The 41,551-nt window shown below is 63.7% G+C and carries 45 protein-coding genes; 33 read left to right on the forward strand and 12 right to left on the reverse strand.

Annotated features, from left to right (window positions below):
* Nucleotides 1-208 precede the first annotated feature (208 nt).
* Genes APH35_RS22445 through APH35_RS22480 form a run of 8 tightly spaced genes read left to right on the forward strand, consistent with a single transcriptional unit; the run spans nucleotide 209 to nucleotide 6,242 of the window.
* A complete protein-coding gene (locus APH35_RS22445) occupies nucleotides 209-1,399 on the forward strand; it encodes a PepSY-associated TM helix domain-containing protein (protein WP_060515546.1) in 1,191 nt (396 codons plus the stop codon).
* The gene (locus APH35_RS22450) at nucleotides 1,399-1,938 is read left to right on the forward strand and encodes a hypothetical protein (RefSeq protein WP_060515547.1); all 540 of its coding nucleotides are present in this window, start codon (nucleotides 1,399-1,401) and stop codon (nucleotides 1,936-1,938) included. Before APH35_RS22445 ends, APH35_RS22450 begins: the two co-directional genes overlap by 1 nt.
* Complete coding sequence (locus APH35_RS22455; protein WP_012271768.1) at nucleotides 1,935-2,255, forward strand: hypothetical protein; 321 nt, start codon at nucleotides 1,935-1,937, stop codon at nucleotides 2,253-2,255. Before APH35_RS22450 ends, APH35_RS22455 begins: the two co-directional genes overlap by 4 nt.
* Nucleotides 2,252-2,821: a DUF6162 family protein gene (locus APH35_RS22460; RefSeq protein WP_012271767.1), complete on the forward strand. Its 570-nt coding sequence runs from the start codon at nucleotides 2,252-2,254 to the stop codon at nucleotides 2,819-2,821. Before APH35_RS22455 ends, APH35_RS22460 begins: the two co-directional genes overlap by 4 nt.
* Nucleotides 2,822-2,837: 16 nt before the next feature.
* On the forward strand, nucleotides 2,838-3,740 hold the full coding sequence (locus tag APH35_RS22465; RefSeq protein ID WP_012271766.1) for a metal ABC transporter substrate-binding protein: 903 nt from the start codon (nucleotides 2,838-2,840) through the stop codon (nucleotides 3,738-3,740).
* Nucleotides 3,737-4,483, forward strand: coding sequence for a metal ABC transporter ATP-binding protein (locus tag APH35_RS22470; RefSeq protein WP_060515548.1), 747 nt, complete (start codon nucleotides 3,737-3,739; stop codon nucleotides 4,481-4,483). The genes APH35_RS22465 and APH35_RS22470 overlap by 4 nt, the downstream gene beginning before the upstream one ends.
* Complete coding sequence (locus tag APH35_RS22475) at nucleotides 4,483-5,382, forward strand: metal ABC transporter permease (RefSeq protein ID WP_060515549.1); 900 nt, start codon at nucleotides 4,483-4,485, stop codon at nucleotides 5,380-5,382. Before APH35_RS22470 ends, APH35_RS22475 begins: the two co-directional genes overlap by 1 nt.
* Entirely contained in the window at nucleotides 5,379-6,242 is an 864-nt protein-coding gene (locus APH35_RS22480; protein WP_060515550.1) for a metal ABC transporter substrate-binding protein, read from the forward strand. The genes APH35_RS22475 and APH35_RS22480 overlap by 4 nt, the downstream gene beginning before the upstream one ends.
* A 125-nt stretch (nucleotides 6,243-6,367) precedes the next feature.
* Here the strand turns inward: APH35_RS22480 and APH35_RS22485 are convergent, their stop codons facing one another.
* From APH35_RS22485 to APH35_RS22505, 5 genes are all read right to left on the reverse strand, one after another.
* A complete protein-coding gene (locus APH35_RS22485; RefSeq protein WP_374701353.1) occupies nucleotides 6,368-7,450 on the reverse strand; it encodes a DUF1615 domain-containing protein in 1,083 nt (360 codons plus the stop codon).
* Nucleotides 7,447-7,998, reverse strand: a complete 552-nt coding sequence (locus APH35_RS22490; protein ID WP_012271761.1) for a hydrolase — start codon at nucleotides 7,996-7,998, stop codon at nucleotides 7,447-7,449. The genes APH35_RS22485 and APH35_RS22490 overlap by 4 nt, the downstream gene beginning before the upstream one ends.
* Before the next feature lie 57 nt (nucleotides 7,999-8,055).
* Complete coding sequence (locus tag APH35_RS22495) at nucleotides 8,056-8,775, reverse strand: thioesterase II family protein (protein WP_060515552.1); 720 nt, start codon at nucleotides 8,773-8,775, stop codon at nucleotides 8,056-8,058.
* Nucleotides 8,772-8,993 (reverse strand): MbtH family protein, encoded by a 222-nt coding sequence (locus APH35_RS22500; protein WP_003256222.1) that lies wholly within the window; start codon nucleotides 8,991-8,993, stop codon nucleotides 8,772-8,774. The genes APH35_RS22495 and APH35_RS22500 overlap by 4 nt, the downstream gene beginning before the upstream one ends.
* 133 nt (nucleotides 8,994-9,126) lie before the next feature.
* Complete coding sequence (locus tag APH35_RS22505) at nucleotides 9,127-9,528, reverse strand: hypothetical protein (RefSeq protein ID WP_012271759.1); 402 nt, start codon at nucleotides 9,526-9,528, stop codon at nucleotides 9,127-9,129.
* A gap of 210 nt (nucleotides 9,529-9,738) precedes the next feature.
* Between APH35_RS22505 and purU the strand changes: the two genes are divergently transcribed.
* The 11 genes from purU to APH35_RS22560 all read left to right on the forward strand — a co-directional run bounded on the left by purU (nucleotide 9,739) and on the right by APH35_RS22560 (nucleotide 21,154).
* On the forward strand, nucleotides 9,739-10,605 hold the full coding sequence (gene purU, locus APH35_RS22510; protein ID WP_012271758.1) for a formyltetrahydrofolate deformylase: 867 nt from the start codon (nucleotides 9,739-9,741) through the stop codon (nucleotides 10,603-10,605).
* Complete coding sequence (gene folD, locus APH35_RS22515) at nucleotides 10,602-11,513, forward strand: bifunctional methylenetetrahydrofolate dehydrogenase/methenyltetrahydrofolate cyclohydrolase FolD (protein ID WP_060515553.1); 912 nt, start codon at nucleotides 10,602-10,604, stop codon at nucleotides 11,511-11,513. The genes purU and folD overlap by 4 nt, the downstream gene beginning before the upstream one ends.
* A complete protein-coding gene (locus APH35_RS22520) occupies nucleotides 11,495-12,736 on the forward strand; it encodes an FAD-dependent oxidoreductase (protein ID WP_060515554.1) in 1,242 nt (413 codons plus the stop codon). The genes folD and APH35_RS22520 overlap by 19 nt, the downstream gene beginning before the upstream one ends.
* Before the next feature lie 12 nt (nucleotides 12,737-12,748).
* The gene (locus APH35_RS22525) at nucleotides 12,749-13,054 is read left to right on the forward strand and encodes a sarcosine oxidase subunit delta (protein ID WP_012271755.1); all 306 of its coding nucleotides are present in this window, start codon (nucleotides 12,749-12,751) and stop codon (nucleotides 13,052-13,054) included.
* Entirely contained in the window at nucleotides 13,051-15,954 is a 2,904-nt protein-coding gene (locus APH35_RS22530) for a 2Fe-2S iron-sulfur cluster-binding protein (protein WP_060515555.1), read from the forward strand. Before APH35_RS22525 ends, APH35_RS22530 begins: the two co-directional genes overlap by 4 nt.
* Nucleotides 15,955-15,957: 3 nt before the next feature.
* Entirely contained in the window at nucleotides 15,958-16,542 is a 585-nt protein-coding gene (locus APH35_RS22535) for a sarcosine oxidase subunit gamma (RefSeq protein WP_060515556.1), read from the forward strand.
* Nucleotides 16,543-16,685: 143 nt separating this feature from the next.
* Nucleotides 16,686-17,108, forward strand: a complete 423-nt coding sequence (locus tag APH35_RS22540) for a nuclear transport factor 2 family protein (RefSeq protein ID WP_060515557.1) — start codon at nucleotides 16,686-16,688, stop codon at nucleotides 17,106-17,108.
* Entirely contained in the window at nucleotides 17,105-17,857 is a 753-nt protein-coding gene (locus tag APH35_RS22545) for an SDR family NAD(P)-dependent oxidoreductase (RefSeq protein ID WP_012271751.1), read from the forward strand. The genes APH35_RS22540 and APH35_RS22545 overlap by 4 nt, the downstream gene beginning before the upstream one ends.
* Nucleotides 17,858-17,860: 3 nt before the next feature.
* The gene (locus APH35_RS22550) at nucleotides 17,861-19,108 is read left to right on the forward strand and encodes an NAD(P)/FAD-dependent oxidoreductase (protein WP_060515558.1); all 1,248 of its coding nucleotides are present in this window, start codon (nucleotides 17,861-17,863) and stop codon (nucleotides 19,106-19,108) included.
* Complete coding sequence (locus tag APH35_RS22555; RefSeq protein WP_012271749.1) at nucleotides 19,105-19,917, forward strand: DUF1365 domain-containing protein; 813 nt, start codon at nucleotides 19,105-19,107, stop codon at nucleotides 19,915-19,917. The genes APH35_RS22550 and APH35_RS22555 overlap by 4 nt, the downstream gene beginning before the upstream one ends.
* Nucleotides 19,892-21,154: an SAM-dependent methyltransferase gene (locus APH35_RS22560; RefSeq protein ID WP_060515559.1), complete on the forward strand. Its 1,263-nt coding sequence runs from the start codon at nucleotides 19,892-19,894 to the stop codon at nucleotides 21,152-21,154. The genes APH35_RS22555 and APH35_RS22560 overlap by 26 nt, the downstream gene beginning before the upstream one ends.
* Before the next feature lie 7 nt (nucleotides 21,155-21,161).
* On the opposite strand, the gene APH35_RS22565 is transcribed toward APH35_RS22560, so the two are convergent.
* A complete protein-coding gene (locus tag APH35_RS22565; RefSeq protein ID WP_060515560.1) occupies nucleotides 21,162-22,046 on the reverse strand; it encodes a LysR family transcriptional regulator in 885 nt (294 codons plus the stop codon).
* A 146-nt stretch (nucleotides 22,047-22,192) separates the two neighbouring features.
* Between APH35_RS22565 and APH35_RS22570 the strand changes: the two genes are divergently transcribed.
* Nucleotides 22,193-23,212: an alpha/beta hydrolase gene (locus APH35_RS22570; RefSeq protein WP_060492780.1), complete on the forward strand. Its 1,020-nt coding sequence runs from the start codon at nucleotides 22,193-22,195 to the stop codon at nucleotides 23,210-23,212.
* 64 nt (nucleotides 23,213-23,276) lie between these two features.
* Here the strand turns inward: APH35_RS22570 and APH35_RS22575 are convergent, their stop codons facing one another.
* Nucleotides 23,277-23,570, reverse strand: coding sequence for a DUF1330 domain-containing protein (locus APH35_RS22575; RefSeq protein ID WP_012271745.1), 294 nt, complete (start codon nucleotides 23,568-23,570; stop codon nucleotides 23,277-23,279).
* A 78-nt stretch (nucleotides 23,571-23,648) separates the two neighbouring features.
* Here APH35_RS22575 and ribBA point away from each other — a divergent pair, with 78 nt between their 5' ends.
* From ribBA to APH35_RS22615, 8 genes are all read left to right on the forward strand, one after another.
* Nucleotides 23,649-24,770 (forward strand): bifunctional 3,4-dihydroxy-2-butanone-4-phosphate synthase/GTP cyclohydrolase II, encoded by a 1,122-nt coding sequence (ribBA, locus tag APH35_RS22580; RefSeq protein ID WP_060515561.1) that lies wholly within the window; start codon nucleotides 23,649-23,651, stop codon nucleotides 24,768-24,770.
* Between the two features lie 356 nt (nucleotides 24,771-25,126).
* Nucleotides 25,127-26,152, forward strand: a complete 1,026-nt coding sequence (locus APH35_RS22585) for an ABC transporter substrate-binding protein (protein ID WP_012271743.1) — start codon at nucleotides 25,127-25,129, stop codon at nucleotides 26,150-26,152.
* The gene (locus APH35_RS22590; RefSeq protein WP_060492782.1) at nucleotides 26,149-27,066 is read left to right on the forward strand and encodes an ABC transporter permease; all 918 of its coding nucleotides are present in this window, start codon (nucleotides 26,149-26,151) and stop codon (nucleotides 27,064-27,066) included. Before APH35_RS22585 ends, APH35_RS22590 begins: the two co-directional genes overlap by 4 nt.
* Before the next feature lie 6 nt (nucleotides 27,067-27,072).
* A complete protein-coding gene (locus tag APH35_RS22595) occupies nucleotides 27,073-27,879 on the forward strand; it encodes an ABC transporter permease (RefSeq protein WP_012271741.1) in 807 nt (268 codons plus the stop codon).
* 17 nt (nucleotides 27,880-27,896) lie between these two features.
* The gene (locus APH35_RS22600) at nucleotides 27,897-29,045 is read left to right on the forward strand and encodes an ABC transporter ATP-binding protein (RefSeq protein WP_060492783.1); all 1,149 of its coding nucleotides are present in this window, start codon (nucleotides 27,897-27,899) and stop codon (nucleotides 29,043-29,045) included.
* Between the two features lie 111 nt (nucleotides 29,046-29,156).
* Nucleotides 29,157-30,464, forward strand: a complete 1,308-nt coding sequence (locus APH35_RS22605) for a substrate-binding domain-containing protein (protein WP_060515562.1) — start codon at nucleotides 29,157-29,159, stop codon at nucleotides 30,462-30,464.
* Between the two features lie 166 nt (nucleotides 30,465-30,630).
* On the forward strand, nucleotides 30,631-31,695 hold the full coding sequence (locus tag APH35_RS22610) for a TerC family protein (protein WP_060492785.1): 1,065 nt from the start codon (nucleotides 30,631-30,633) through the stop codon (nucleotides 31,693-31,695).
* Nucleotides 31,696-31,835: 140 nt separating this feature from the next.
* Nucleotides 31,836-33,188, forward strand: coding sequence for an SPFH domain-containing protein (locus APH35_RS22615; RefSeq protein WP_060515563.1), 1,353 nt, complete (start codon nucleotides 31,836-31,838; stop codon nucleotides 33,186-33,188).
* A gap of 58 nt (nucleotides 33,189-33,246) precedes the next feature.
* Here APH35_RS22615 and APH35_RS22620 read toward each other — a convergent pair whose 3' ends face one another.
* Nucleotides 33,247-34,476 (reverse strand): acyl-CoA dehydrogenase, encoded by a 1,230-nt coding sequence (locus tag APH35_RS22620; protein WP_060515564.1) that lies wholly within the window; start codon nucleotides 34,474-34,476, stop codon nucleotides 33,247-33,249.
* Nucleotides 34,477-34,616: 140 nt separating this feature from the next.
* Here APH35_RS22620 and APH35_RS22625 point away from each other — a divergent pair, with 140 nt between their 5' ends.
* Both APH35_RS22625 and APH35_RS22630 read left to right on the forward strand, forming a co-directional pair.
* On the forward strand, nucleotides 34,617-35,543 hold the full coding sequence (locus tag APH35_RS22625; protein ID WP_012271733.1) for a LysR family transcriptional regulator: 927 nt from the start codon (nucleotides 34,617-34,619) through the stop codon (nucleotides 35,541-35,543).
* Between the two features lie 194 nt (nucleotides 35,544-35,737).
* Nucleotides 35,738-36,892: a cysteine desulfurase family protein gene (locus APH35_RS22630; RefSeq protein WP_060515565.1), complete on the forward strand. Its 1,155-nt coding sequence runs from the start codon at nucleotides 35,738-35,740 to the stop codon at nucleotides 36,890-36,892.
* A gap of 7 nt (nucleotides 36,893-36,899) precedes the next feature.
* Here the strand turns inward: APH35_RS22630 and APH35_RS22635 are convergent, their stop codons facing one another.
* The 3 genes from APH35_RS22635 to nfsB all read right to left on the reverse strand — a co-directional run bounded on the left by APH35_RS22635 (nucleotide 36,900) and on the right by nfsB (nucleotide 38,546).
* Nucleotides 36,900-37,337: an RES family NAD+ phosphorylase gene (locus APH35_RS22635; protein WP_060515566.1), complete on the reverse strand. Its 438-nt coding sequence runs from the start codon at nucleotides 37,335-37,337 to the stop codon at nucleotides 36,900-36,902.
* Complete coding sequence (locus tag APH35_RS22640; protein WP_012271730.1) at nucleotides 37,334-37,783, reverse strand: antitoxin Xre/MbcA/ParS toxin-binding domain-containing protein; 450 nt, start codon at nucleotides 37,781-37,783, stop codon at nucleotides 37,334-37,336. The genes APH35_RS22635 and APH35_RS22640 overlap by 4 nt, the downstream gene beginning before the upstream one ends.
* Nucleotides 37,784-37,892: 109 nt before the next feature.
* Nucleotides 37,893-38,546: an oxygen-insensitive NAD(P)H nitroreductase gene (gene nfsB / locus APH35_RS22645; RefSeq protein WP_060515567.1), complete on the reverse strand. Its 654-nt coding sequence runs from the start codon at nucleotides 38,544-38,546 to the stop codon at nucleotides 37,893-37,895.
* Nucleotides 38,547-38,649: 103 nt separating this feature from the next.
* On the opposite strand from nfsB, the gene APH35_RS22650 reads away from it, so the two are divergent.
* The 3 genes from APH35_RS22650 to APH35_RS22660 are packed head-to-tail and all read left to right on the forward strand — an operon-like array spanning nucleotide 38,650 to nucleotide 41,087.
* Nucleotides 38,650-39,573 carry a LysR family transcriptional regulator gene (locus APH35_RS22650; RefSeq protein ID WP_060492788.1) on the forward strand — a complete coding sequence of 308 codons (924 nt, stop codon included), beginning with the start codon at nucleotides 38,650-38,652 and terminating at the stop codon, nucleotides 39,571-39,573.
* 48 nt (nucleotides 39,574-39,621) lie between these two features.
* Nucleotides 39,622-40,452: an AraC family transcriptional regulator gene (locus APH35_RS22655; RefSeq protein WP_082421375.1), complete on the forward strand. Its 831-nt coding sequence runs from the start codon at nucleotides 39,622-39,624 to the stop codon at nucleotides 40,450-40,452.
* 50 nt (nucleotides 40,453-40,502) lie between these two features.
* Nucleotides 40,503-41,087, forward strand: coding sequence for a LysE family translocator (locus APH35_RS22660; protein ID WP_012271726.1), 585 nt, complete (start codon nucleotides 40,503-40,505; stop codon nucleotides 41,085-41,087).
* Between the two features lie 50 nt (nucleotides 41,088-41,137).
* On the opposite strand, the gene APH35_RS22665 is transcribed toward APH35_RS22660, so the two are convergent.
* The coding region (locus APH35_RS22665) for an MFS transporter (protein WP_374701352.1) at nucleotides 41,138-41,551 on the reverse strand (414 nt) is incomplete at its 5' end.

Raw genomic sequence — 41,551 nt, forward strand, 5'->3', positions numbered from 1 at the left:
CGCAAGCGGCGGTAGCCCTGACCCGCGCCTGAACCCTCTGCAACAAGCTTTCAAGGCCGGACTGACGCCGCGTGCGCCGTCCGGCCTTCGTCTTTTGAAACATTTGCTTTCATTTTAAAAGGCAGGTTTTCAATTCTCATTCGTCCTTATCAGTACAGCCCTCTTTGGTTGGGCACACGCTCGACCACCCATTGCAGAAGACCGTCTGATGGCCAAATCACCGAAAAAATCCAAATCCAGGCTGTGGTTCCTGGTCCACAGCTGGCTTGCCTTGCCGATCTGGTTCTTTGTCCTGATCGTCTGCTTCACCGGCATGCTTGCCGTGGTCAGCCAGGAAATCGTCTGGCTGGCCGACTCGGCCGTGCGCGCCAACAAGCCAGACGCGGACGTGCAACGCATGAGCTTCCAGCAGGTGCTGGAAGCCTTGCACAAGGCCGAGCCGGATATGGTCGTGGACCGGCTCAGTCAACCCGATGGCTCGCACTTCGCGGTAAAGGCCAATGTCACCCTGCCAGACGGCACCAGCCCGACGCTGTACGTAAACCCCTACACCGGCGCCATCCAGGGCAAGACCCCTGACTTCAACTTCGAAGCCTTCACCCGGGCCCTGCACGGCTGGTGGCTGGTGCCGTTCACCAATGGTTTCAGCTGGGGCTGGTACCTGGTGTCGCTGCTCGGCCTGCCGATGCTGGCCTCGCTGGTCACTGGCCTGGTTGTGTACAAAAAGTTCTGGAAGGGCTTTTTCAAACCCGTGCGCACCGGCCATGGCTCGCGGATTTTTTGGGGTGACTTGCACCGCCTGGCCGGGGTGTGGTCGATCTGGTTCATTGCGGTGATTTCCATCACCGGCACCTGGTTCCTGATCCAGGCGATACTGTTCGACAACCACATCACCATTTCCAGCCGGCCCATCGTGCCGGTGATCGCCCGTGAGGACGTGCCGCAAACGCCAGATGGCAGCCCTGCCCCGCGCATCAACCTGGATGAAGCTGCGCGCATTGCCGGCCTGGCGATCCCAGGGCTGGAGATCAACTCCGTCTCGCTGCCCGCCACCGCCTACAGCCACGTCACCCTGTCTGGGCCAGGCTGGTACCCGTTGATGTTCCAGAGTGCGTCGGTGAACCCGTATACAAGCAATGTCGACAGCCAGTTCGAAATCAGCGACCGCTCGGCCCTGGAGTTCGTCACCGAATCCATGCGCCCGCTGCACACTGGCGATTTTGGCGGCCTGCCGATCAAGCTGATCTGGTTCTTCTTCGGCCTGGTCCTCACCTTGATGGTGCTCAGCGGCCTGCTGATCTGGACCAAACGCACCGCCCAGGCCACCGCCGCCGCCCTCAAGCGCAGCGAGCGAGCACCCCGTGCGGCGCGCAGTGAAACCACCGTGGAGATCCATTAATGAGCCAGGCCCAAGCCCTGCCCACCAGCCCGCTGAAGCAGCTTTGGCTGAAGTGGCGTTTTCACCTGAATATCCTGCTGATCCTGATTCCGCTGGGCTTCATGCCCAAGTACTTCGCCGACGCCAAGCTGTTTCGCGGTGACGCCGGCCTGGGCGCCAATGTGATCAGCGACATCCAGGTCGGCCCCTACAGCCTCGACCTGGCCGAACTGCGTGACGAAGCGCCACGCGCCGATGGCCCGGCCGGCTTCTTCAAGTCGTTCAACGCATCGCTGTGCAAGGCCTGCATCAAGGACGTCAAAGCGGCCTACCTGCGTATTGGCAAGCCTCGCAGCCTGCGCGCCGCCGGCACCATCTTCTTCGGTGCACCGTACAACATGGGCACCTCACTGCCGATTCCACCACGCACCAAACCCGACGCGCAGATCTGGATCACCCTGGAAGGCTGGGACGGCAGCATGCACCAGGCGTCAGTCCCCCTGGCCAAGGCATCGCCAGCCACCGTGGCCTGGCTCGAGAAACAAGGAGGCAAGAAATGAAAAACCTGATGCGCACCCTCGCCCTGCCCTTCATGGTACTGGCCGCCGGCCCCGCCCTGGCGCACAACCCGATGTGCGAATGCGAAGCGCTGGCCAGCGGCCAGGTCAAGTGCACCGGCGGCTTCTCGGACGGCAGCGGTGCCCCTGGGGTGACCCTGGATGTGATCGGCTATGACGAACAGGTGCTGGTCGGCGGCAAGCTTGGTGACGATTCGACGCTGACCTTCAAGCGCCCGGACGGTGAGTTCTATGTGCTATTCGACGCAGGCCCCGGGCACGTGGTGGAAGTCGACTACGCCGACATCGCCCAGCCATGAGCCGCGCCCAAGTGATTCGCCCGGCCGGCGCCGGGCACGAAACCCTGTACGTGCTGCTGGCCAGCCTGTTGATCGTGGTGCTCGCCGCCAGCGTGGTGCTGCTACGCGGTGAGCGCGAGGACGAACAGACCATCGCCAGCCACCAGATCGACGCCCGCCGCGACCTCACCGCCGCCGAGCAAGGCCTGTACACCGACTTGCGCGTGGCCTTCGACGAAATCCAGCTGCTGCGTGAAGAAAATGGCGTCGTACCCAGCGTGCAGGCCCTGGCCGAGGAAGGCCTGCCACCGTTCGTGGTCGATGCCGGCAGCCAGAGCCGCGGCGGCCACCAATGGTCGTGGCTGGAGCCCGGCGCCTACCTGGGCCGCAGCCAGGCCCCCGAGGTCGCCGGCAGCCTGCTGCTGATCCTGCCCGCCGACAGCACCGGCCAGGCCGATGTCTGGCTGCGCCGCGACAGCGCCGCCGTGATCCCGGACGACCTCGGCCAGGCCACCCTGATCGCCGCCGGTTGGCAGCAGGTCGTCAGCCATTACGACGCCGGGGTTACCCGCGAACACCGTCACTGAACCCAAGGACTCCCCCATGCTCCGCTCCGCCCTCGCCCTGCTCCTGGCCTTTGCCCTGCCGTCACTGGCCCTGGCCGATAACGGCAAGCCGCTGCGCATCGGCATCACCCTGCACCCCTACTACAGCTACGTGAGCAACATCGTCGGCGACAAAGCCGAAGTGGTGCCGTTGATTCCAGCAGGCTTCAACCCCCACGCCTACGAGCCACGGGCCGAGGACATCAAACGCATCGGTACGCTGGACGTGGTGGTGCTCAATGGTGTCGGCCACGACGACTTCGCCGACCGCATGATCGCCGCCAGTGAAAAGCCCGGCATCACGACCATCGAAGCCAACCAGAACGTACCGTTGCTGGCGGCCACCGGCATTGCCGCACGCGGCGCCGGCAAGGTGGTCAACCCGCACACCTTCCTGTCCATCAGCACCACCATCGCCCAGGTCAACAACATCGCCCGCGAACTGGGCAAGCTCGACCCGGACAACGCCAAGCTGTACACGCAAAACGCCCGCGCCTACGCCAAGCGCCTGCGCGCCCTGCGGGCCGAGGCCCTGGCCAAGGTCACCGAAGCCCCAAGCGCCACGTTCCGCGTGGCGACCATCCATGCTGCCTACGACTACCTCGTGCGTGATTTCGGCCTGGAAGTGACCGCAGTGGTAGAACCGGCCCATGGCATCGAGCCCAGCCCGGCGCAGCTGAAAAAGACCATCGACCAGCTCAAGGCACTGGACGTGCGGGTGATCTTCTCGGAAATGGACTTCCCGTCGGCCTATGTCGAAACCATTCAGCGTGAGTCCGGCGTGCGCCTGTATCCGTTGACCCATATCTCCTATGGCGAATACACCAAGGACAAATACGAGGTGGAAATGAAGCGCAACCTCGACACCGTGGTCCGTGCCATTCAGGAGAACCGCGCATGACCGTAGCCGCCAACCTGCTGGCAGCCTGCGGGCCACGCATCGAGTTCGCCGGTATCAACCTGACGCTAGGCCGCACCCGCATCCTCGAACAGGTCAGTTTCAGCGTTGCCGCTGGCAGCGTGCACGCCATCGTCGGCCCTAATGGCGGCGGCAAGAGCTCGCTGATCAAGACCCTGCTGGGGCAGATGCCGCATCAGGGACAACTGACCCTGCATTGGCCGAACGAGCGTGAGGTGATTGGTTATGTGCCGCAGGCACTGGAGTTCGACCGTGGCCTGCCGATGACCGTGGACGACTTCATGGCCGCCATGTGCCAGCGCCGCCCGGCCTTCCTCGGCCTGTCGCGGCGTGTGCAACCGGCTATCGACGCGGCCCTGGCGCGGGTCGGCATGCTCGACAAACGCAAGCGGCGCATGGGGGCGTTGTCGGGTGGTGAGCGCCAGCGCGTGCTGCTGGCCCAGGGCCTGATCCCCGAGCCGCAGTTGCTGGTGCTGGACGAACCCATGTCGGCGCTCGATGAAGCGGGTATCCAGGTGTTCGAACAGTTGCTGCATGGCTGGCGCCAGGCTGGCACAACCGTGCTGTGGATCGAGCATGACCTGGAAGCTGTGCTGCGCCTGGCCGACCGAGTGACTGGCCTGAGCCGCCAGGTACTGTTCGACGCCCCACCCGCCCAGGCCCTGACCCCAGAGCGCCTGCTCGGCCTGTTCTCCGTTCACCCGCGTAGCGAGAGCCTTGCCTGATGAGTTTTGAATTCTTTCGCCAAACGGTCCAGGACTGGGCGACTGCCGGCTACCTGCCCGAGGCGCTGGCCTACGGCTTCGTGGTCAACGCCCTGCTGGCCGGCCTGATGATCGGCCCGGTGCTCGGTGGCCTGGGCACCCTGGTGGTGGTCAAGCGGTTTGCCTTCTTCTCCGAAGCGGTCGGCCATGCCGCGCTGACCGGCGTGGCCATCGGCATCCTGTTGGGCGAGCCCTACACCGGCCCCTACGGCAGCCTGTTCGGCTACTGCCTGCTGTTCGGCATCCTGCTCAACTTCCTGCGCAACCGCACCGGGCTGTCGCCGGACACGTTGATTGGCGTGTTCCTGTCGGTGTCGCTGGCGCTGGGCGCCAGCCTGCTGTTGATGCTGGCAGGCAAGATCAACGTGCATATCCTCGAAAACGTGCTGTTCGGCTCGGTGCTGACCGTCAGCGGCCAGGACCTGGTGGTACTGGGCATCGTCGCAGTGCTGGTGCTGGCCTTGGCCTTGCCACTGTACAACCGCATCATGCTGGCCAGCTTCAACCCGCAACTGGCGGCTGTGCGTGGGGTGGCGGTGAAAACCCTGGACTATCTGTTCGTGGTGCTGGTGACCTTGGTAACCGTGGCCGCAGTGAAAGTGATCGGTGCCATCCTGGTCGGTGCGCTGTTGGTGATTCCTGCCGCCGCCGCTCGCCTGGTCAGCCAGTCGCTCAAGGGCTTTTTCTTCCTGTCGGTGCTGATTGCCACCATCAGCACCCTGTTCGGCATCCTGTTGCCGATCGTGTTCGACCTGCCGGTGCCGTCAGGTGCCGCGATCATTCTGGTCGCCGGTCTCTGTTTCGCCCTGGCCGCCCTGGCCCGCGCCCTCGTTCCCCGCCTGCAAGGAAACCTGGCATGAACTTCAAACGCCTGACCCTGGCACTAGCCCTGGCCGGCCTGCCATCGCTGACTTTCGCCACGCAAGTGCTGACGACCCTGCCCGTCACTCACAGCCTGGCCAGTGCCCTGCTCGGCGGCACCTCGGTACAGCTCAAGCAGGCAGCACCGGCCAACCTGCCGGCCAGTCGCCAGCCGTCATACTTCAGCGGGCGTGGTGGCGCCAGCCTGCACAAAGCCGCACAGCAAGCGGATGCGGTGATCGGCGTGCGCTCGATCTGGCGTGACGACCCGCTGTACCCGATGGCCCGGCGCAGCAACATCCGTATTGTCGAGATCGATGCTGCGCGGCCGGTGGACGGCGCGCTGCCAGGTATTGCGGTCACGGGTGACGATGCCTATGGCGCCTACCCCTGGCTCAACCCGACCAACCTCGGGCGCATGGCCGATGTAGTAGCCAATGACCTGGAGCGGCTGGCACCGGACGAAAAGACGAAGATCCAGGGCAACCTGGCAGGGCTCAAGCGCCAGTTGCTGGAGCTATCGGCCAGCAGCCAGACGCGTCTGGCCAAGGTCGACAACCTGACGGTGGTGAGCCTGTCCGAGCGATTGGGCTACCTGGCCAGCGGGTTGAATCTGGACGTGGTGGAGCAGCCGCTGCCAGCCGAGTGGGATGCTGCCGCGCTCAAAGCGCTAGGTGAAAACCTGAAAGCGCAGGATGTGGCACTGGTGCTGGACCACCGGCAGCCAGACCCCGCGGTGGCAGAGGTGATCGAGGCGGCCGGGGCTAAGCTGGTGGTGGTTGAGAGTGACCCTGAGGATGCGTTTGCAGGGCTGAAGGCTAGCGTGGAGCAGGTGGTTGGGGCATTGGGCGAAAGCTGATGTCGCCTGTGCTGGCCTCTTCGCGGCTAAAGCCGCTCCTACAGGGACCGCGCAACCTTAGGGTCCGGCCACATTCCTGTGGGGGCGGCTTCAGCCGCGAAGAGGCCGTTACAGGCAACGCACTGCTACCGCTTCATGCACCGCTGGTAACGCTCATCCACCCGCCCTGCGAACCACGCGGTAGTCAGCTTGCGAGTGATCTTGGGGCTCTTCAGTTCAATCCCCGGCAACACCGCCCGTGGCACCGGCTTGCCAGTCTTGGCATCCGCCAGGGCAAACACCCCACTGTAGAGCTTGCTGTCCTCGAACGCCAAGCTGTCGCCCTCCTCCAGCTGGCTGCGAATCTGCGGGTTACGCAACCCCAGCTTCACCCCAAGCTTGCGCGCCACGAGCTCAGTAGTGCCTGGCATGATCGAGCCCAGCGCGATCAAGTCACCGTCCAGGGCCAGCGGCGCACCCGTTACTCTGCTCAACGCCGCCTGGAACGCCGCATTGCGGCTGGCGTACCAGCCCGCGTTGAAATCGGCAAAGCGATAAAGCTGGCGCTCGTAGTTGGCCGGGTAGCCCAACAGGTGGGCAATACCGAAGTACATGCCGCCGCGCCGGGTGAACACTTCCTGGCGAATCGTACCGCCATGGCTGTAGGGGTAATCCGTTGCATGCTTTTCGGCAAAGTCGATGCTGACCTGCATCGGCCCGCCGGTGTGCACCGGGTTCAGCCCGTCCAACAGGGTTTTGCCCAACGGCACGCGGGCAATGACCTCGTCGTACAGTTCGCTCAACTGCTTCTCGCTGCGCACTGCCTGCAAACGCTGCTGGTAGCTCTGGCCGTTACCCGAAGGCGCCTTCAGCGCACCGTCGACCAACAGTTTGGGAATGTGCAGGCGTGCAGCGCGGCGGTCGATTTCCTCGCGGGCGATACGCCCCAGGTTGGGCACCTGCGGATCGGCCGTGAAGGTCGATTCCTGCTCGGTTACCGCCAGCACTGCGCACAGGTTGCTTTTGCTGGGGGCTATGCGCTGCGCTGCAAAGGCCACTTGAATATCCTGGGCCCAACCCTCGCGATCCTTGGCCTGGGCAGGCAGCAATCGCAGCAGCTGTGCGCGGACCTTGGCCGGGTCCGCTTCTGGCGCTTCTTCACGACGCCCGGCGCAGCCTTGCAGCAGCGCCAGGGCCATCACCCCCACAGCCAGTGCCCGACCGTTCAGGGCTGTTCACCGACCAGGTAGGTTTTGCTGATGTGGCGGAACAGCGGATGGCTGGCGCTGCCCAGCAGTTCGAACAGCACCATCTCACGGGTCACCACTTGCGCCCCGGCGGCACGCATGCGAGCCAGGCCTGCCGCCTTGCTGGCCGAGGTTCGGCTGTCGCAGGCATCTTCGACCACGAACACCTGCTTGCCCAGCCCCAGCAGGCCGAGCACGGTCTGCAGCACGCAGACGTGAGTTTCCATGCCACAGACGATCACCTGCTCACGCGCCATCAGGCTGGCTGGCAGACACTGCGCGGCCACGCAGGAAAAGTGGCTTTTCTCCACCACCTCGGCGGCCGGTGCTGCGGCCAGCAATTGCGCCAGGGTATGGCCCAGGCCCTTGGGGTACTGCTCGGAAATCACCGTCGGCAGTTCCAGCTCGGCAGTCGCGGCCAGCAACCAGCGGGCCCGCGCCCGAGTGCCTTCGGGGTCGCTCATGGCGCCGATGAGTTTTTCCTGGATGTCGACGACCAGCAGCGTGGCCTTGAGTGGATCGATCAGCATTGTCTGCCCCTTGCCTGGGAAAAGCCCTAGCCTCCCCCAGGCAAGCGGTGACGTCAATCAGGCGGACAGCCGAAGCGGCTGCAACGACGCGGTCAGCGCGTCGAGCACGCGGTCTTCATGCTCATGGATGAAGAAGTGCCCACCTGGGAACATCTGCAGCGAGAACTTGCCGTGGGTTTCCTTGCGCCAGGCCTGCAGTTGCTCGTCGCTGGCCCGGTCATCCACGCCACCCAGCACATGCAGTGGGCACTGCAACGCCGGCCGCTGGCGGTAGGCGTAGGTGCCGCACAACAGAAAGTCGGCACGCAAGGTCGGCAAGGTCAGGCTCATCAACTCGGCGTTCGCCAGCACTTCCTCGGGCGTACCCTGAAGCTCGCGCAACTCGCTGATAAGCTCGGCGTCGCCCTTGGGCTCGCGCCAGCTCTTGCCGTCGTAGTCCTCACGCCGCGTGGGTGCCGCCGTGCCGCAAGCGAACAGCGCCAAGGGTGGCGGGCAGCCCAAAGCTTGCAGTTCATGGGCCAGCTCGAAGGCCAGCAGCGCGCCCAGGCTGTGCCCAAGCAGCGCATAGGGGGCGCTGGCCGCCAGGCGCTGTTCGCGGGCCAGTTGCCGGGCCAGGGCTTGCATGTCGGTGTGCAGCGCCTCGGCCATGCGTGCGCCCCGCCCCGGCAGCTCTACCGGGCGCACCTGCAACCACGCTGGCAGCTTGCGCCGCCAGCGGCTGTAGACCATGGCGCTGGCGCCGGAGTACGGCAGGCACAGCAGGTTCAGCGTGGTCACTGGGCGGCGGCTTCGGCCATTTTCTGGCGCAAGCTCAGCGGGCGCATATCGGTCCAGACCTCATCGATGTAGGCCAGGCAGTCCTTCTTCAAGCCGCTCTTGCCCACCGCACGCCAGCCGTTGGGGATGGCCTTGTAGTCGGGCCAGATCGAGTATTGCTCTTCGTGGTTGACCACTACCTGGAACTGGATATCGTCGCGGTCGAAAACGGAAGTCATTGCCTGTCTCCTTGAATGATGAGTACCGCTGCGGGCTTCGCGCAGGGGGGCTTTCAAGTAGACGTGGGAGGCTTCGGAAAAATTAAGGCGCTATGGTTTGTTTGCGCCGCCATGTGCATGACTCACTCCTCTCTCAACCGTCACGCAGCAGGTCGTAGGTATCGAGCAGGCGGTAGGCGACCTGCGGGTTGCGCTCCAGCCCACGCCGAATGGCCGCCGGGATCGACTGCCTGGTTTTGCGGCATAGCCCCGGCTGATCATCCAGTTCGATGACGATGCCGCGCATGGTGCGCACTTCGTTGAAGCCGGGGGCGATGTGTACGCGGATGCCGAGGTTGTCGTACAGACGCTGCTGCAGGCGCTGCAGGTCTTCGAGGTCCTTGAGGTTTTCCAGGCGTTCGAGCAGGCGCTTTTCTTCCTGGCGGGTCAGCAGGAGGATGCGTTGGGCGGCCTGCGGGTGTTCGACCAAGTGTTCCCGGCCGCAGTCGCAGGCGCCAGGGGGGCAAGGTTGGCGTAGAGGCGGTGGTGTGGTCATGGAGCAAGCATAGCCCGGCAAAGGCCTCTAAAAAAACTTTCCTGCCAGGATAAAAAATTTCACAAACATCTAGACCATCACCCCTCATATCGCCTATAAATCTCCAAAAGGAAATTTATATTCCTAACAAGAAACACCCTTCGCACCGTCGCGAATCTTCTTTTGCCCTTGTGCCCGACCTGCCCCACTCCATCACGAGGCCTATCCGACATGCATCCCGCTCCCGATCACTTCATCCTGCGCGTCAGTTGCCCGGCCGTGTCCGGCATCGTCGCTGCGGTGACCACTTACCTGGCCGAGCACGGTTGCTACATCAGCGAGATGGCGCAGTTCGACGACGAGGACAATGGGCGCTTCTTCATGCGCGCGGTGTTCCGCTTCAACACCGGTGTCAGCGGCGACACACCACAGCTGGAGGCTGGCTTTACCGACGTGGCCCAGCGCTTCGACATGCAATGGAGCCTGCACAGCAGCGCCCGGCCGATGCGTGTGCTGCTGATGGTGAGCAAGTTCGACCACTGCCTGTCCGACCTGTTGTACCGGCATGCCAAGGGCGAACTGGACATGCAGATCACCGCCGTGGTCTCCAATCACCTGGACCTGCGCCCCATGGCCGAGCGCCAGGGCATTCGCTTCGTTTACCTGCCGGTCACCAAGGACACCAAGGCCGAACAGGAAGCCGCACTGCTGCGTATCGTCGAGGACACCGGCACCGAACTGGTGGTGCTGGCGCGCTACATGCAAATCCTCTCCGATGACCTGTGCCGCCAGCTGTCGGGCCGGGCGATCAACATCCATCACTCGTTCCTGCCCGGTTTCAAAGGCGCCAAGCCCTACCACCAGGCCTATCAGCGCGGGGTAAAACTGATCGGCGCCACCGCCCACTACGTGACCCGCGACCTGGACGAAGGGCCGATCATCGAGCAGGAAGTGCAACGCGTGGACCACGCCTATGCCCCGGACGCTCTGGTGGCCATCGGCCGCGACACCGAGACCATCGCCCTGTCCCGCGCGGTGAAATACCACCTTGAACACCGGGTATTCCTTAACCACGACCGCACGGTGATCTTCAAATGAACGCACTTACCAGCCTCAAGCTGATCGACGGCAAGGCCACCGCCGCGCGTGTGCTGGCCGAGGTACGCGAGCAGGTGCAGGAACTGCGCCAGGGCGGCGTGCAACCGGGCCTGGTCGTGGTGCTGGTGGGTGCCGATGCCGCCAGCCAGGTGTACGTGCGCAATAAAGTGCTGCGCGCCGAAGAGGTGGGCATCCGCTCGCAGGAACATCGCCTGCCCGCCGACACCACCCAGGCCCACCTGCTGACCTTGATCGACCGCCTGAACCGCGACCCCGAGGTGAACGGCATCCTCGTGCAACTGCCGTTGCCCGCGCACATCGACGAGCATTGCGTATTGCAGGCCATCAACCCGCTCAAGGACGTGGACGGCTTCCACAGCGAGAACGTCGGTGGCCTGGCCCAGGGCCGCGATGTGCTGACCCCGTGCACCCCCAGCGGCTGCATGCGCCTGCTGCGCGACGCCTGTGGCGAGCTGCGTGGCAAACATGCGGTAGTGGTCGGCCGCTCGAACATCGTCGGCAAGCCCATGGCTGCCCTGCTGTTGCAGGCCGACTGCACGGTGACTGTGGTGCATTCACGCAGCCGCAACCTGCCCGCGTTGTGCCGCCAGGCCGACATCCTGGTTGCCGCAGTGGGCAAGCCACGGCTGATCGGTGCCGATTGCCTCAAACCCGGTGCGGTGGTGATCGACGTCGGCATCAACCGCATCGATGAAGACGGCCAAAACCACCTGGTCGGTGATGTCGATTTCGCCGCTGCCCTGCCCCAGGTCGCCGGCATTACCCCGGTCCCCGGCGGCGTCGGCCCGATGACCATCGCCTACTTGATGAAAAACACCCTGCTCGCCCTCGACCTGCAACAACAGGCCGTCCACCAGGAGCGCACCGCATGCCTTTCGCCCTGCTGAAATACGGCCTGAGCGCCGACTACCCGGTGGAGGTCGACCTGCCGCCACCGTGCGAACTCAAGCCACGCTATGACGTGGTGATCATCGGCGGCGGCGGCCACGGCCTGGCCATCGCCTACTACCTGGCCAAGTACCACGGTGTGACCAACGTCGCCGTGCTGGAAAAAGCCTACCTGGGGGGCGGCAACACCGCGCGCAACACCGCCGTGATCCGCTCCAACTACCTCACCAGCGAAGGTGTGCGCTTCTACGCAGAATCGGTGCGCATGTTCCAGAACCTGTCGAACGAGTTCGACTTCAACATCATGTATTCCGAGCGCGGCCAGCTTACCCTGGCGCACACCGACGCCACCGTGCGCGCCTTCCGCCAGCGCGCCGAAGTGAACAAGCACTTCGGCGGGCGTAGCGAAATGATCGATCGCCAACAGATCCGCGAGCTGGTGCCCAGCCTGAACCTGGACCCCGGCCACCTGCCGGTGCTGGCGGGCCTGTGGCACATCGACGGCGCCACCGCGCGCCACGACGCGGTGGCCTGGGGCTACGCCAAACAGGCAGCCAGGCGCGGCGTGCAAATCCACCAACTGACCGAAGTGCAGGACTTGCTGATCCGCAATGGCCGCATCGAGGCGGTGAAGACCAACCGCGGCACGGTGCAATGCGGCTGCGTGGTCCAGGCCGTGGCGGGTGCCAGTTCGCTGTTGATGGCAAAGGCCGGCATCCGCGCGCCGATCCACACCTACCCGCTGCAAGCCATGGTCACCCAGCCCTTCAAGCCGTTTCTCGACCCGCTGGTAAGTTCGTCGGCGCTGCACTGCTACGTGCAGCAGACCAGCCGAGGCGAAATCGTCTTCGGCGGCGGCTCCGACCCTTACCCGCTGTACAACACCCGCTCCACCCTCGACCTCAAGGAAAGCCTGCTGGCCCACGCCATCGAAATGTTCCCGTTCATGGCCAACGCCAAGCTGATGCGCCAGTGGGCCGGGATGACCGATATGACCCCGGACTACAGCCCGATCATGGGCCTGTCACCGGTGCAGAACTACTACCTGGATGCTGGCTGGGGCACCTGGGGGTTCAAGGCCACGCCGATCTGCGGCAAGACCATGGCCGAGCTGGTCGCCAGCGGCGGCAAGGTGCCCGAGCTGATTGCCCCCTTCGCCCTCGAGCGCTTCAGCCGCTTCCAGCAAGTCAACGAAATGGGCGCCACTGCGGCCAGCCACTAGGAGCACATGACGATGAAAATCCTGACCTGCCCCTTGAACGGCCCGCGCAACATCAGCGAGTTCACCTACGGCGGCGAGTGCAAGCACATGCCCGACCCGGCCAACTGCAGCGATACCGAGTGGGCCGACTATGTGTTCAATAGCGACAACCTGGCCGGGGTGGTGCTCGAGTGGTGGCTGCACAACGCTTCCAGCTACTGGTTTCTGGCCGAGCGCCACACGGTAAGCGACCAGGTGCTGCGCACCTTCGACCCGAAAGCACTGTTCGACCGCCGCGTCGACTTCACCCCCGCCGCCACCCCGGAGATCGCCGGATGAACAGCCACACTCGCCTCCCCGCGCCCATGGGCCTGCTGATCGACCGCGAACGCCCCTTGCGTTTCCAGTTCGACGGCCAGGCCTGTTCGGGCTTTGCCGGTGACAGCATTGCCAGCGCCCTGCTTGGCAGCGGCCGCTGGTTGCTGTCGCGTTCATTCAAATACCACCGCCCACGCGGCCCGCTGAGCATGGCCGGGCAAGATGCCAACACCCTGGTGCAACTGCCTGAGGAACCCAACGTGCTGGCCGACCTGGAAGCCGCCCGCGACGGGCAGGTGGTCGAAGGGCAGAACTTCAACGGCAGCCTGGAGCACGACCGCGACGCCTACCTGGGCAAGTGCTCGCGCTTCATGCCGGTGGGTTTCTATTACCGCTCGTTCTACAAGCCCAAAGGCATGTGGAAGGTGTGGGAGCCGCTGATTCGCAAAAAAGCCGGCCTGGGCGTGCTCGACCAAGGCTTCAAGCCACAGTACTACGACAAGGCCTACCTGTTTGTCGATGTCGCCGTCATCGGCGCAGGCCCTGCCGGCCTGCGCGCGGCGCTGGACGCGGCCAATGCCGGGGCCAAGGTGTTGCTGATCGAGCAACAGCCCGTGCTTGGCGGCTCGCTCACCTACGCCCGCTTTGACATCGCCGGCACGCGTGCCGCCAGCCTGCGTCAGGAATTGCTGGCAGCCGTAGAGGGTCACCCGAACATCCAGGTGCTGCTGGACGCCACCTGCAACGGCTGGTTCACCGACCACTACCTGCCAGTGATCCAGCACAAGCGCCTGTACAAGGTGCGTGCCGGCCGTTGCCTGGTGGCGGCCGGTTCGTTCGACCAGCCGGTGGTGTTCCGCAACAACGACCTGCCCGGTGTGATGCTGACCAGCGCCGCACAGCGGCTGATGAAGCTGTACGCGGTCAAACCGGGCCAGCGCGCAGTGATCCTGACCGGCCACGATGACGGCTACCTTGCCGCGCTCGACCTGCAGGAACAAGGCGTGGCTGTGGCTGCTGTGGTCGACATGCGCACCGCGCCGGCCGATGCCACGCTGGCCGCCGAGCTGAAGCACCGCGCTATCCCTGTGCACCAGGGCAGCACGGTGTACGAAGCGCTGCACGAAGCGGGCATGCGCCATGTCAATGGCGTGGACATTCGCCCAATCACCGGCCAGGGCAAGGTTGGCCCGCATGGCCTGCGCCTGGCCTGCGACCTGTTGTGCATGTCGGCAGGCTACATGCCGGTGTACCAGTTGCTATGCCAGGCCGGTGGCAAGCTGGCCTATGACGTCAACCGCGACGAGTTCGCCATCAGCCACCTGCCAGCCGGACTGGATATCGCAGGCTCGGTGAACGGCCGCCATGCGCTAGGCAACGTGCTGGCCGACGCCACCCGTGGGGCGGCCGAAGCCGTGGCCGCGCTGGGCCTGCAAGCGCCGGTGCAGCCGCTGTTCAACGCCGAGGCCAAGGTCAACTTCCCCTGGCCGATCTTCCCGCACCCCAAGGGCAAGGATTTCGTCGATTTCGACGAAGACCTGCAGGTGCGCGACATCGTCAACGCCACCCGCAGCGGCTACCGCGATGTGCAACTGGTCAAACGCTTCTCCACGGTCGGCATGGGCCCATCCCAGGGCCGCCACTCGGCACTGCCCACCGCGCGCCTGGTGGCCCATGCCACCGGCCGCAGCATCAGCGAGACCGGCGTGACCACTGCCCGCCCACCGTTCCAGGCAGAAAAGCTGGCACACATTGCCGGCCGCGCCTTCGACCCGTACCGGCAAACGCCAATGCACTGCCGCCACCTGCAAGCCGGGGCGAACATGATGCCCGCCGGCATCTGGCAGCGCCCGGCCTACTATGGCAAGCCGGAGGAACGCGATCGCTGCATGCAGGAAGAAGCCCGGCATGTACGTGAAAAAGTCGGCCTGATCGACGTCTCCACGCTCGGCGGCCTGGACGTGCGTGGCCCGGATGCGGCCGAACTGCTGGAACGCCTCTACACCTTCGGCTTCGCCAAACTGCCTGTTGGCCGCACCCGCTATGCGTTGATGACCAACGAGCACGGCGTGGTCATCGACGATGGTGTCTGCGCACGCTTGGGCGAGCAGCACTTCTACGTGACCGTCACCACCAGCGGCGTCGACCGCATCTACCAACAGATGCTGAAGTGGAACGCGCAGTGGCGCCTGGACGTGGACATCACCAACGTCACCGCTGCCCTGGCCGCCGTCAACCTGGCCGGGCCACTGTCACGCCAGGTGCTGGCCAAGGTGTGCGATGACGTAGACCTGGCCGCCGGAGCCTTCCCTTACCTGGGCGTACGCCAGGGCAAGGTGGCAGGCATTGCTGCACGTATCCTGCGAGTCGGCTTTGTCGGTGAGCTGGGCTATGAAGTGCACGTACCAGCGCGCCATGCCGAGCGGCTGTGGGATACCTTGATGCAGGCGGGTGCCGGGTTGGGCATTCGCCCCTTCGGCGTCGAGACCCAACGCCTGCTGCGCCTGGAAAAAGGCCACGTGATCATCGGCCAGGACACCGACGGCATGACGCACCCGGCGGAAATCGACATGCAGTGGGCCATCGGTCGCAAGAAGCCGTTCTTCGTTGGCAAGCGCTCGATCGAAATCCTCGAAGCACAGCCGCTCAAGCGCAAGCTGGTCGGTTTCACGCTGCCCAAAAGCAGCCCGCGACCACTGGAGGGGCACCTGGTGCTGGACGGCCGGGACATCAGCGGTAACGTCACCTCCTGCGAGTACTCGCAAACCCTGGGGCAGATCATCGGCCTGGCCTATGCCGGCGCCCACCAGGCCAGCCCCGGCATGCTCATCCCGATTCGCACCGACGGTGGCGTGATGGTCAATGCCAAGGTGGTAGCGCTGCCGTTCCACGACCCCGACAACCTGCGCCAGGAGCTCTGAGCCATGACCCATTTGCAAGCCGAAGCGTTTATCCCTCGCAACCCGCGAGCCGAACTGCTGCACACCTGTGCGTTGACTGACTTGACTGCGTTGGCGCGGGTTGGATTTCGCGGCGCAGACAGCGCCGCCTACCTTCAGCAACGTGGATACCGTTTGCCCACGCAGCCGAACCAGGCCGTGCGTCAGCATGATGGAAGCTGGGTGGCGCGATTGTCGCAGGCCGAGTACCTGCTGCTGGGCAGCCTGGCCGACGATGGCGCACGGGTGGCGGGTGTAGAGGCCGAGTGGGTGCAGGGTGCCCAGCGCAATTACCTGCTGCCGCGCCAGGACAGCCATGCCTGGCTACAACTGTCGGGGGTGCATGGCAGCGCGGTGATGGCCAAGTTATGTGGGGTGGATTTGCGTACCGGGGCGTTTCCGGTTGGGGCGGTGGCGCAGACCTCGGTGGCGCGGATCAATATGATTGTGCTGAATGTAGGCAGTGATGAGCGGCCGGCGTTGCAGCTGCTGTTTGATCGGGCTTCGCTGGCGTATGTGTGCGAGGCGGTGCTGGATGCCATGGGTGAGTTTGGTGGGGGGATGGTCTAGCGGGGGTGCTCGCCGCATGATTTTTGGCGCCTGGGAGATCGAGCGCCGCGCGAAAACTGTACAAAAATTTTCTTCTGTATAGATTTATCCAGAGACCTGCACTATACCTTGTACAACAAATTAATTTTGTACAGGTATTGTGCATGTCCACCTACCTGCAATCCTTCGCCGAACGCTTTGCCACGCTGGATACGCACAACCTCGACCTGTTGGGTGACCTGTACAGCGAAGACGTCGCCTTCCGCGACCCCTTGCACCAGTTCACCGGGCTTCCCGCGCTGCGGGCTTATTTCGCCCAGCTGTACGCCAAGGTCTCCGACTGCCACTACCGCTTCGAGGGCACCGACGAACTACAGCCGGGCCATGGCTACATTCGCTGGACGTTGCACTATCGCCACCCGCAACTGGCCAGCGGGCAACTGATCCGCCTGCAAGGCTGCAGCCACCTGCGCTGGCATGAGCGGGTGTATTTTCACCAGGACTACTTCGACGCCGGTGCCCTGCTGTACGAACATCTGCCGATCATGGGCAGCGCGATTCGCTGGCTCAAAGGCAGGCTGGCATGAGCCGTTGCTGGCTGACCGGTGCCAGCAGTGGCATGGGTGCCGCGCTGGCGTTGCACCTGCTGGAACAAGGCCACCAGGTAGCGTTGGGCGCACGCCGGGCAGACAAGCTGACAGCACTGGCCGAACGGTTTCCGGACCAGGTACTGCTGGCAGTCGGCGATATCGATCAACCTGGGCAAGTGGCGCGAATCGCCGAGCAGATCGAGCACGCCTGGGGCGCACTGGACCAAGTGATTCTCAATGCGGGCACTTGCGAGTACCTGGAGCCTGGGCACTTCGACCCTGCCCTGATCGACCGAGTGATACGCACCAACCTGACCGGCACCAGCTTATGCCTTGCCGCCGCCCTGCCCTTGCTGCGCCACGGCCAGCGGCCACACCTGGTGGTCATGGGCAGCTCGGTGAGCTGGCTGGCATTGCCGCGTGCGGGTGCCTATGGTGCCTCCAAAGCGGCATTGCGGTACCTGGTCGAGTCCCTGCGCATCGACCTGGTCGGCGAAGGCATCGATGTCACCTTGGTCTGCCCCGGCTTCGTCGACACGCCACTGACCCGCCGCAACGACTTCCCTATGCCCCAGCTGTGGAGCGCCGAGCGCGCCGCCGCCCATATCATCGCGCGCCTGCCACACCGCCCGCTGGAAATAGCCTTCCCCGCCACCTTCACCCTGGTGCTGCGCCTGCTAGGTGCACTGCCGGCGCGCTGGCGCCTTAAGCTGGGCCGCCGCCTGGCGCGCCAACCACAGGGCTGACCCATGCGTATCGCCATCATCGGTAGCGGTATCGCCGGCCTCACCTGTGCCCACCTGCTGTCACGTCGTAACGAGGTCACGGTGTTCGAGGCCGCGAACCGGGTCGGCGGGCATACCCATACCGTCGATGTGCAGTGGCAGGGCCAAGGCTACTCGATAGACACCGGTTTCATCGTCTTCAACGACTGGACCTACCCGCACTTCATCCGCCTGCTCAAGCATCTGGGTGTCGCCTCGCGCCCCACCGAGATGAGCTTTTCGGTGCATGACCCGCGCACGGGGTTCGAGTACAACGGCCACGACCTGGTCACGCTGTTTGCCCAGCGGCGCAACCTGCTGTCCCCGCCATTCTGGGGAATGCTGCGCGATGTGCTGCGCTTCAACCGCGAGGCCACCGCCGACCTGAACCAGCAACGGATCGAGAGCGCCACCACGCTGGGCAGTTATCTGCATGCCCAAGGCTATGGGCGGCGCTTCATCGACCATTACATCGTGCCGATGGGGTCAGCGATCTGGTCGATGTCGCCGGCCGATATGCTGGGCTTCCCGTTGCAGTTTTTCGTGCGGTTCTGTAACAACCACGGCTTGCTGTCGGTCAACCATCGCCCGCAATGGCAGGTTATCGACGCAGGCTCACGCGCATACCTCAGGCCTCTGTGCCAGCCCTTTGCCGAACGCATCCGGCTGAGCTGCCCGGTGCATCAGGTAAAACGTGACGACCTCGGCGTGACGGTTACCTGGGCCAGCGGTAATGAGCGATTCGACAAGGTGGTATTTGCCTGTCACAGCGACCAGGCACTGGCCCTGCTGGTACCGCCAAGCGAACATGAGCGCGCCATCCTGGGTGCCATCCACTACGCCAGCAACGACGTGGTGCTGCATACCGACACGCGCCTGCTGCCACAACGGCGCAGGGCCTGGGCCAGCTGGAACTACCGCCTGGGCGGCAACGCGCAGGCGCCTGCCGCACTCACCTACAACATGAACATCCTTCAGGGCATCAAGGCGCCGGCCACGTTCTGCGTAAGCCTCAACCAGACCGCGCAGGTGGACCCTGCACAGATACTTGCCCGCTTCGAGTATGCCCACCCGCAGTACAGCCTTGACGCCCTGACGGCACAGGCTCGGCAGGGCGAACTGCAGGGGCGTTTGCACAGTTATTACTGCGGCGCCTACTGGGGCAATGGTTTTCACGAAGACGGGGTGCTAAGCGCGCTGAACGTCGCCCAGCACTTTGGAGAACAGTTGTGAACAGCAACCTGTGCCAGGGCTGGCTGAGCCACCGGCGGCTGAGCCCACACTACCATGCGTTTCGTTACCGGGTTGGCATGTTTTACCTGGATCTCAACGAACAACCCCAGCTCCTGCGCCTGTCCCGCTGGCTTGGGAGCTCCCGGCTGGCCCCCCTGTGCTGGCGTGAAACCGACTATCTGCCGGCGCTGACCCGCCAGGGCAGACCACTGGCCGAGGCCGCACGGCTGATGGTCGGTCAGGCTATCGGCCAAGCACCCGAAGGCGCCGTGCACCTGCTGACCCAACCGCGCTGCTGGGGGCTGTCGTTCAACCCAGTGAGTGTCTATTTCTGCCATGACCGGCAAGGCCAGCTCGCGGCTATTTTGCTGGAAGTGCGCAACACCCCCTGGCGTGAACGTTTCCACTATGTACTGCCCGTGAACGATGGCCTGAGCCAGACATTTACCCTGGCCAAAGCCTTCCATGTCTCGCCGTTCATGCCACTGGACATGGACTACCACCTGCAGTTCGCCCTCGATGCACAGCGGGTGCGCATCCACATGCAGAACTGGCGCGCCGGGCACAAGGTGTTCGAAGCCGACCTGGCGCTGCAACGTCAGCCGCTGGACCGCGCGGCCTTGCAGCGGCACATCCTGAGCTTTCCGTGGATGAGCCTGCGCACCCTCTCCGGCATTTACTGGCAGGCCCTGCGCCTGCTGCTGAAACGTACCCCTCTACATGACCATATCGCCAGCCAGCACGACCTGGCATTCGGCCAACCTGCCCGCGAGGAGCCCGACCATGCCCGAACCGACCCTGAGCGTTAGCAAATCGGCAAGCATTGCCCCGCTGCTCGGCGGCCTGGCCAGGCGCGCAGTGCTCGCGCAGTTGCGCCAACTGCGCCACGGCAACCTGCGCCTGATCTGCCAAGGCCAGCAATGGACGTTCGGCAACGTTGCCAGCCCGCTTTACGCGGAAGTGGAAGTGATTGATGACGCCGCCTGGGGCCTGGTCGCCGGCAATGGTTCGATTGGTGCCGGAGAAGGCTATATTCACGGCTACTGGCGCAGCTCGGACCTGGCCGCTGTCACCCGGTTGTTCGTTGCCAACCTGGATGTTCTCGATGCCATGGAGGGCGGCCTGGCACGCCTGGCGCGCCCGGCCCTGCGCCTGCTGCACCGCCTCAACCGCAACAGCCGGCGCGGCGCGCGGCGCAATATCCTGGCGCATTACGACCTGGGCAATGACCTGTTCGAGCGCCTGCTGGACCCCACCATGATGTACTCCGCTGCGCAGTTCGACAGCCCCGGGCAAACCCTGGAGCAGGCCCAGACCAGCAAGCTGCGACGCATCTGCCAGAAACTTGAACTCAAGCCCGACGACCATCTGCTGGAGATCGGCAGCGGCTGGGGCAGCCTGGCCATCCACGCCGCACTGCAGCATGGCTGCCGGGTCACCACCGCCACGCTCTCGGCGGCGCAGTTCGCCCATACCCTGCAGCGGGTCAAGGCCCTGGGCCTGGAGCAGCGCATCACCGTACTGCTCGAAGACTATCGCGACCTGCGCGGGCGCTTCGACAAGCTGGTATCGATCGAAATGATCGAAGCTGTCGGCCACCGCTACCTGCCGACCTACTTTCGCCAGTGCGCGTCGCTGCTCAAGGATGATGGCCTGATGCTGGTGCAAGCCATCACCATCCGCGACCAGCGCTACGCCCAGGCCAGGCGCTCGGTGGATTTTATCCAGCGCTATATTTTCCCCGGCGGCGCCTTGCCTTCGCTGAGCGTGCTGCTGGACACCGCCAGCCGCCAGACCGCGCTGAACCTGGTACACCTGGAGGATTTCGGCCAGGACTACGCGCGCACGCTGCGCCATTGGCGCGACAACCTGCGCCTGGCGCGCTCGGAACTAACGATGCTGGGGTATGACGATACCTTTCAGCGCTTGTGGGAGTTCTACCTGTGCTATTGCCAGGGCGGTTTCGAAGAACGCACCATCGGCGTGGCGCAACTGCTCTGGGCCGGGCCACAGGCGCGCAAGGCACCACTGCTGGCCCTGTGCTGAGGTAAACCTATAGTTGCACCAACCGCTCACGCAAGAAGTCGACAAAACCCTGCACCGGCCGCGCTACCTGCCGGTGCTGCGGATACACCGCTGATAACTGCAACGCCGGCGGCGTCCATTCTTCAAGCACACTCACCAGCCGCCCATCCGCCAACGCCTGGCCAACGATGAAGGTCGGCAGGTAGGTCACCCCCATGCCGGCGATGGCCGCATCCCTGAGCAACTCGCCGTTGTTGGCACGCATGCGCCCTGTCACCTGAATCGCCTGCGCCTTGCCGCCCTGGCGAAACTGCCACTGCACCTGTCGCGAATGCCCATAGGGCAGGCAGTCATGCCCGGCCAGATCCTCCGGTATTACTGGTACTGCCCGCGCCTGCAGGTATGCCGGACTCGCGCAGTAGACGCGCTCGACATTGGCAATACGCCGCGCAATCAGGCTGGAGTCCTCCAGCGCGCCAATGCGCAGCGCCAGGTCGTAGCCCTCGCCGATCAGGTCCACGGCGCGGTCGCTGAGGTCCACCTCTACATCTACTTGCGGGTGCAGTTGAAGAAACTCGGTCAGCAGGCAACCCAGGTGCGACATGGCGAACGACAGCGGCGCACTCAGGCGCAAGGTGCCGCGCAAGGCCTGGGCCTGGCCGCTGATGTCGTGCTCTACCTGCTGCACCTCACCCAACAAGCGCAAGGCCGACTGGTAGTAGTGCTGGCCCAGCGGTGTGGCATCCAGGCGCCGGGTGGAGCGGTTGAGCAGGCGAACGCCAAGGCGCTCCTCGAGCTGCATCAGGCGTCGACTGACCGATTGCTTCGACATGCCCAGGCGGTCGGCGGCGGCGGTGAAACTGCCAGCCTCCATGACCTGGGCGAAGATCCGCATGTCTTCGTAAGGGTTCATTGTCTCGCTCATAGTGACAGTCAAACGCTTTATAGCGGCTTTTTCCTGCAAGTGCACCTGCCTAATCTACGCACAAGTCGCAGCGATGGCCCAGCAGGCCAGGCAAGACGCCCACTACCACCACTTGCATAGAAAAGGATTCGCTCATGAACATTGTCCACAAGGCCCTCACCGCCTCCCTCTTGGCCCTGTCCGTTTCCAGCGCCTTCGCCGCTGGCAGCCCTGGTGTCGAACAACACACTCAGGCCTTCCTCGAAGCCCTGGAAAAAGGGGGTGGCAAGCCGCTGGAGCAACTCAGCCCAACAGACGCCCGCGCAGTGCTGACCGGCGCTCAGGCCTCGGTCAAGGTCGACCTTTCGGGCATCGAGGTAAAGGAGCGCACCATCCAGGCCAATGGCGAGTCGATCAAGCTGCAAGTAGTGCGCCCGGCCAACGCGAAGGGTGACCTGCCAGTGTTCATGTTCTTCCACGGGGGCGGCTGGGTGCTGGGCGACTTCCCCACCCACCAGCGGCTGATCCGCGACCTGGTAGTCGGCTCGGGTGCGGTGGCGGTCTACGTGGACTACACCCCATCGCCGGAAGCGCACTACCCGACGGCCATCAACCAGGCCTACGCCGCGACCCGCTGGGTGGCCGAGCATGGCAAGGCGATCGGCGTGGACGGCAAGCGCCTGGCCGTGGCCGGCAACAGCGTCGGCGGCAACATGGCGGCAGTCGTGGCGCTGAAAGCCAAAGAGGCCGGCACCCCTGCGCTGCGCTTCCAGCTGCTGCTGTGGCCGGTGACCGATGCGAGTTTCGAGACTGCCTCGTACAAGCAATTTGCCGAAGGGCACTTCCTGACCACAGGGATGATGAAGTGGTTCTGGGACAGCTACACCTCCGATACCCGTGCCCGTGCGCAGGTCTACGCATCGCCGCTGCGGGCCAGCACTGAGCAGCTCAAAGGCTTGCCGCCAGCACTGGTACAAACGGCTGAGTTCGATGTGTTGCGTGATGAAGGTGAGGCTTATGCCCGCAAGCTGAATGCTGCCGGTGTGACGGTTACCTCAGTGCGCTACAACGGCATGATCCATGACTATGGGCTGCTCAACCCACTGAGCCAGGTGCCGGCAGTGAAGGCGGCGATGCGCCAGGCGGCCGGTGAACTGAAAGTACACCTTCAATAACCTTATCCACCCATGCGGCAGGGCCTGGTGCCCTGCCGGTCCGGGAGAGCCGTGAGACCATCACTCAAGGCTCGAACCCTTCGACAATGATCACTTCGGCCTTCGCCACACCTTGGCGATGGCTGCACGCTTGCTGGTACAACTCGGACCGGTAACACGCCACCGCCTGCTCGTACGAATCGAACTCGATCACCACGCTACGCTGGGGGGTAGACCGCCCTTCCATCGCCTCGCTGCGCCCACCACGGGCCAGGAAGCGGCCGCCGAACGCCTTGAAGGCAGCCGGGGCACGCTGGGTGTACTGCTGGTATTGCTCGGGGTCGGTCACGTCCACATGGGCGATCCAGTAAGCCTTCATCTGCTGCTCTCCTCTTAAGGCGATATTTATGTATGATGGTATACCATAATAATCACCCCACCACAGTGAGCGTGCAACATGGCTTTCAACACCATCGAGGAACTTCTCGAGGACTACCGGCAAGGCAAGATGGTCCTGCTGGTGGATGACGAGGACCGGGAAAACGAAGGCGACCTGTTGATCGCCGCCGAGCGTTGCGACGCCCAGGCCATCAACTTCATGGCCCGCCAAGCGCGTGGGCTGATCTGCCTGACCTTGACCGACGAGCACTGCCAGCGCCTGGGCCTGGAGCAGATGGTACCGGCTAACGGCAGCGTCTTCAGCACCGCGTTCACCGTGTCGATCGAGGCGGCCACGGGTGTCACCACCGGTATTTCCGCTGCCGACCGGGCGCGCACCGTGGCAGCGGCCATGGCCCCCAACGCGCGCCCCGAAGACCTGGTGCAACCGGGCCACATTTTCCCCCTGCGCGCCCGCGAAGGCGGCGTGCTGACCCGCGCCGGCCATACCGAAGCCGGCTGCGACCTGGCACGGCTGGCAGGCTTCAGCCCGGCTTCGGTGATCGTCGAAGTGCTCAACGACGACGGCACCATGGCCCGCCGCCCGGACCTGGAAGTGTTCGCTGCCCAGCATGGCATCAAGATCGGCACCATTGCCGACCTGATCCACTACCGCCTGAGCACCGAGCAGACCATCAAGCGCATCGGCGAACGCGAGCTGCCGACCGTGCATGGCATCTTCCGCCTGGTCAGCTATGAAGACCGCATCGAAGGTGGTGTGCACATGGCCATGGTCATGGGCGACATCCGTCGCGAACAACCGACCTTGGTGCGGGTGCACGTAATCGACCCACTGCGCGACCTGGTCGGTGCTGAATATGCAGGCCCGGCCAACTGGACGCTGTGGGCGGCGTTGCAGAAGGTGGCCGAGGAAGGTGCTGGCGTGGTGGTAATCCTGGCCAACCATGAGTCCTCCCAGGCATTGCTTGAACGCATACCGCAGTTGACTCAGCCGGTACGGCCTTACCAGCGTGGGCAGTCGAAGGTGTATTCCGAGGTGGGCACCGGCGCGCAGATTCTGCAGGACCTTGGCGTTGGCAAACTGCGTCACCTGGGGCCACCGCTGAAATACGCGGGCCTGGCGGGATATGAGCTGGAAGTGGTGCAGAGCATCCCGTTCGAGCCAGGTCTTCCAAGCTGACACCACCCCTTGTAGGAGCGGCCTTGTGTCGCGAAAGGGCCGCAGAGCGGCCCCAGCAATCTGTGCATCTGCTGAAATCCTGGGGCCGCTTCACGGCCCTTTCGCGACACAAGGCCGCTCCTACAAAAGCAGACCGCGACAAATTGAAGAGGTCGGAGTGATGGCCGGTCGCCTCACACCTCTTGCCAAAAGTTTGGAATACCATAATATGATATCCCGTAGACCTTAAATCTGCAGGCCGGCACCTACACTTAAAAACGGCCACCCGGACACTTTGTTTTTGCTGCTCCCCGAACACTGTTGGCGGGCGCACCACAAGCCCCGCCTCGAATAACAAAAGCAACGAGGGCGTAACCATGCTGTTGAGCAAACGTGTAACCGCAGTGCTGTCCGCCAGCCTGCTGACCCTGGCATGTCAGGCCGCCCAGGCCGCCGACAGCCTGAACTTCGTCAGCTGGGGCGGTACCACCCAGGACGCCCAGAAAGAAGCGTGGGCCGTACCGTTCAGCAAAGCCACCGACATCAAGGTCGTGCAGGACGGCCCCACCGACTACGGCAAGCTCAAGGCCATGGTCGAGAGCGGCAACGTGCAGTGGGATGTGGTTGACGTCGAAGCCGACTTTGCCCTGCGTGCCGCCAGCGAAGGCCTGCTCGAACCCCTCGATTTCAACCAGATAAAGCGCGACAAGATCGACCCGCGGTTCGTCTCCGACCACGGCGTCGGCTCGTTCTTCTTCTCCTTCGTACTCGGCTACAACGAAGGCAAGCTCGGTGCCAACAAACCGGTGGACTGGACCGCGCTGTTCGACACCAAGACCTACCCCGGCAAACGTGCCCTGTACAAGTGGCCGAGCCCCGGCGTGCTGGAACTGGCCCTGCTGGCCGACGGCGTAGCCCCAGACAAGCTGTACCCGCTGGACCTGGACCGCGCCTTCAAGAAGCTCGACACCATCAAGAAAGACATCGTCTGGTGGGGCGGCGGTGCCCAGTCGCAACAGCTGCTGGCCTCGGGTGAAGCCTCGCTTGGCCAGTTCTGGAACGGCCGCGTCTATGCCCTGCAGCAAGATGGCGCACCGGTGGGCGTGAGCTGGAAGCAGAACCTGGTCATGGCCGACTTCCTGGTCATTCCCAAAGGCGCCAAGAACAAGGATGCGGCCATGAAGTTCCTGGCCAACGCCAGCAGCGCCGAAGGCCAGGCCGAGTTCGCCAACAAGACCGCCTACGCGCCGGTCAACGTCGACAGCGTGGCCAAGCTGGACAAAGACCTGGCGCCGAACCTGCCAACAGCCTACGCCCAGGACCAGGTCACCCTCGACTTCGCCTACTGGGCCAAGAACGGTCAAGCCATCGCGGCCCGCTGGAATGAGTGGTTGGTCAAATGAAAGTCGCCATCAACGCCCTGCATAACGCGCAAGGTGCCCCCACGGGTGCCGGCGCGCCGGGCACCGCCCCCCGCCGCGCCAGCCTGAGCCAGCGCTGGAAAGGCAGCCGCAACCTGCTGCCGGCCCTGCTGTTCCTTGGCCTGTTCTTCTTCGCCCCGCTGGTCGGCCTGTTGCTGCGCGGGGTGCTTGAGCCAACCCCTGGGCTGGGCAACTACGAGCAACTGTTCGCCAACTCGGCCTACGCACGGGTACTGTTCAACACCTTCTCGGTGGCTGGCGTGGTCACCCTGATCAGCGTACTGCTGGGCTTCCCGCTGGCCTGGGCGATCACCCTGGTGCCCAAGGGCTGGGGCCGCTGGCTGCTGAACATCGTATTGCTGTCGATGTGGACCAGCCTGCTGGCACGCACCTACTCATGGCTGGTGCTGCTGCAGAGCTCGGGGGTGATCAACAAGGCGCTGATGGCCATGGGCATCATCGATGCCCCGCTGGAAATGGTGCACAACCTCACCGGCGTGGTGATCGGCATGAGCTACATCATGATCCCGTTCATCGTGCTGCCGCTGCAGGCGACCATGCACGCCATCGACCCGATGGTGCTGCAGGCGGGCTCCATCTGCGGCGCCAGCCCGTGGACCAACTTCTGGAAGGTATTTCTGCCGCTGTGTCGCTCGGGGCTGTTCTCCGGCGCGCTGATGGTGTTCGTGATGTCGCTCGGTTACTACGTCACCCCGGCGCTGCTGGGCGGTGCACAGAACATGATGCTGCCCGAATTCATCATCCAGCAGGTGCAGTCGTTCCTCAACTGGGGCCTGGCCAGCGCCGCCGCCGCACTGCTGGTGGCGATCACCCTGGTGCTCTTCTACCTGTACCTGAAGCTGCAGCCGGAATCCCCGGTTGGCAACGCGAGGTAAACCGCCATGCTCCTGTCTCCCAATGCCATGGGTCGCCCGCTGCGTACGGGCCTGTACCTGACCACCGGGGTCATCGCGGCCTTCCTGCTGCTGCCGGTCGTGTTCATCGTGCTGCTGTCGTTCGGCTCGTCCCAGTGGCTGGTATTCCCGCCGCCAGGCTGGACCTTCAAGTGGTACGGCCAGTTCTTCTCCAACCCGGAGTGGATGGACGCTGCGCTGGCCAGCCTGAAGGTGGCCGTGCTGACCACCCTCGCCGCCGTACTGCTGGGCCTGCCCAGCGCGTTCGCCCTGGTGCGTGGCCGCTTCCCGGGCCGCGAACTGCTGTACGGGCTGTTCACCATGCCGATGATCGTGCCGCTGGTGATCATTGCCGTGGCGGTGTATGCGCTGTTTCTCAAACTTGGCTACACCGGCACGCTGTTCGCCTTCGTGGTCAGCCACGTGATCGTCGCCCTGCCCTTCACCATCATTTCCATCATCAACTCGCTGAAGCTGTTCGACCAGTCAATCGAAGATGCCGCGGTGATCTGCGGTGCCTCGCGCCTGCAGGCGATCTTCAAGGTCACCTTCCCGGCCATCCGCCCCGGCATGATCGCCGGTGGCCTGTTCGCCTTCCTGGTGTCGTGGGATGAAGTGGTGCTGAGCGTGATGATGGCCAGCCCCGACCTGCAGACCCTGCCGGTGAAGATGTGGACCACCCTGCGCCAGGACCTCAGCCCGGTCATTGCCGTGGCCTCGACCCTGCTGATCGGCCTGTCGCTGCTTGTCATGTTCATTGCCGCCGCCTTGCGCCGGCGCACCGAAAACGCCTGAGCGCGGAGAAAACAACAATGAGTGCAGTGATCAAAGACAACGCGCACGGCAAGACCCTGGTCAGCCTGCGCGGCCTGAACAAGCACTACGGCGACTTCACCGCCGTGGACAACCTCGACCTGGAGATCCAGGACGGCGAGTTCCTGACCTTCCTCGGCTCCAGCGGCTCGGGCAAGTCCACCACCCTGTCGATGCTGGCCGGCTTCGAAACACCCAGCAGTGGCGAGATCCTGGTCGACGGCCAATCGCTGGTCAACGTACCACCACACAAGCGTGACATCGGCATGGTGTTCCAGCGCTATTCGCTGTTCCCGCACCTGAACGTGCGCGACAACATCGCCTTCCCGCTGGCCATTCGCAAGCTCGGCGCTGCCGAGACGGCCAAGCGCGTCGACGCCATGCTCAAGCTGGTGCAGCTAGAGAAGTTCGCCCACCGCAAACCCTCGCAAATGTCTGGCGGCCAGCAGCAGCGTGTGGCGATTGCCCGGGCGCTGGTGTACGAGCCGCGTATCCTGCTGATGGACGAGCCGCTCGGCGCGCTGGACAAGAAGCTGCGAGAAGACCTGCAGGACGAACTGCGCCAGTTGCACCGCCGACTGGGCATTACCATCGTCTACGTCACCCACGACCAGGAAGAAGCCATGCGCCTGTCCCAGCGCATCGCCATTTTCAGCCACGGCAAGATCGTCGGCCTGGGCACCGGTTACGACCTGTACCAAAACCCGCCGAATGCCTTTGTCGCTTCGTTCCTGGGCAACTCCAACTTCCTGCGGATCAAGGCCAGCAGCAATGGCGCAGGCAGTTTCGAGGGGCAGCCGGTAGCCATTCGCCTGACCCCAGGGCTGGCCGCCTCGCAAGATGCACTGATCATGGTACGCCCAGAGAAGGCCCTGGCCCTGACCGCCGAACAGGCCGCAAGCGAGCCACTGCCAGCGGGCTGGAACGAGGTCAGTGCCAAGGTTGGCGAGGTGCTGTTCCTGGGCGAGAGCCAAACCTGCCATGTGGTGACTGCAGGGGGTACCGAGCTGACGGTGAAGGCGCTGTCAGCCGCAGGCATGCCGATGCAGCCGGGCGACAGCGTAAAGGTGCGTTGGGCAGTGGCGGATGCGTGCATCTATACCGAGTGGGCCGAGAGCGATTTGAGCAAGTCTGCCGGGGCGCATTGAGTTCGCCAGCCGCCGAGAAGGGGGGCAAAGCCCTCCCCTACGGACTGTCACATTATCATCACGCCACTGTCGTAATCTGCCGGCCAACTCTATGCCACAGGGCCATCCGGCATGCCCCGCCTGCTTGTCTTGCTGCTTATCCTGCTACCGCTTGCGACCTTGGCCGAGCCCCAGCACCTGCGCGTGCAAGGTTCCAACACGATTGGTGCGGCCTTGCTGCCGGCGCTGGTGCAGGGGCAATTGCGCGCGCAGCAAGCCAGCGCCATCGCGCAACAGCCGGGCAAACTGCCCAATGAAACCGTGATCAGTGCGCGCGATGCGCATGGGCAGCCCGTGCGCGTGGACATCGCCGCCCACGGCTCCAGCACCGGCTTCGTTGCCCTGGGCCGGGGCGAGGCCGACCTGGCAGCGGCATCGCGGCCGATCAACGACAGTGAAGTGCGCCAGCTGCAGGCCCTGGGCGACCTGCGTGCTGCCAGCGCTGAACAAGTCATCGGCCTGGATGGCGTCGCGGTCATCGTCCACCCCGACAACCCACTGCCGCAGCTCACCACAAAACAACTGGCGCAGATTTTCTCCGGGCAGGTCCAACGCTGGGAACAATTAGGTGTTTCTGGCGGGGCCATTCACCTGTATGCCCGTGATGACCGTTCCGGTACTTTCGAGACCTTCAAGGCACTGGTGCTGGAACCTCTGCACAGCGAACTGTCGCCCAAGGCCAAGCGCTTCGAGTCCAGTGACGAACTGGCGGCCCAGGTAGGTGCCGACCGCCAGGCCATCGGCTTCAGCAGCCTGGCCGCCGTGCACGGGGCCAAGGTGCTGGCAGTGGCCGAGGGCGACGCACCGGCCATGCTGCCTGAACGCGCACTGGTGGCCAGCGAAGACTACCCGCTATCGCGGCGCCTGTACTTCTACCTGCCGGCCAACCCCAAGCCCCAGTCCAAGGCCCTGGCCGATTTCGCCCAAAGCCCCGCGGGCCAGGCGATCGTCGCCCAGCAGGGTTTCGTTTCGCAGCAGATCAAGGCTCAACCTGTCCCTCCCCAGTCTGATATGCCGCCGCGCTATCGCACCCTCGCCCAGCAGGCGCAGCGGCTGAGCGTGAACTTTCGCTTCCAGGAAGGCAGCGCCAGCCTCGACAACAAGGCCCTGCGCGATGTGCAGCGGGTAGCCGAGTACCTGCGCCAGGCTGGCAAGTTGCAGAGCAAGGCGGTGCTGGTGGGGTTTGGCGACCCCAAGGAGACACCCGGGCGCGCGGCCCTGCTCTCACGCCTGCGCGCGCAAGCAGTGCGGCGCGAGCTGGCGCGCGATGGTGTGGAGGTGCTGGAGGTGACTGGGATGGGCGATGAACTACCCGTGGCCGGCAATGAGCTGGAGCAAGGACGGTTACGTAACCGACGGGTCGAGGTGTGGGTGTATTGAAGGCCAGATCCGAGCCCTGGCAAAGAAATGTAACAGCTCCCTGTTCGGCATCACTGGTAAACGGGTCTAGGCTCAAAATCATGTGATACCGGGCCCCTCTGACGGCTGCCAAGCCGCCATGTCGGATCACTGTTGCCAAGCAACGTCGACATTCAAGGAGGGGCTCATGACAGCTCTGCAAGCATTTCTCACCACCCCGTTCCTCGGTACCAGCGCCTGGTTGTGGCTGGTGTTCATGGCCATCGTCATCGGTTTGCTGGTACTCGACCTGGGCGTGCTGCACCGCCACGACCGGGAAATCGAAATGCGCGAAAGCCTGCTGCTGTATTCAGGCTACTTCAGCGTCGGCGTGCTGTTCGGCGCCGGGGTCTGGTACCAGTTGGGCGCGCAGTCGGCACTGGAGTTCTACACCGGTTTCCTGGTCGAGCAGTCGCTGTCGATGGACAACGTGTTCGTCATGGCAATGATCTTCAGCTACTTTGCCATCCCCCGCCGCTACCAGCACCGCGTGTTGTTCTGGGGCATCCTGGGGGTGGTGTTGCTGCGGGCGATCATGATCGGCGTAGGCGCGGCGTTGGTGCAGAACTTTGCCTGGGTGCTGTACATCTTCGGTGCCTTCCTGCTGTTTACCGGGGTGAAGATGGCGCTGTCCAAGGAAGACAGCCACCCGGACCTGGCCAACAACCCGATCATCAAGTTCGTGCGCCGGCACATGCGGGTCACCGACCAGATCCATGGCTCGCACTTCTTCATCCGCCAGACCCCGCCTGGGCACAGCAAGGCGCTGCGTTATGCCACCCCATTGTTCCTGGCGCTGGTACTGATCGAACTTGCCGATCTAGTGTTTGCGGTCGACAGCGTGCCAGCGATTTTCGCCATTACCCAGGACCCGTTCATTGTCTACACCTCTAACATCTTTGCCATTTTGGGGCTGCGCTCGCTGTACTTCGCGTTGTCGGCGTTGATGCACCGCTTCGTTTATCTCAAGTACGCACTGGCGCTGGTGCTGATCTTCATTGGCTGCAAAATCTTCTACCACGGCATGGTGGGCAAGGTGCCGGCGTTGCTGTCGCTGGGGGTGACGTTCGGGCTGTTGCTGGGTGGGGTGGTGGTTTCGTTGATCAAGACGCGGGGGCAGAACGTGGCGGTCGAGAGTATCCAGCCGTCGCAGGATTCGACGGGGCAGAACAACCTGGGAAAAAAGAAGGACGACCCGCAATTGCGGGCGTGAATGGCTGTTGTGGGGCCGAATCAAATTGGATTCTTCCTAGCTACCGCAGTGATTATTCCTACATAAGGAATTCGGTTCGTCTGATTGTGATCACGGGGCTGAATTAACCAGGATGGGCCTTTCCGCACAAGGAGTGCCCCGTGCAAAAACTGCCCATTCCCGACCTCCCTCAATTACGTGTCAACCGCAAGCAAATTGCCGCCATTGCCATCCCAGTTCTCGCGTTCGGCGCCCTGGCAGCAATATTCAACAACGTATTCTTCTACAACGAAGCAGGCCAGATGACCCACGTTCGTACGATTTTCGGCGAGGAGAAAGTAGTCGAGGACGTAGGCTACGCCACCAAGTGGTTCGGCCGCAGTACAGCTTGGCGACGTACCATCGGCGTTCAGTCCTCCTTGCGCATGGACAACCCGGAAGATACCCGCAGCGGACATCCCTCGATCACGCTGGAAAACCTGCCTATCGTTTTTCTGGGCAACGTCGATGCCAAAGCCGAGTTCAGTAGCCAGTTTCGCCTTCCTTCAGGGGAGGCATTTCTGAAGATTGCCCAGGAATACCGCACGCCTGACAATTTCCTGCAACGTGCACTGTTGCCGGCAGTCAAGGAAACGCTGCAAGCCACAGCCTCCCTGATGAGCGCAGACGACTATTACGCCGGCAACCGCAGCCACTTCGGTGCCGAGTTCGAAAATCAGTTGCGCAACGGCCTGTACTTGACAAGCCGCAAGGAAATTCGCGTTCAGCGCGACAATTATCCTGCTCAAACTGCGATTCTGCAGGCCGGTACCGAACAGGGTAGTTTTGGCGACAACAGTGCAACGCGTTTCATCATTGAGAAGAAGCTCGACAAGAACGGCCAGGAACTGCGCAAGCTGCAACAATTTCGCCTATTCGGCGTTGAGGTGGTGGATGCTCGGGTCACCCATATCGACCCCAATCCGCAGTACCAGCAACGCATGGTGCGGGTGCAGCAAGCACTGGCGGAGCTTGCCGTGGCCCGGCAAAACAGGCTCAAGGAGGAAGAAGAGAAGGAACTGGTTTCTGCACGCGGCGCCAAGGACGTCGAAGCCAAACGCCAGGAGAGTCTACGCCAACAGATTGAGCGTACTACCGAGGCCGAAACCGAAAAACAGCTTGCGCTGATCAACGCAGAGCGGGAGAAACGGCGCGCCGAGATCGACAAGCAGACAGCCGAGCTGCTTCGGGACAAAGCGCGTGTAACGGCAGAAGCGACCAAGATCACAGCCGATGCCGAAGCCTACGCCCGTGAAGCCTCGCTCAAGGCGGACGGTGCCCTGCAAACCAAACTGGATGCGCTGGTGCAGATCAATCGAGCGTGGGCAGAGGCAGCAGCAAAGGCACCGGTGCCGAGTGTCATGATGGGGGGCACCGAACCAGGGATCGGGCGACAGGATGAAATGAGCAAGCTCATGAGTGTACTGGCGACGAAAGCCGCCAAAGACCTGGTAGTGGACCTGAAAACTCAATGAAGCTTTACCGATCGCTTCGCGGGTAAAACCGCGAAGCGGTCGGCACAGGCTCACCGAATTAGCGCCCGCTACGCAACAGTTCCACCGGCACATACTTGCCAATTTCATACTTGCCAATCGCCGCCCGGTGCACTTCATCCGGCCCGTCGGCCAGGCGCAAGGTGCGCTGCATGGCGTACATGTAGGCCAACGGGAAATCGCCGCTCACCCCTGCCCCACCATGTATCTGGATCGCCCTGTCGATTACCTTCAAGGCAACGTTCGGTGCCACCACCTTGATCTGCGCGATCTCGCTGCGGGCGACTTTGTTGCCGACGGTGTCCATCATGTAGGCCGCCTTGAGCGTCAGCAGCCGGGCCATGTCGATTTCCATGCGCGAGTCGGCGATCTTGTCGACGTTGCCGCCCAGGCGTGCCAGTGGCCGGCCGAAGGCGGTGCGCTCGACCGAGCGTTTGCACATCAGCTCCAGCGCGCGCTCGGCCATGCCGATCGAACGCATGCAGTGGTGGATGCGGCCAGGCCCCAGGCGGCCCTGGGCGATTTCGAAGCCGCGCCCTTCGCCAAGGATTACGTTTTCGTACGGCACCCGCACGTTCTCGAACAGGACTTCGGCATGGCCATGGGGTGCATCGTCATAACCGAACACCGGCAGCGGGCGAACGATCTTCACGCCTGGTGCATCGGTGGGCACCAGCACCATCGAATGCTGCTGGTGGCGTGGCCCTTCAGGGTCGGACAGGCCCATGAAGATCATGACTTTGCAGCGCGGGTCGCAGGCGCCGGAGGTCCACCACTTGCGGCCGTTGATCACCCATTCGTCACCGTCACGCACGGCGGTGGCAGCCATGTTGGTGGCGTCCGAAGAGGCCACGTCTGGCTCGGTCATGGCGAACGCAGAGCGGATCTCGCCGCGCAGCAACGGCTCCAGCCACTGGCGTTTTTGCGCCTCGCTGCCATAGCGCACCAGCACTTCCATGTTGCCGGTGTCCGGTGCCGAGCAGTTGAACGGCTCTGGCCCGAGCAACGAACGGCCCATGATCTCCGCCAGCGGGGCGTATTCCAGGTTGCTCAGGCCGGCGCCATATTCCGACTCTGGGAGGAACAGGTTCCACAGCCCTTCGGCGCGGGCCTTGGCCTTGAGTTCTTCCATGATAGCGGTCGGCTGCCAGCGGTCGCCCTCGGCGACCTGGCGCTCGAACACCGCTTCGGCGGGGTAGACATAAGCGTCCATAAACGCGCTGACGCGCTCGCGCAGTGCCTGGACCTTGGGCGAATAGGCGAAATCCATCGGGGCTACCTTCACGGTTCGGAGTACATGGGCCAGAGCCTAGAGCAGCGCGGACCAATCCACCTAGTCTATTTTCCGCGTGTATAAACATTCATAACCGATATATGATCGACCGATAATTCCAACAAAGAGCGGCGCCCATGAACCTCAGCAAGGTCGACCTCAACCTGTTCATCGTGTTCGATGCGATCTACACCGAAGCCAACCTGACCCGCGCCGGGCAAATTGTCGGCATTACCCAGCCGGCGGTGTCCAACGCCCTGTCACGGCTGCGCGAAACCTTCAACGACCCGCTGTTCGTGCGCACCGCCCAAGGCATGGTGCCCACACCCATGGCGCAGAACATCATCGGCCCGGTGCGCAATGCCTTGGCGCTATTGCGCACGTCGGTGCAGGAAAGCCGCATTTTCAACCCGCAACAGGCCAACAAGACCTTCCGCATCAGCATGACCGACCTGACCGAAGCGGTCATTCTGCCGCCGTTGTTCCAGCGCCTGCGCCGCCTGGCGCCAGCGGTGCTGATCGAGAGCTTTCTGTGCAAGCGCCGCGAGACCACCAAGGAACTCGCCGCCGGCCGCCTGGATTTCGCCATCGACGCCCCCCTGAACACCGACCCGCAAGTGCGCCACGTCAAGCTGATGCAGGACCGTTATGTCTGCGCCCTGCGCCAGGGCCATCCGCTGGCCGACAGCAAGCTGACCCTCGACAGCTACCTGGGCATGACCCATATCCATATCTCCAGCCGCCGCAACGGCCTGGGCTATGTCGACCTGGCGCTGGGCAAGATGGGTGTGCAGCGCAAGGTCGCCCTGCGTTCGCAGCATTACCTGATGGCCTCGCAGGTGTTGCAGCAGACTGACATGGCAATGACCGTTCCCGAGCGCTTTGCCCGCCGCCATCAGTTGCGTTACCAGCCATTGCCGGTAGAGGTGCCAGCGCTGGAGACGCACCTTTACTGGCATGAAAGTACCGACCAGGACCCTGCCAACCGTTGGATGCGCGAGCAGATCACCGAGTTATGCGAGCGCGTGGTGGCGGAGGAAGAGAAGGCTCTGGACCCTGCCTGAAGGTAGCTGGCGCGGGGCCGATTGCAACGCTTCGCCAACTGAAGAAAAAAATCCTACAAAACCAATGCCGCGGGGAAATTTTTTTTATCGGGATCGAGAAGACAGCGGTGGGAAGCGAAAAATATCTCACAGCTGGCGGGTACGCTTAGGTCAACGATCGCCGATTTCATGGCAACTGACACGGACCCGCCCCAATGCCTAGCGCCCCACTCTACTTCGATTACGCCGCCACTACCCCAGTCGACGACCGGGTCATCGAAACCATGCTCGCCTGCCTGGGTAACCAAGCCAACTTCGGCAACCCGGCGTCCAGTGGCCACGCCTTCGGCCAAGCCGCCCGTCACACCGTGCAGCAGGCTCGCCAACAAGTGGCCGAGCGCGTCGGCGCGCAGGCCGAAAACCTGGTGTGGACCTCGGGCGCGACCGAGTCCAACAACTTGGCACTCAAAGGCATTGCCCAAGGCATCGGCCAGCCCGGCCACCTGATCACCAGCCAGCTGGAGCATAAGGCCGTGCTCGACACGGTGGCCGAACTGGAGCGCCAAGGCTGGGCCGTTACCCGCCTGGCGCCGGATGCCGCCGGCCTGATCCAGCCCGCCAGCGTGCAGGCAGCATTGCGCGCCGATACCCGCCTGGTATCGCTGATGGCGGTCAACAACGAACTGGGCACGGTCACCGACGTTGCCGCAATTGGCCAGCAGGTGCGTGCCCACGGTGCCCTGTTGCACGTAGACGCCGCGCAAGCTGTGGGCAAGCTGGTCATCGACCTGAATGCGATGAGCGTGGACTTGATGTCATTCTCGGCGCACAAGGTCTATGGGCCAAAAGGCATCGGCGCGCTGTATGTCGGGCCACGCGCCCGTACGCTGATGCGCGCGCAGATGCACGGCGGCGGCCATGAACAGGGCCTGCGCTCCGGCACCCTGGCGACCCATCAGATTGCTGGCATGGGCAGCGCCTTTGCCCTGGCCGGCCAGCCTGGCGACAGCGAGCACCAGCGCCTTGAGCAACTGGCTGCACGCCTGCGCGAAGGCCTGCTGGCTTTACCCGGCGTCACCCTGAACGGCTGCGTCACCCACCGCATACCCCATACGCTGAACCTGTGCATCGACAGCAAGGGCTTCAACAGTGCGGCACTGGCCAGCGAGCTGGCCTTGTCGACCACCTCGGCCTGCAACTCGGCGAGTAACGCCGCCTCCCATGTGCTGCTGGCACTGGGGCTGGATGAGCGCCAGGCACGCAATAGCGTGCGCTTGAGCATCGGCCGCTTCAGCACCGACGCTGAAGTGGACAAGGCTGTCGAAGTGTTCGGTCGGGTGCTGACGACGGCATCGGCGGCGCTGTGGTGAACAGGCACTAGAACAAGCGGCTGTCCGGGGTGAAATCCTCGACCTGTATTTTCGCGCTCTGCGCCTGCGGGTGCCGTGGGTTGAACAGGTAGTTGGTGGTACTGGGCATGATCGCGCTCGGCACCGGCAACAACAATGCCGAACAGTCATCCAGAAAGCGATTGCCCAGTGCCCGGGTCAACTCCGGCTGAGCGGACCAGCCCGGCTGCAAGGTGGGTAACTGCGCTTGTGAAACCGTGTCGGGCAATTCGATGCGGATCAGGCGCAGGGTAGTGGGGAAATCCTCAGGGTCGATCTCCAGGTGCACCAACACCTCGAGCATCGCCCCTGGAGGGCTGGTGGCGGCATATACCACCGGCCGGCCCGCCTGGTGCCAACGGCCGCTTACCCGCAAGCCCCCCGTGCCGCTCAAGTCTGCGTAGGCGCTGATACGCCACAGAATCACAGGCCAAAGCCCTCGGCAATCTGCAGCAGCATCTCTTCAACCTGAGTGGTGCCTTGCTGGGTGGTAAGCATCTGCATCGGGGTGAGCCCCGAAAAGCGCTCCTTGGGCTTGGACAACCAACGTTTGGCCTTGTCCGCCTCGCCGAACACGGCTTCGGCCATGGCGGTGATGTGGGCCGAGCGGAACAGACGGTCGCTTTCATCCACGGTCAACGGCTGGTCGCGCTCAATGCGGGTTTTCAGGGTGCGCAGGGGAATGATCTGGTCGCGCTCCACCGGCGTGAGCACACCACGCTCGGTCAGCTTTACCAGCCAGGTGGCGGCAAAACCATGGGTGATGCGGGTGTGGATTTCAAAGTCACTGGCAAGCTCGGGGATTTCCAGCAGCGCGTTCAAGCGCGCCCGGTACTCATGGTAACCGTTGTCGCGAAGCACTTCGGCAAGCATGGCATGCTCCTTATCGGCGTTTGCCGACAAGTATGCGGTATATGCCGGATCATTGCCAGTTTGCCCGGCCGGGCGGGCGAGTCAGGGGCGCTTTGCGCCCCCTGCAATCTCACAGGAACGTGAAGACTTGCGACGCCGGCAGCCGCGACTTGTTCAGCCCGGCATTGAAGTCCGTCTCACTGCGGTAACCCAGGCTGAGAATCACCACGCTGGTAAACCCACGCTCACGCAGCCCCAGTTCGGCGTCGAGGACCTTGCTGTCAAAGCCTTCGATCGGCGTTGCATCCAAACCATGCGCCGCAGCCCCCAGCAACGCGGTGCCCAAGGCCAGGTAGGTTTGTTTTTCCATCCAGTGCTGCACGTCCTTGTGGTCGTAGCGGTGCAGGTTGACATAGTGCCGGCGGCTTTGGTTTTGCCCGGCACGCGCTTGCTCGTCACGGAAACGACCATCGGCAGCCTCCTGGTCGAGCACCGTGTTCAGGTGCGCTTCGGTCATTTCGGTGCGGGTGCAGAACACGATCACATGCGACGCATCAAGGAGCTTCGGCGAGTTGTAGGCATAACCGTCCGTGGTGCTCTTTGCCAGGCGAGCCTTGCCTTCGGCAGTGTCGGCGACGATGAAATGCCAGGGCTGGGAATTGACCGACGACGGGCTGTGGCGCAGTTGCTCGAGCAGGGCATCGACAGTGGCCTGGGGAATACGGCGCGAGGCATCGTAAGCTTTGGTGGTGTAGCGGCGCTTGGCCAGCGAGACGGTATCCATGCAAGAACTCCGGTATGAACAGTGGATGTGCCGTGCATCTTATCTTTCCGGTAGAAAAGAAAAACCGGCACAATGCAGCAACACTTTCATCCCTGGAATGAAAATGCTGCGCATCACTGATCTCGAATTGTTCGCCCGCAGCAGTGTGCTGGGTAGCTTCACTGCAGCGGCCCATGAAGCAGGCCTGCTACCGGGCCAGGTGGCTGCCGCGATCAAGCGCCTGGAGCGCGACCTGGATGTACGCCTGTTCGCCCGCACCACCCGCAGCCTGCGCCTGACCGCCGAGGGCGAGCGCTACCTGCCAACCGCGCTGAATGTGCTGGAGAGCCTGCGCCAGGGCCATGAGGACCTGCATGGCAACCCCAATACCCTGCGCGGCACACTGCAGGTATCGGCGCCTTCCGACCTGGGCCGCAACATGCTGCTGCCTTGGCTCAGTGCCTTCCGCCGCGAGCACCCGGCATTGCAGCTTCGCTTCTTCCTGTCTGACCAGATTGCCGACCTTAACCGCGACCCGGTGGATGTGGCCATCCGCTATGGCCTCAACCAGGATGCCAACTACATCGCCCTGCCATTGGCCGACTGGAATCGCAGAGTGCTGGTCGCCTCGCCCGCCTACCTGGCCCGCCACGGCCGCCCGCTCACCCCCGACGCGCTGCAGCAGCACGCCTGCCTGTTGTACATGCAACACAACCGGGTGTACGACAAATGGCGGTTGGGCAACCGCACCGTGCAGGTGCGTGGGCCGCTGGTCAGCGACGATGCCGATGTCATCCGACGCCTGGCCATTCAAGGCGAAGGCATCGTCTATAAGTCGTGGCTGGATGTCAGCGCCAACATCGCGGCCGGTGAACTGGAAATCGTGCTGCCCGAAATGCTCGGCGAGCCCACCCCGGTCACCTTGGTCTGCCCGCATCGCAAGCAGCTCACACCTGCGGTTTCGCAACTGCACCTGTGGCTGCGCGAGCGCTTCGAGGCCCTGCGCAACCGTGCCCTGACCAACGGCTGCACAATCGTTCCAGACTGAGCCGGGGCGTTGCGCTAAGGTAGCCATTTACCCCGACGGCACATGTTCATGAGCAACTGGATCGACCTCAAGCAAGACGCCGACACCGGCATCGAGTCGGTCCGTGCGCATTTCGTCGGGCATGCCTACGACCCGCACTGGCACGACAGCTTCCTGGTCGGCGTCACCGAACAGGGTGTGCAGCAGTTCAACTGCCGCCGGGTGCGCCACCGCAGCACGCCGGGGCAGGTATTTCTGCTCGAGCCTGGCGACATCCACGATGGGCTGGCGCCTACCGATGAAGGCTTCACCTATTCAACGCTGTACCTGGAGCCCGCTTGGCTCGACCAACAGCTGCGGGCGCTGTTCGAGCACGCACCGGACGACAGCCTGCCCAGTTTTGCCGATACCCTGTGCCATGACGAACGCCTGGCCCAGGCCACCGCCCTCGCCTTCCAGGCCGTGCACACGCAGGACTTGCGCATCGTCCGGCAAACGGCCATGGACGACCTGCTGGCCTGCCTGACCCGCCACCTGCACTGGCGCCGGCGCATCAACCCCGACCCGCGCCTGCCGCTGACGGCACAGCGCGCACGGGACTACCTGCACGCCAACCTGGAGCGTGACATCGGCCTGGAAGACTTGGCCCACGCCTGCGGCATCGACCGCTTTCGCCTGACCCGTGCGTTCAAGGCCGCGTTCGGCATTGCACCGCATGCCTACCTGATCCAGCTGCGCCTGGCACGGGCGCGGCGCCTGCTCGCCCAAGGCCAGACCCCTGCCGAAGTGGCAGTGGCGTTGGGCTTTGCCGACCAGAGCCACTTGGGCCGCTGGTTCCGCCGCGCCTATCGGCTAACCCCCGCCGACTACCGCAGGCGCTGCTCAAACCTTCCAGACTGAATGCCGGCGGGCGGCGAGCATGGTGCTTCGATTTCACGGAGCCTTGAACCATGTCGCAGTCGTTGCTGCCCTTCTTCCTCTTTGCCCTGGTGTCCAGCATCAGCCCGGGGCCGACCAACTTGTTGATCCTGGCTCATGGCGCGCGCGTGGGCCTGCGCGCAAGCCTAGCGCCGATCGTGGCAGCCTGCGGTGCGGCGGCCGCGATCGTGCTACTGGTTGGTCTGGGGCTGGGCGAGCTGTTGCTGCGTCACCCATTGGCCCAACAGCTGATGAGCTGGGCCGGAGTGCTGTGGCTGAGCTGGCTGGCGTGGAAGATGCTGCGCAGTGCCGCCGCCCCGCTGCAGACGGCCACAGCACAAGGCTTCAGTGCGCTCAGCGCTGCCTCGTTGCAGGTGGTGAACCCCAAGGTTTGGTTGATGGCCGTGGCGGTGGTCGGGGTCTTTGCCGCACCGTCGTTGCCGGTGTGGCTGCTGGCGCTGGTGTTTTTGCTGATCGCCCTGCCGTGCATGGCGGCGTGGGCGATGCTGGGGGTGGGTAGCGCCCGGTGGTTGCAGGCGCCACGGCGGCTACAGGTGTTCAACCAGGTGTTGGCGGGGGCGCTATTGATCTCTGCATGGGCTGCCGTCCTGGCTTGAGCGCTCTCCCACAGGCCTGGGCGGGACATGTGGGAGCGCTGGCCTGGGGGTCAGCGTGTCAGCGCCTCGCGGAAGCGCCGAGTGCTGGCAACGGCCAGCACCAGCCCGACCACCGCCACGCTACCGCCCACCAGGCCAATATTCGCCACGTCCATCTGGCTGCTGACAATACTGCCCAGCAGCGCACCACCACCAATGCCGATGTTGTAGATACCCGAGAACAGCGCCATGGCCACATCGGTGGCATCCGACGCCAGCTTCAGCGTCTTGGACTGCAGCGACAGGCTGAAGCTGAGGATCGCCACACCCCAGAACATGCTCAGCGCCGCGAACGCGTAGAAGTTGCCCGAGAGCGGCAGCAACAGCAACAGGCACGCGGCGAGCAAGCCGATCGAGCCTACCAGGAAGCCATGGGGGAAACGGTCGCTGTAGCGGCTGAACAGCAACGAGCCGAATACCCCCGC

The organism is Pseudomonas sp. NBRC 111132 (assembly GCF_001320565.1).
GTDB lineage: Bacteria > Pseudomonadota > Gammaproteobacteria > Pseudomonadales > Pseudomonadaceae > Aquipseudomonas > Aquipseudomonas putida_P.

Coding starts and splice junctions, on each gene's coding strand:
- APH35_RS22600 (WP_060492783.1), top strand. CDS start 27,897: ATGAGTGCAGTGATCAAAGACAACGCGCACGGCAAGACCCTGGTCAGC.
- APH35_RS22550 (WP_060515558.1), top strand. CDS start 17,861: ATGCGTATCGCCATCATCGGTAGCGGTATCGCCGGCCTCACCTGTGCC.
- APH35_RS22480 (WP_060515550.1), top strand. CDS start 5,379: ATGAACTTCAAACGCCTGACCCTGGCACTAGCCCTGGCCGGCCTGCCA.
- APH35_RS22620 (WP_060515564.1), bottom strand. CDS start 34,476: ATGGATTTCGCCTATTCGCCCAAGGTCCAGGCACTGCGCGAGCGCGTC.
- APH35_RS22475 (WP_060515549.1), top strand. CDS start 4,483: ATGAGTTTTGAATTCTTTCGCCAAACGGTCCAGGACTGGGCGACTGCC.
- APH35_RS22530 (WP_060515555.1), top strand. CDS start 13,051: ATGAACAGCCACACTCGCCTCCCCGCGCCCATGGGCCTGCTGATCGAC.
- APH35_RS22545 (WP_012271751.1), top strand. CDS start 17,105: ATGAGCCGTTGCTGGCTGACCGGTGCCAGCAGTGGCATGGGTGCCGCG.
- APH35_RS22625 (WP_012271733.1), top strand. CDS start 34,617: ATGAACCTCAGCAAGGTCGACCTCAACCTGTTCATCGTGTTCGATGCG.
- APH35_RS22500 (WP_003256222.1), bottom strand. CDS start 8,993: ATGACTTCCGTTTTCGACCGCGACGATATCCAGTTCCAGGTAGTGGTC.
- APH35_RS22595 (WP_012271741.1), top strand. CDS start 27,073: ATGCTCCTGTCTCCCAATGCCATGGGTCGCCCGCTGCGTACGGGCCTG.
- APH35_RS22605 (WP_060515562.1), top strand. CDS start 29,157: ATGCCCCGCCTGCTTGTCTTGCTGCTTATCCTGCTACCGCTTGCGACC.
- APH35_RS22590 (WP_060492782.1), top strand. CDS start 26,149: ATGAAAGTCGCCATCAACGCCCTGCATAACGCGCAAGGTGCCCCCACG.
- APH35_RS22465 (WP_012271766.1), top strand. CDS start 2,838: ATGCTCCGCTCCGCCCTCGCCCTGCTCCTGGCCTTTGCCCTGCCGTCA.
- ribBA (WP_060515561.1), top strand. CDS start 23,649: ATGGCTTTCAACACCATCGAGGAACTTCTCGAGGACTACCGGCAAGGC.
- APH35_RS22575 (WP_012271745.1), bottom strand. CDS start 23,570: ATGAAGGCTTACTGGATCGCCCATGTGGACGTGACCGACCCCGAGCAA.
- APH35_RS22610 (WP_060492785.1), top strand. CDS start 30,631: ATGACAGCTCTGCAAGCATTTCTCACCACCCCGTTCCTCGGTACCAGC.
- nfsB (WP_060515567.1), bottom strand. CDS start 38,546: ATGGATACCGTCTCGCTGGCCAAGCGCCGCTACACCACCAAAGCTTAC.
- APH35_RS22490 (WP_012271761.1), bottom strand. CDS start 7,998: ATGCTGATCGATCCACTCAAGGCCACGCTGCTGGTCGTCGACATCCAG.
- APH35_RS22505 (WP_012271759.1), bottom strand. CDS start 9,528: ATGACCACACCACCGCCTCTACGCCAACCTTGCCCCCCTGGCGCCTGC.
- APH35_RS22640 (WP_012271730.1), bottom strand. CDS start 37,783: ATGCTTGCCGAAGTGCTTCGCGACAACGGTTACCATGAGTACCGGGCG.
- APH35_RS22460 (WP_012271767.1), top strand. CDS start 2,252: ATGAGCCGCGCCCAAGTGATTCGCCCGGCCGGCGCCGGGCACGAAACC.
- APH35_RS22450 (WP_060515547.1), top strand. CDS start 1,399: ATGAGCCAGGCCCAAGCCCTGCCCACCAGCCCGCTGAAGCAGCTTTGG.
- APH35_RS22445 (WP_060515546.1), top strand. CDS start 209: ATGGCCAAATCACCGAAAAAATCCAAATCCAGGCTGTGGTTCCTGGTC.
- APH35_RS22570 (WP_060492780.1), top strand. CDS start 22,193: ATGAACATTGTCCACAAGGCCCTCACCGCCTCCCTCTTGGCCCTGTCC.
- purU (WP_012271758.1), top strand. CDS start 9,739: ATGCATCCCGCTCCCGATCACTTCATCCTGCGCGTCAGTTGCCCGGCC.
- APH35_RS22535 (WP_060515556.1), top strand. CDS start 15,958: ATGACCCATTTGCAAGCCGAAGCGTTTATCCCTCGCAACCCGCGAGCC.
- APH35_RS22565 (WP_060515560.1), bottom strand. CDS start 22,046: ATGAACCCTTACGAAGACATGCGGATCTTCGCCCAGGTCATGGAGGCT.
- APH35_RS22655 (WP_082421375.1), top strand. CDS start 39,622: ATGAGCAACTGGATCGACCTCAAGCAAGACGCCGACACCGGCATCGAG.
- APH35_RS22630 (WP_060515565.1), top strand. CDS start 35,738: ATGCCTAGCGCCCCACTCTACTTCGATTACGCCGCCACTACCCCAGTC.
- APH35_RS22560 (WP_060515559.1), top strand. CDS start 19,892: ATGCCCGAACCGACCCTGAGCGTTAGCAAATCGGCAAGCATTGCCCCG.
- APH35_RS22540 (WP_060515557.1), top strand. CDS start 16,686: ATGTCCACCTACCTGCAATCCTTCGCCGAACGCTTTGCCACGCTGGAT.
- APH35_RS22585 (WP_012271743.1), top strand. CDS start 25,127: ATGCTGTTGAGCAAACGTGTAACCGCAGTGCTGTCCGCCAGCCTGCTG.
- APH35_RS22525 (WP_012271755.1), top strand. CDS start 12,749: ATGAAAATCCTGACCTGCCCCTTGAACGGCCCGCGCAACATCAGCGAG.
- APH35_RS22650 (WP_060492788.1), top strand. CDS start 38,650: ATGCTGCGCATCACTGATCTCGAATTGTTCGCCCGCAGCAGTGTGCTG.
- folD (WP_060515553.1), top strand. CDS start 10,602: ATGAACGCACTTACCAGCCTCAAGCTGATCGACGGCAAGGCCACCGCC.
- APH35_RS22470 (WP_060515548.1), top strand. CDS start 3,737: ATGACCGTAGCCGCCAACCTGCTGGCAGCCTGCGGGCCACGCATCGAG.
- APH35_RS22660 (WP_012271726.1), top strand. CDS start 40,503: ATGTCGCAGTCGTTGCTGCCCTTCTTCCTCTTTGCCCTGGTGTCCAGC.
- APH35_RS22455 (WP_012271768.1), top strand. CDS start 1,935: ATGAAAAACCTGATGCGCACCCTCGCCCTGCCCTTCATGGTACTGGCC.
- APH35_RS22520 (WP_060515554.1), top strand. CDS start 11,495: ATGCCTTTCGCCCTGCTGAAATACGGCCTGAGCGCCGACTACCCGGTG.